The 57,159-nt window shown below is 61.3% G+C and carries 50 protein-coding genes (2 of these 50 running past the window's edge); 19 read left to right on the plus strand and 31 right to left on the minus strand.

Annotated features, from left to right (window positions below):
- The 4 genes from DZG07_RS18710 to otsB all read left to right on the plus strand — a co-directional run.
- Positions 1-243: the final stretch of a glycosyltransferase family 4 protein gene (locus DZG07_RS18710; RefSeq protein ID WP_119819518.1), read on the plus strand. Its footprint begins 819 nt before the window's first position; the window shows 243 of its 1,062 coding nt (coding positions 820-1,062); its start codon lies off the left edge, out of view; it ends in the stop codon at positions 241-243.
- 54 nt (positions 244-297) lie between these two features.
- Positions 298-2,460 carry an amylo-alpha-1,6-glucosidase gene (locus DZG07_RS18715; protein WP_119819520.1) on the plus strand — a complete coding sequence of 721 codons (2,163 nt, stop codon included), beginning with the start codon at positions 298-300 and terminating at the stop codon, positions 2,458-2,460.
- Positions 2,461-2,593: 133 nt separating this feature from the next.
- On the plus strand, positions 2,594-4,387 hold the full coding sequence (locus DZG07_RS18720; protein WP_091914542.1) for a trehalose-6-phosphate synthase: 1,794 nt from the start codon (positions 2,594-2,596) through the stop codon (positions 4,385-4,387).
- On the plus strand, positions 4,387-5,139 hold the full coding sequence (otsB, locus tag DZG07_RS18725) for a trehalose-phosphatase (protein WP_119819523.1): 753 nt from the start codon (positions 4,387-4,389) through the stop codon (positions 5,137-5,139). Before DZG07_RS18720 ends, otsB begins: the two co-directional genes overlap by 1 nt.
- A gap of 333 nt (positions 5,140-5,472) precedes the next feature.
- Here the strand turns inward: otsB and DZG07_RS18735 are convergent, their stop codons facing one another.
- Positions 5,473-6,051 carry a DUF1349 domain-containing protein gene (locus DZG07_RS18735; RefSeq protein WP_119819526.1) on the minus strand — a complete coding sequence of 193 codons (579 nt, stop codon included), beginning with the start codon at positions 6,049-6,051 and terminating at the stop codon, positions 5,473-5,475.
- Between the two features lie 185 nt (positions 6,052-6,236).
- Positions 6,237-7,478, minus strand: a complete 1,242-nt coding sequence (locus DZG07_RS18740) for an amidohydrolase family protein (protein ID WP_119819529.1) — start codon at positions 7,476-7,478, stop codon at positions 6,237-6,239.
- Positions 7,479-7,591: 113 nt separating this feature from the next.
- On the opposite strand from DZG07_RS18740, the gene DZG07_RS18745 reads away from it, so the two are divergent.
- Genes DZG07_RS18745 through DZG07_RS18760 form a run of 4 tightly spaced genes read left to right on the plus strand, consistent with a single transcriptional unit; the run spans position 7,592 to position 12,292 of the window.
- The gene (locus tag DZG07_RS18745) at positions 7,592-8,797 is read left to right on the plus strand and encodes an ROK family transcriptional regulator (protein WP_162931655.1); all 1,206 of its coding nucleotides are present in this window, start codon (positions 7,592-7,594) and stop codon (positions 8,795-8,797) included.
- Positions 8,794-9,780 carry an ABC transporter permease gene (locus DZG07_RS18750; protein WP_119819536.1) on the plus strand — a complete coding sequence of 329 codons (987 nt, stop codon included), beginning with the start codon at positions 8,794-8,796 and terminating at the stop codon, positions 9,778-9,780. Before DZG07_RS18745 ends, DZG07_RS18750 begins: the two co-directional genes overlap by 4 nt.
- 21 nt (positions 9,781-9,801) lie before the next feature.
- On the plus strand, positions 9,802-10,770 hold the full coding sequence (locus DZG07_RS18755) for a sugar ABC transporter substrate-binding protein (protein WP_119819539.1): 969 nt from the start codon (positions 9,802-9,804) through the stop codon (positions 10,768-10,770).
- 10 nt (positions 10,771-10,780) lie between these two features.
- A complete protein-coding gene (locus DZG07_RS18760; protein ID WP_162931656.1) occupies positions 10,781-12,292 on the plus strand; it encodes a sugar ABC transporter ATP-binding protein in 1,512 nt (503 codons plus the stop codon).
- 13 nt (positions 12,293-12,305) lie between these two features.
- Here DZG07_RS18760 and DZG07_RS18765 read toward each other — a convergent pair whose 3' ends face one another.
- Positions 12,306-13,439 (minus strand): hypothetical protein, encoded by a 1,134-nt coding sequence (locus tag DZG07_RS18765; protein WP_119819542.1) that lies wholly within the window; start codon positions 13,437-13,439, stop codon positions 12,306-12,308.
- A gap of 290 nt (positions 13,440-13,729) precedes the next feature.
- Here DZG07_RS18765 and DZG07_RS18770 point away from each other — a divergent pair, with 290 nt between their 5' ends.
- On the plus strand, positions 13,730-15,121 hold the full coding sequence (locus DZG07_RS18770; protein WP_162931657.1) for a neutral/alkaline non-lysosomal ceramidase N-terminal domain-containing protein: 1,392 nt from the start codon (positions 13,730-13,732) through the stop codon (positions 15,119-15,121).
- A 91-nt stretch (positions 15,122-15,212) separates the two neighbouring features.
- Here DZG07_RS18770 and DZG07_RS18775 read toward each other — a convergent pair whose 3' ends face one another.
- The 8 genes from DZG07_RS18775 to DZG07_RS18810 form a co-directional block, all read right to left on the minus strand.
- Positions 15,213-16,553: a hypothetical protein gene (locus DZG07_RS18775; protein WP_119819548.1), complete on the minus strand. Its 1,341-nt coding sequence runs from the start codon at positions 16,551-16,553 to the stop codon at positions 15,213-15,215.
- 127 nt (positions 16,554-16,680) lie between these two features.
- On the minus strand, positions 16,681-18,366 hold the full coding sequence (locus DZG07_RS18780; RefSeq protein ID WP_119819551.1) for a carboxylesterase family protein: 1,686 nt from the start codon (positions 18,364-18,366) through the stop codon (positions 16,681-16,683).
- Positions 18,367-18,435: 69 nt separating this feature from the next.
- Complete coding sequence (locus DZG07_RS18785) at positions 18,436-20,073, minus strand: carboxylesterase family protein (protein ID WP_119819554.1); 1,638 nt, start codon at positions 20,071-20,073, stop codon at positions 18,436-18,438.
- Positions 20,074-20,143: 70 nt separating this feature from the next.
- The gene (locus tag DZG07_RS18790) at positions 20,144-21,484 is read right to left on the minus strand and encodes a neutral/alkaline non-lysosomal ceramidase N-terminal domain-containing protein (protein ID WP_119819557.1); all 1,341 of its coding nucleotides are present in this window, start codon (positions 21,482-21,484) and stop codon (positions 20,144-20,146) included.
- A 181-nt stretch (positions 21,485-21,665) separates the two neighbouring features.
- Positions 21,666-22,763, minus strand: a complete 1,098-nt coding sequence (gene ugpC / locus DZG07_RS18795) for a sn-glycerol-3-phosphate ABC transporter ATP-binding protein UgpC (RefSeq protein WP_091914517.1) — start codon at positions 22,761-22,763, stop codon at positions 21,666-21,668.
- A gap of 5 nt (positions 22,764-22,768) precedes the next feature.
- Entirely contained in the window at positions 22,769-23,584 is an 816-nt protein-coding gene (locus tag DZG07_RS18800; RefSeq protein ID WP_119819560.1) for a carbohydrate ABC transporter permease, read from the minus strand.
- 84 nt (positions 23,585-23,668) lie between these two features.
- Positions 23,669-24,541, minus strand: a complete 873-nt coding sequence (locus DZG07_RS18805) for a sugar ABC transporter permease (protein ID WP_091914513.1) — start codon at positions 24,539-24,541, stop codon at positions 23,669-23,671.
- Positions 24,542-24,612: 71 nt separating this feature from the next.
- Entirely contained in the window at positions 24,613-25,857 is a 1,245-nt protein-coding gene (locus DZG07_RS18810) for an ABC transporter substrate-binding protein (RefSeq protein ID WP_119819563.1), read from the minus strand.
- A gap of 203 nt (positions 25,858-26,060) precedes the next feature.
- On the opposite strand from DZG07_RS18810, the gene DZG07_RS18815 reads away from it, so the two are divergent.
- Together DZG07_RS18815 and DZG07_RS18820 are read left to right on the plus strand one after the other, a co-directional pair.
- A complete protein-coding gene (locus DZG07_RS18815; protein WP_119819566.1) occupies positions 26,061-26,798 on the plus strand; it encodes a response regulator transcription factor in 738 nt (245 codons plus the stop codon).
- A 34-nt stretch (positions 26,799-26,832) separates the two neighbouring features.
- On the plus strand, positions 26,833-28,248 hold the full coding sequence (locus tag DZG07_RS18820; protein WP_197716872.1) for a HAMP domain-containing sensor histidine kinase: 1,416 nt from the start codon (positions 26,833-26,835) through the stop codon (positions 28,246-28,248).
- 3 nt (positions 28,249-28,251) lie between these two features.
- Here DZG07_RS18820 and DZG07_RS18825 read toward each other — a convergent pair whose 3' ends face one another.
- Together DZG07_RS18825 and DZG07_RS18830 are read right to left on the minus strand one after the other, a co-directional pair.
- Positions 28,252-31,398 carry a multidrug efflux RND transporter permease subunit gene (locus tag DZG07_RS18825; RefSeq protein ID WP_119819570.1) on the minus strand — a complete coding sequence of 1,049 codons (3,147 nt, stop codon included), beginning with the start codon at positions 31,396-31,398 and terminating at the stop codon, positions 28,252-28,254.
- Positions 31,395-32,561 (minus strand): efflux RND transporter periplasmic adaptor subunit, encoded by a 1,167-nt coding sequence (locus tag DZG07_RS18830; RefSeq protein WP_119819572.1) that lies wholly within the window; start codon positions 32,559-32,561, stop codon positions 31,395-31,397. Before DZG07_RS18830 ends, DZG07_RS18825 begins: the two co-directional genes overlap by 4 nt.
- Before the next feature lie 91 nt (positions 32,562-32,652).
- Between DZG07_RS18830 and DZG07_RS18835 the strand changes: the two genes are divergently transcribed.
- Positions 32,653-32,874, plus strand: coding sequence for a cysteine rich repeat-containing protein (locus tag DZG07_RS18835; protein ID WP_091914501.1), 222 nt, complete (start codon positions 32,653-32,655; stop codon positions 32,872-32,874).
- Between the two features lie 20 nt (positions 32,875-32,894).
- Here the strand turns inward: DZG07_RS18835 and DZG07_RS18840 are convergent, their stop codons facing one another.
- Positions 32,895-33,743: a MurR/RpiR family transcriptional regulator gene (locus DZG07_RS18840; protein WP_091914499.1), complete on the minus strand. Its 849-nt coding sequence runs from the start codon at positions 33,741-33,743 to the stop codon at positions 32,895-32,897.
- 101 nt (positions 33,744-33,844) lie between these two features.
- Here DZG07_RS18840 and DZG07_RS18845 point away from each other — a divergent pair, with 101 nt between their 5' ends.
- From DZG07_RS18845 to DZG07_RS18860, 4 genes are read left to right on the plus strand one after another with little or no spacing between them, the layout of a single operon-like run.
- Positions 33,845-34,582, plus strand: coding sequence for a 5-formyltetrahydrofolate cyclo-ligase (locus DZG07_RS18845; protein WP_091914497.1), 738 nt, complete (start codon positions 33,845-33,847; stop codon positions 34,580-34,582).
- Positions 34,583-34,617: 35 nt separating this feature from the next.
- Positions 34,618-35,589, plus strand: coding sequence for an ABC transporter substrate-binding protein (locus DZG07_RS18850; RefSeq protein WP_091914495.1), 972 nt, complete (start codon positions 34,618-34,620; stop codon positions 35,587-35,589).
- The gene (locus DZG07_RS18855) at positions 35,589-36,359 is read left to right on the plus strand and encodes an ABC transporter ATP-binding protein (protein ID WP_119819574.1); all 771 of its coding nucleotides are present in this window, start codon (positions 35,589-35,591) and stop codon (positions 36,357-36,359) included. Before DZG07_RS18850 ends, DZG07_RS18855 begins: the two co-directional genes overlap by 1 nt.
- Positions 36,349-37,923 (plus strand): ABC transporter permease subunit, encoded by a 1,575-nt coding sequence (locus DZG07_RS18860; protein WP_119819576.1) that lies wholly within the window; start codon positions 36,349-36,351, stop codon positions 37,921-37,923. The genes DZG07_RS18855 and DZG07_RS18860 overlap by 11 nt, the downstream gene beginning before the upstream one ends.
- A 52-nt stretch (positions 37,924-37,975) precedes the next feature.
- On the opposite strand, the gene DZG07_RS18865 is transcribed toward DZG07_RS18860, so the two are convergent.
- The 10 genes from DZG07_RS18865 to DZG07_RS18910 form a co-directional block, all read right to left on the minus strand.
- Positions 37,976-39,340, minus strand: a complete 1,365-nt coding sequence (locus DZG07_RS18865; RefSeq protein ID WP_348626391.1) for a Xaa-Pro aminopeptidase — start codon at positions 39,338-39,340, stop codon at positions 37,976-37,978.
- A 77-nt stretch (positions 39,341-39,417) separates the two neighbouring features.
- Positions 39,418-40,476 (minus strand): ABC transporter ATP-binding protein, encoded by a 1,059-nt coding sequence (locus DZG07_RS18870; RefSeq protein ID WP_119819578.1) that lies wholly within the window; start codon positions 40,474-40,476, stop codon positions 39,418-39,420.
- Positions 40,477-41,496, minus strand: a complete 1,020-nt coding sequence (locus tag DZG07_RS18875; protein WP_119819580.1) for an arginine deiminase family protein — start codon at positions 41,494-41,496, stop codon at positions 40,477-40,479.
- A 31-nt stretch (positions 41,497-41,527) separates the two neighbouring features.
- Positions 41,528-42,352, minus strand: coding sequence for an ABC transporter permease (locus tag DZG07_RS18880; RefSeq protein ID WP_119819582.1), 825 nt, complete (start codon positions 42,350-42,352; stop codon positions 41,528-41,530).
- On the minus strand, positions 42,349-43,188 hold the full coding sequence (locus DZG07_RS18885) for an ABC transporter permease (protein ID WP_119821876.1): 840 nt from the start codon (positions 43,186-43,188) through the stop codon (positions 42,349-42,351). Before DZG07_RS18885 ends, DZG07_RS18880 begins: the two co-directional genes overlap by 4 nt.
- A gap of 48 nt (positions 43,189-43,236) precedes the next feature.
- Entirely contained in the window at positions 43,237-44,256 is a 1,020-nt protein-coding gene (locus DZG07_RS18890) for an ABC transporter substrate-binding protein (RefSeq protein WP_245429517.1), read from the minus strand.
- A gap of 182 nt (positions 44,257-44,438) precedes the next feature.
- Positions 44,439-45,473, minus strand: a complete 1,035-nt coding sequence (locus DZG07_RS18895) for a LacI family DNA-binding transcriptional regulator (protein ID WP_162931658.1) — start codon at positions 45,471-45,473, stop codon at positions 44,439-44,441.
- Between the two features lie 119 nt (positions 45,474-45,592).
- Entirely contained in the window at positions 45,593-46,306 is a 714-nt protein-coding gene (locus DZG07_RS18900) for a GntR family transcriptional regulator (protein WP_162931659.1), read from the minus strand.
- A gap of 66 nt (positions 46,307-46,372) precedes the next feature.
- Positions 46,373-47,314 carry an NAD(P)-dependent oxidoreductase gene (locus tag DZG07_RS18905; RefSeq protein WP_119819594.1) on the minus strand — a complete coding sequence of 314 codons (942 nt, stop codon included), beginning with the start codon at positions 47,312-47,314 and terminating at the stop codon, positions 46,373-46,375.
- Between the two features lie 3 nt (positions 47,315-47,317).
- Positions 47,318-48,043: a class II aldolase/adducin family protein gene (locus DZG07_RS18910; RefSeq protein ID WP_197716873.1), complete on the minus strand. Its 726-nt coding sequence runs from the start codon at positions 48,041-48,043 to the stop codon at positions 47,318-47,320.
- A gap of 247 nt (positions 48,044-48,290) precedes the next feature.
- Here DZG07_RS18910 and DZG07_RS18915 point away from each other — a divergent pair, with 247 nt between their 5' ends.
- Entirely contained in the window at positions 48,291-48,935 is a 645-nt protein-coding gene (locus DZG07_RS18915; RefSeq protein WP_119819597.1) for a TetR/AcrR family transcriptional regulator, read from the plus strand.
- Entirely contained in the window at positions 48,928-49,275 is a 348-nt protein-coding gene (locus DZG07_RS18920) for a DoxX family protein (RefSeq protein ID WP_119819600.1), read from the plus strand. The genes DZG07_RS18915 and DZG07_RS18920 overlap by 8 nt, the downstream gene beginning before the upstream one ends.
- 75 nt (positions 49,276-49,350) lie before the next feature.
- Here DZG07_RS18920 and DZG07_RS18925 read toward each other — a convergent pair whose 3' ends face one another.
- The 3 genes from DZG07_RS18925 to DZG07_RS18935 all read right to left on the minus strand — a co-directional run bounded on the left by DZG07_RS18925 (position 49,351) and on the right by DZG07_RS18935 (position 52,617).
- A complete protein-coding gene (locus DZG07_RS18925) occupies positions 49,351-50,439 on the minus strand; it encodes an HlyD family secretion protein (RefSeq protein ID WP_091914468.1) in 1,089 nt (362 codons plus the stop codon).
- A gap of 19 nt (positions 50,440-50,458) precedes the next feature.
- On the minus strand, positions 50,459-52,024 hold the full coding sequence (locus DZG07_RS18930) for an MFS transporter (protein WP_245429655.1): 1,566 nt from the start codon (positions 52,022-52,024) through the stop codon (positions 50,459-50,461).
- 155 nt (positions 52,025-52,179) lie between these two features.
- Positions 52,180-52,617, minus strand: a complete 438-nt coding sequence (locus tag DZG07_RS18935; protein ID WP_091914599.1) for a MarR family transcriptional regulator — start codon at positions 52,615-52,617, stop codon at positions 52,180-52,182.
- 367 nt (positions 52,618-52,984) lie between these two features.
- On the opposite strand from DZG07_RS18935, the gene DZG07_RS18940 reads away from it, so the two are divergent.
- Positions 52,985-53,773 carry a sulfite exporter TauE/SafE family protein gene (locus tag DZG07_RS18940; RefSeq protein WP_119819606.1) on the plus strand — a complete coding sequence of 263 codons (789 nt, stop codon included), beginning with the start codon at positions 52,985-52,987 and terminating at the stop codon, positions 53,771-53,773.
- A gap of 179 nt (positions 53,774-53,952) precedes the next feature.
- Here the strand turns inward: DZG07_RS18940 and DZG07_RS18945 are convergent, their stop codons facing one another.
- The 4 genes in view from DZG07_RS18945 to DZG07_RS18960 are tightly spaced (at most 28 nt apart) and all read right to left on the minus strand, a layout consistent with a single transcriptional unit that may run on beyond the window.
- Complete coding sequence (locus DZG07_RS18945; RefSeq protein ID WP_091914462.1) at positions 53,953-54,993, minus strand: LacI family DNA-binding transcriptional regulator; 1,041 nt, start codon at positions 54,991-54,993, stop codon at positions 53,953-53,955.
- Positions 54,994-55,021: 28 nt separating this feature from the next.
- On the minus strand, positions 55,022-55,840 hold the full coding sequence (locus DZG07_RS18950; RefSeq protein WP_091914460.1) for an ABC transporter permease: 819 nt from the start codon (positions 55,838-55,840) through the stop codon (positions 55,022-55,024).
- A complete protein-coding gene (locus tag DZG07_RS18955) occupies positions 55,830-56,633 on the minus strand; it encodes an ABC transporter ATP-binding protein (RefSeq protein ID WP_119819608.1) in 804 nt (267 codons plus the stop codon). Before DZG07_RS18955 ends, DZG07_RS18950 begins: the two co-directional genes overlap by 11 nt.
- 21 nt (positions 56,634-56,654) lie before the next feature.
- Positions 56,655-57,159: the 3' portion of a M24 family metallopeptidase gene (locus tag DZG07_RS18960; RefSeq protein WP_119819610.1), read on the minus strand. 212 nt of this gene lie beyond the right edge of the window; 505 of the gene's 717 nt are visible here — the last part of the coding sequence; its start codon lies beyond the right edge, outside the window; it ends in the stop codon at positions 56,655-56,657.

Consider the following 57,159-nt stretch of genomic DNA (forward strand, 5'->3'; position numbering starts at 1 on the left):
GGAACGCCGGTGATTACCTGGAATTGCGGAGCGATGCCGGAAATCGTCGACAATGGCGTGACAGGCTTCATCGTCGATTCGATCGAAGAGGCCGTCGCATTCATGCCGCAGCTTCTGCAACTCGACCGGCGCGAAGTGCGCCGAACCTTCGAGCGGCGCTTTTCCGTCGAGCGAATGGCCAGGGACTATGTCAGCGCCTATGCGCGGTTGCTCGGCGGTGCAGCCGAGGCGAAAGCCTCCTGAGGCGGCAGACGTTTTCGAACATATTGCAGCAACAACCGCAGAGTTTCATGACCGATGGCACAACTTGACGAGCGCAAGCTCGACCCGGCCCTTGCCCTTGCATCGCTGGACGATACCGCACCACGGGAGCCGCATCGCCAGTTCGCCCTGAAGCATGGCGATTGTTTCGCCGTAGCCGACGCCTATGGCGACATACGAGGTGCCGGCGACGGCTTTTTCCGTGACGACACTCGCGTCCTGTCGGAGTTTCGCCTGACGGTCGGCGGACGCCCGACTTCGCTGCTGGGCGCATCGCTCAGCCAGGACAATGTGCTGTTCACCACCAACCTGACCAACCTGCCAATCGAAAACCTCGAAGGCCGCGAGATGCCGCAGGGAGCGGTTCATATCGAGCGCGTCAGGCTGCTTTGGGAGAACCGTCTGTATGAGCGCGTGACCATCTCGAACTATAGCCAGCAGGATTCCACGATCGCGCTTTCCCTGCACTTCGCCGCGGATTTCCGCGACATGTTCGAGGTGCGCGGATCGACCCGGGCCAAGCGTGGAACGGTGCACGAAGCCGAGACGAGCACGGGTTCCGTCGTTCTGCGCTATGAGGGACTGGATAAGCTCGTCCGCGTCTCGGTGATCTCATTTTCCCATGCAGCCGATCATTTGTCGGAAGGCAGGGCGGATTTTCGCCTCGCCGTGCCAAAGCGCGGCCGGCAGATTTTTTACATCGAGGCCGGACCGGAAGTCGCCGGCCAGCCTTGCCGCCAACGCTTTCGTGCAGCAGCTGCCCGAGCGCGTTTCGGCATGCGGGCCAAGCGCCGTCACGGCGCGACGATCCACAGTTCGGGCCGCGTCTTCAACGATTGGGTCGGACGTGCGCGGGCGGATGTCGCGCTGCTCACCACCGAACTTGAAACGGGGCCTTACCCCTATGCTGGAATTCCCTGGTTCTCGACCGCCTTCGGCCGCGACGGCGTTATTTCCGCTTTGCAGATGCTCTGGCTCAATCCGGGCCTGGCCCGGGGCGTTCTTGCTTTCCTGGCGCAGCATCAGGCGACCGAAACGTCGCCTTTCAGCGATTCCCAGCCCGGCAAGATCATGCACGAAACGCGCAAGGGTGAGATGGCAGCGCTGCTGGAGCTGCCCTTCGGGCGCTACTACGGCGGCGTCGACACCACGCCGCTCTACATCCATCTCGCCTGCGCTTACGCCAACCGCACCGGCGACATGGCCTTCATGGATGCCTTGTGGCCGTCTCTCTGCGCGGCAGCTGACTGGATCGAGGAAGCCAGCCGCCTCACCGGTTTCCTCACCTATCAGCGCGCGGCCGATACAGGCCTTGCCAACCAGGGCTGGAAGGACAGTTTCGATTCCGTCTTCCATGCTGACGGCCGCATCCCGAAGGGCCCGATCGCACTGGTAGAGGTGCAAGGCTATGTCTTTGCCGCATTCAAGGGGCTGGCGGAACTAGCAGCGCGCCGGGGCGAGACCGAAAAATCTGCACATTGGGCAGAACGCGCCGAAGCGATGCGTATTGCCGTCGAGAAACACTTCTGGCTCGAAGATCTCGGCTTCTACGCGCTGGCGCTCGATGGCGATGGTAATCCTTGTATCGTCCGCACGTCGAATGCCGGGCATCTCCTCTATGTCGGTCTTCCGGAAGCCAGCCGCGCGGAAAGGGTGGCGGATCAACTTCTGGCAGCGCCCTTCCATTCCGGCTGGGGTCTGCGGACGGTTGCCGACGACGCCATCTTCTTCAACCCGATGTCCTATCACAACGGTTCGATCTGGCCGCACGACACGGCGATATGCGGTGCAGGCCTAGCACGTTATGGCGTGCGGGACGATCTGGTGCGGTTGATGAGCGGAACGTTCGAGTCTGCCGTCCATTTCAACATGCGGCTGCCCGAACTGTTCTGCGGCTTCACCCGGGCACCAGGCGAGGCGCCGATCGCCTATCCGGTGGCGTGCCTGCCGCAAGCCTGGTCCGCCGGTTCCGTCTTCATGCTCATGCAGGCCTGTTTGGGTCTCGAAATCGACGGCTGGAACGGGGAAATCCATGTCGATCGGCCGAGATTGCCGATCGGTATCGACAATCTCACCATCCGGCATCTTGGAGTGGGCGTGAACGCGGTGGATCTGACATTCCAGCGCGTGGGAGATCGCGTCGGAGCATTTCTGGCAAGCCGTGACGAGGGCAAAGTGCCGCTTATCGTCCGAACCTGATTTTCAGGAACCGATAGCGCACCGATGCGTTAGCCATCCACAAGCAGATCGCCTGCCAGCGGCGGCGATGCATTTTCTGACACAGACCCGATAGACGGCCGTTCCTGCGGCCGAGGATGATTTTGGCACTACCATGACAAGCGACGGCTTGGATATTCTGCATTCCCTCCCCACCCTTTGGTTCTTGATTGCGGCAAGCATTGCGCTCTCAATCTTCGCCCTGGTGTTTTCGTTGCGCCAACAGCGTCGAACTCATCGATCAGGCCCACATAGCGCCGGGGATGAGATGGTTCCCGACACGTCGAGCAAACTGCGCGAATATGAAAAAAACGGGCATTCGGCCGATGCTACTCTGGTCAATTGGTCGCCCGAGACGTTGCGCAGGATCTTGGCGAGCGAATTGCCAGGCGCTCAGGTCATCGTGGTGTCCAACCGTGAGCCTTACATCCACAATCTGACGGACGACGGCGATGTCGAGCTTGTGGTGCCTGCCAGCGGTCTCGTTTCCGCACTGGAGCCGATTACGCGCGCCTGCGCCGGCACCTGGATCGCCTATGGCGGCGGCTCAGCCGACCGGCAGACGGTCGACCAGAACGATCGCGTGGAAGTTCCGCCGGATCGTCCCTCCTATACGCTTCGCCGCGTCTGGCTGAGCGAGGAAGAGCAGCAAGGCTATTATCTTGGCTTCGCCAATGAAGGCCTGTGGCCGCTATGCCATATCGCTTTTACGCGACCCGTTTTCCGTGCCTCCGACTGGAAGGCATATGAGGCCGTGAACAGGAAGTTCGCCGACACGGTAGTGGCCGAGGCGCGCAATGAGCGCCCGATCGTGCTTGTGCAGGATTATCATTTTGCACTCCTGCCGCGCATGATCCGGGAGAGGTTGCCAGAAGCCATAGTCATCACCTTCTGGCATATCCCCTGGCCCAATTCCGAGGTCTTCAGCATCTGTCCGTGGCGCGAGCAGATACTGGATGGGCTTCTCGGCAGCTCGATTATCGGCTTCCATACCCAGTTTCATTGCAATAATTTCACCGAAAGCGTCGATCGCTTTCTCGAAAGCCGCATCGAGCGCGAGGATGCCGCGATCTCCTATGGCGGCCAGACGAGCCTGGTACATGCCTATCCGATTTCCATCGAATGGCCGCCAGCTCAGCTGGAAAACCTGCCGCCCGTCGTCGAATGCCGGGATCACATACGCGCCAGGTTCGGCCTGGACGAGGATGTGAAACTTTGCGTTGGCGTCGAACGTCTCGACTACACGAAGGGTATCCTCGATCGCTTCGAGGCGCTGGAGGAACTGTTCACGCATCATCCGGAATGGATCGGCAAAGTGGTTGTCCTGCAAATTGCAGCGCCCAGCCGCGGCACACTGCCGGCCTACCAGCAGCTCTACGATGATTGCCTTCAGCGGGCCGAGGACCTGAACCAACGCTTTGGCAGCGAGGGCTACAAGCCGGTACTAATGGTGGCGGAGCATCATAGCCAGGAGCAGGTCTATGAGATCTATCGAGCGGCCGACGTCTGCCTGGTGACCAGCCTGCATGACGGCATGAACCTCGTCGCCAAGGAATTCGTAGCCGCGCGCGATGACGAACAGGGCGTTCTCCTGCTCAGCACCTTTGCCGGTGCCGCGCGCGAACTTCTGGAGGCGCTGATCGTCAATCCCTACGACGCGACGATGATGAGCGACATGCTGCTTCAAGCCATAACCATGAGCCCCGACGAACAGCGCCGGCGCATGGCAAGCCTGCGCGACATCGTCCGCGACAACAACGTCTACAGATGGGCCGGCAGCATGCTGCTGGACGCCGCCCGGTTGCGCAAACGCGGTGCGATCGATCGCGCCACGGCAAATTTCGATTACCAGCCGCCATCCGCAAGCGGCAACATTGTCTCGATAGTCGATCGCAAGAGGGCGTCATGATGGACATACAGGAAAGACTGCGCGTGCCGGATCTGGCCGAAGGCAAATGGTCGTTGTTTCTCGACATCGACGGCACCTTGCTGGAACACGCCGCACATCCCGATGCCGTCGTCGTCAGCGAGGAGCTCCGTACTCTCCTGATCGATCTGGAGCGTCGGCTGAATGGGGCCGTGGCCTTCATCACCGGTCGCTCGATCGCTCAGGCGGACAGGCTTTTTCAACCGCTCAAGCTGCGCTCCGCCGGACTGTATGGACTGGAACATCGGCTGGAGCCGAACGGCCCGGTGGAAGCCGCAGGCGAACCTGATGATATCGCCGCTCTTGCGGCTGAGATCGAGGCGGAGTTCGCCGGCAGCGACATCTACATCGAACGCAAAGGCCCGATCCTGGCCGTCCACACGCGCGCAGCACCCCATCTGCTGGCCCGCGCCACGGAACTGGTCGACCGGGCGCTGGACAGGCTGCCCGAGGGTTATCGAACAATCCCCGGCAATGCCGGCGTTGAATTGATGCCACTCGAAGCGGCTAAGGGCGCCGCTATTCGCCGCTTCCTGAAAATCGCACCATTCACCGGAAGACGACCTGTGTTCCTGGGTGACGATACTTCCGACGAGAACGGCTTCGAAGCGATCAATGAAGCGGACGGCATTTCGATACGCGTCAAGCCGCAAGGCTCTACTCAAGCGACCTACTGCATCGACAGCGTCGCGGACACACTTGCCTGGCTGAAACAGCAGTTACGCAGGACGTAAGAACACGCCATTTGGCCGGGATCGGCGAAAACTGAGGCGTCGTCCACTGATCCTGGGTAGCGAAAATGTTCTCGAGGCAGATACCCGCCAGGCATTGCCCGGCAGGTATCCGATAAGATCAAAGACCGTTGTCCTTGAGGACCTGTGCGGCGTTTTCCTTGGTGATTTTCTCCGTCGGCAAGGTGATGGTCTTCTCAACCTTCTCGCCGCGCTGCTGGATCGCCTTCCTGGCAATCGCGATGCGCCGCCGCGCGGCTGACGCTGCAGGGTCGATTGATGATCCGCAATTCGTGCCGGCCGCTCAGGCCCGCCAAGCAGAACCTCAGCGCCTGATCAATCGGCGTGAAGCTGCCGCGATACCGGCGGGCCGACAATCAGGTCACGAAACTCTGCCGTGAAGCCGGCACGCTGCGGGGAACAGGCCATGACACCTATCTGAGCGTCCGCGTCGGTGAAGGGACAGAGGCGAGCCATCTGCCAGGTGGTGTTCGATCCGGTTGAGAACTGCACCCGCACGGCATTTCCATGCCGCGTCAGCCGCATCGATATTTCATCTCCGGGAGATACGCCATGAAGCGGTATGACCGACCAGTCCGAGACATCGCGTGTCACCACGACGCTGAAGTGCATAAGGCCATCGGTGAATTCGATCCCGGCCTTGATCCAACGATGGTCGTCCAGCCGCAGGAAAAGCCCCGCCTGGTCATAGAGCGCTTCGTATGCTCCCGTGACGGTTACGGATGCGGTGAAATCACCCCGCACAGGGGTGAGATATGCGTGCCCGCTGTCCCTGATGAAGCCATAAAAGGTTTCGCGCCAGAAATCCGTTTCCAGCTCCGTGCGCAACTGAAGATGCCTCGCATCGCCCGTCCAAACGGAGGGCTCATTGAGCCAAGTATAGGACGCTCCCATCGATCATATCGCCTTTGCTTTTTGCAGCCGTCGAAATCACAGTAGCAGTCAATGAGACGAAGGTAACAGGGTTCCCTGGAGGGCGACCGGAACCGGCTCACGCTCGCTGAGCGCCACGTCGAGATAGGTGATCGAGACGGTTCGCTGGTCATGGCGCCATTTTCGGCGATCCAAAAGACAGGAGATCACGCGGCGCGGATCGTCCGGCCTTCCTTGACCACCAGCAGCGGCTTCCCGAGAGTTGCGATGTCGAGCAAGGGATTGCCCTGGACCGCTATGATGTCGGCGGCCTTTCCTACCTCGATGCTGCCCATCTGCGACGCGATGCCGAGCGCCTCGGCACCTGTCATTGTTCCAGCGTGAAGCGCCTGATGCTCGCTCATGCCCCACTCGACGGCTAGCTGAAACTCCATGGCCGCCTCGTGCAGGGGATGAGTGGGGGCCCCGATGAGATCAGTGCCGAGCGCAAAGCGCACGCCGGCCTCGAGGCCGAGCTTGAAATCGCGCTGCATGATGGCCCAGTGGCGTTCGTAGGCGTCGCGCTCCCACTGCGGATAACGATAGGCGTCATAGGCCGCCCGGTGGAAATGCAGCTGCGAGATCGTGGTGACGACGATCTTCTTCTGTTCCACCAGCAGCGCGCGCGTCTGCGGCGTTATCCCATAGCCATGCTCGATGATGTCCACGCCGCCTTCGACCGCGAGCCTTACCGACCCCTCGCCGATCGCATGAGCACTCACGTAAAGCTGGTTGCGGTGAGCTTCCTCGACAGCCGCTCTCACCTCTTCCAGGCTGAAGGTCGCAACCTGGTTGAGCGGGTCATCGCCCCAGGCATGATAGCGGTCGTGGACACCGCCCTTGGAAAGCCCGAGCTTGATGAAGTCGGCCCCTTCCCGCACACGTTGGCGCACAGCCTGAACAAGGCCCGCAGGACCATCGGCCACCTCACCGCTCGACCTTGCCACCGAGAGGGAAACATAACGTGAGTCCCAGGTGCCCGAGGTGGAAGAGATGAAGCCGCCGGCAACCTTGAGCCGCGGCCCCTCCGCAAACCCATCGTCTATCGCGCGCCTGACGTCGGGCCCGATCGTCGATCCGAGACAGCGTGCCGAGGTGAAGCCGGCATGGAGCATGCGCTTGAGTTCAGAAAGCGCGCGGGCAGCACGGTAGGGCTCGCGTTCCGTGGCAAGCAGGTGGAGCTGGGTGCTGTCGACGCCGAAAGTGTGCATATGGGCATCGATCATGCCCGGCATCAGCGTGGCGCCGCCTAGATCGCGCTGCTCGCATCCCGGCGGACAAGGCACAGCACCGTCTTCGCCGACCGCGGCTATGCGCCCAGCCTCGATCAATATCGCGCCATTCCTGATTGATTGAAGGTCCGGCCCCGCGAGGACCAGCCCTGCCTTGAGCCTCACTTGGTCCATCATGACGCCTCCCTAATTTGTTTGATTTTGGACTAACTAAAATGATATATTGTGCGGATTTGACATATATGCGCTTGTGTGTCAAAGGCTCGCCAACATGGGGGAAAGCCGCGTCCATGACGCCTTCGCAAGCACGACTTCGTACCGGTATACTGGAAGCTCTGAGCACGAGCGGCCCTCAGTCGCGTGCCGAGCTTGCGCGTAAATTCGGCGTTTCCCGTTCCACCATGTCGGCCGCGATCACGGCTCTGAGCGAGGAAAATCTCGTCGAGGAAGAGAACACTTCCAACCATACGGCGAAGGCTGCCGGAAGACCCGGAACGCGTGTCGCGCTCGCCGCGCCCAAAGGTTATTTCGTCGGCATCGATTTCGGCCGCATTTTCATCAAGGCGGCGATTTCCGATGCGAACTATCGCATCGTCGAACAAATTTCCTGCGACTTCGACATCGATGTTCCGGCCGATCAGGCGCTCGACCTGGCTGCGGAAAATGTCGAGAAGATCATCGCCTCATCCGGCATCGACCGAGCGGAAATCAAAGCTGTCGGCATAGGTGTTCCAGGCCCTGTGGATGCAGCCACGGGTGAGCTTCATGCGGGCTCCATCCTCGCGCGGTGGGTCGGCACGGATGTGACGGGGGGCTTGTCAAAGCGTCTGGGCCTTCCCGTCTATATGGACAACGACGCCAATCTAGGCGCGCTGGCAGAGAGCACCTATGGCGCCGCGCGTGAAACGCAAGTCGCGCTCTATGTGCTTCTGTCCGTCGGCGTTGGGCTGGGCATCGTCATCAACGGGCATGTCTTCAGGGGTACAAGCGGTATCGCCGGCGAACTCGGCCATATCGTTGTGGACGAGCATGGCGCCGTCTGCCGTTGCGGCAGCCGCGGGTGCCTGGAAGCGATTGTCTCAGTGAACGCGCTGGCCAAGGCGCTCAGCATCTCGCATGGGGATATCTCCTCCGACGAAATGCTACGCAAGGCCGTTGCCGGCGATGTCGGCGCCAACAGGATCGTGTCGGACGCGGGCGCGCTGGTCGGTCGCTATGTCGGCCACCTCTGCAGCTACTTCAATCCCGAACTCGTCATCGTCGGCGGCGAACTGATGCGCGCCGGCGACAGCCTGCTTCAACCACTCAACGACGCGATGCGTCGCTTCTCCATTGCGCGCGCGACCGAAAATGTCCGCGTGGTGCCGGCCTCGCTCGGCGAACAGGCCGAACTCATAGGCACGCTGCTGTTCGCAGGTGAGCGGGCCCGTGCTGCCGATGTGCTGCTGACACAGACGGTGAGCGCAGCCCGCGATATGGAAGGACAATTATCATGACACCGATCGACGGCGCCGCCGCCAACGCACGGCAGGAAAAAGCCGCCAGGGGGTGGGCATCGCTTTCGAGCTATGCGCTGCCGATCATTTTCGTGCTGCTCTTGATCGGCTTCAGCCTGATGGTGCCGCATTTTGCAAGCTGGGCCAATTTCGCCAACGTGCTGCAGCGCAATTCCATCATCGGCATCGTCGCCTGCGGCATGCTGCTGATGATCATCACGGGCGGTTTTGACCTTTCCGTGGGTGCAGTGGGCGCAATGTCGTCGGTGGTGGCCGCAGCACTGATCGTTCAGGTCTCAATGCCGCTCGGTATCGTCGTGGCGCTTTTGCTCGGGCTGGTGGTCGGCCTCGCCAACGGCTTCTTCATTGCCAAGATCGGCATAAACCCGTTCGTCACGACGCTTGCGACGCAGGTCCTGGTTACCGGGTTCCTCTTCGTTGGGACGGCTGCGCAGCCGGTCTATGGCGTTCCTGAATCGTTCACCGTACTTGGCCTCGGCCGTATCGGACCCATCCCGATCCCCACCATCATCTTCGCAGGGGTGGCGCTGGTCACCTGGGCGATCCTGCGGTTCACCACGCTCGGGCACTACATCTACATCGTCGGCGGCAACAAGACAGCCGCCCGCCTTGCCGGCATCAATGTCGACCGGGTGATCCTGATCACTTATGCGCTTGGCGGGCTTTTTGCGGCAATCGCGGGCATCGTGCTGCTCGGTCAGACCAATATCGGCCAGCCGGCAAGTGCTGCCGATTGGCCGCTGACGGCAATCGCGGCCGTCGTGGTGGGCGGCGTGCCGCTCAGCGGAGGCGTCGGCCAGGTCTGGAGCGCAGTGCTCGGCACGTTGCTGCTCGGCATCATCGCCAATGCCCTCAACCTTCTCGGCGTATCGCCCTTCTGGCAACCCGCCGTGACCGGCGCGGTCATCCTCGTGGCCGTGGGACTAGACAGCTATCAACGCAAGCAGCGCGAGTTGCGCTGATTATCAGGGAGGAGAACACCCATGACGCATAACATACACTACACACGCCGCACCGTACTGGCAGGCGCCGCCGGCCTCGCCGTGCTGGCAAGCACCGGCTTCGCAAGGGCACAGCAGGGCAAGCGGATCGGGTTCATGATCTGGAACACGTCCGTGCCTTTCTATTCCAACCTCATCAAGACCGCGAACGAGACGGCCGCCGCGAACGGCATCCAGCTCGATATCCAGAGCGGCAATGGCGACCTCGCCACGCAGATTTCGATCGTCCAGCAGTTCCTCGCCCAGCAGGTCGACATGATCATGATTGCCCCGAGCGACCCGAAGGGCATCGTGCCGGTGATCCGCCAGGCGAACGCGGCCAACATCCCGGTGATGGCGGTTAATACCAGCGCCGACACCAGCTCGGGCGCCAAGGTCGTCACCTATGTCGGCGTAGACGATTTCGTCTTCGGCCAACGCCAGGGCGACCTCATTGCCAAGGCGCTCGACGGAAAGGGCAAGATCGCCTACATCCTCGGCAAGCTCGGCACGTCCGCGCAGCTCGCCCGCGAGGCGGGCCTGATGGACACGCTGAAGAAGTATCCGGACATCACGATCCTCGAGAAGCAGGCTGCCGACTGGGATAACTCCAAGGCGCTTTCGATCACCCAGGACTATCTCAGCAAATATCCGCAAGGCTCCATCGACGCCATCGTCGACCAGGGACCGGAAGGCGTGAACGGCGCGAACTTCGCCATGGAGAACGGCCGCACGGATGTGAAGTTCATCCTGGGCGACTATCCGCTGGATGTTCGCAACGCCGTCATCAAGGGCAGCGTCTACGGCACCGTCAACCAGGATCCGGCACCGCAGGGCAAGGTCGCGATCGAAGATGCCATCCTGTTGTTTGCCGGCAAAGCCGATCAGATCCCCTCGCCCAACCACTATCTCGATCTGCCGACGATAACCAAGGAGAACGTCGAAGAGTATGCCGCGGCCTGGGGCGGCTGAGACAAGGACGATGTCGATGCTTCTGGAGATGCGCAATATCCGCAAGAGCTTTTCGGGCGTGCAGGTTCTCCGGGGCGTCGACTTTTCTTTAGAGCCCGGTGAAATCCATGCTCTTGTCGGCCACAACGGGGCCGGCAAGAGTACCCTCATGAAGGTGCTCGGCGGAAACTATGCCGATTATACTGGCGACATCCGCCTTGCCGGAGAAGACATCAGGCTGGGCGCCCCGCGCGACGCGCTGCAACGCGGCATCGCCATCATCTATCAGGACTTTTCGCTGGTACCTGAGCTGTCGGTTGCGGAAAACATCGCGCTCGGGCGCGAGCCGCGCGGCCTCGTTTCCGGCACCATCGCCTATAAGCAGTTGCGCGAACGCTCGGAGCTTGAAGCGAAACAGCTTGGCATCGCTCTACCCATGGACATGCCGGTGCGCAGGCTTGGTGTCGGCGCGCAGCAATTGACGGAGATCGTCAGGGCCTGCTCTCAGGATGTGCGTATCCTGGTGATGGACGAGCCGACCGCCCGTCTCGCTCCGGCCGAACGCGAGCTGCTGTTCTCGACCATGCGCAGGATGGCTGCGGAGAAGAAGGTCGGCATCGTCTATATCAGCCATTTCCTCGATGAGGTCTGCCGGTTGTCCGACCGCATCACGGTGATGCGTGATGGCGCAGTCGTGGAAACCAACGCCGGTTCCTCCTACACGGTCGATAGTCTGGCTCAGCTCCTGGTCGGTCACGATGTCGTTGCCAGTTCGGCACCGCCTGCCGGCGAAAGCCTAGCGGACGAGTCGCGGGAAGCGCTCACAGTCAAAAACCTCAGCATCGAAGGCCGGGCGCCGACCGATCTTACGATCCGCCATGGCGAGATCGTCGGACTGGCGGGACTGGTTGGTTCCGGCCGCACGCGTTTCGCCAGGGCGCTGATCGGAGATGTGCGCAATACCGGCAGCGTAGCAGTTGACGGGCGGGCCGTGACGAGGCGCACCCCCGGTCGCGCCGTCCGTAACGGACTGGTGCTGGTGCCGGAAGACCGCAAGGTGTCCGGTCTGGCACTCACCTCCTCGGTCGAAGCCAATATCGTGACGAGTTCGCTCGCCAAACTGCTTTCGAAGGCAGGCATCGTTCGCCCGGGAAGCCGTCCGCGCATGGCGCTGGACATGATCAAGCGCTTCGCGATCCGCCCGCCGGATCGAAAGAAGATTGTCGGCCAGTTGAGTGGCGGCAATGCACAAAAGGTCATGGTCGCGCGTGCCGTCGCGTCCCGGCCAAAGGTCATGCTTCTCGATCAGCCGACGGCCGGCGTAGATATCGGCGCCAAGGCCGAGTTGCACAACCAGATCAGACTGGCGGCCCAACAGGGTGCCGGCATCCTCGTCATATCCGACGATCTTGACGAACTGCTCGATCTTAGCGACCGCATCGCTATCATGACGGGCGGAACAATCAGCGGTTCCTTCCGTAAGGCGGATCTCTCCCGCGCCAGCCTGCTCGCCGCAATAAGCAGGGTGCCGGAAAGCATCTGACAGACCAAGGCGCTCAGCTTCGGAAGGATTTGAGCGCGGCCAGCATCGCCTGTCCTGTCTCGTTGCCGCGCATGTCGAGAAGATCGGTGAAAGTGAAGACACAGACGCCGCTGGCGTTGGACTCGGCGAGCGCGCTCAAGGCCTGTGCGAATTCTGCGGCGGATAGCTCGCTCTTGCGGCCACGGCCTGCGTGCATCCCCTCGAGATAGAGTGCTTTCGCCTGCAGGGTGCAGATCGCCTCGTTTCCACTGCGTTTCCTGATGTCATTGGTTACTTCGGCCGGCCATTGCGGCGGTCGGGCGAGGATCTGATGATAGGCCATCACCTCGAAGATATCGACAACGCTGGCAAGCGTGGCGATGTTCTGACCGAAGACTTCCTCGACGGCATTATCGAAGTCTGTGCGGAAGAACGGCAAGGTGTTGATCGAGTATTTAAGACCGTCCTGAACAGCCGCAAGCTCATGCCGGATGTGCGCTATGGCTGAAACGGTCCTGGCACACTTCCAGTCTGTCCATGCTTGCCGATGCCGTTCCAGGATGATGCGGGCCGCTGCAGTGGGAACGCCGGCCGGGACCGCCAATCCGAGATCACGATTGAAAGCGTCGACCGTGCGGGCGGAAAAGCAATATTCCGGCTTTTCGGCACGACGATCGCCCGGCAGCCAAGTTTCCCAGAAGCCCGGCCAGCGGATGAAACCGAGATGCACAGCATCCGGTTTCAGCGCGGCGACACCATGGCGCAGCAGATCGATCTTGTGGGCGATATTCTCCTCGCGATCCGGGGGCAGGCCGATGTACCAGTCCTCCTGCCGCGCCGGGCGCCCCCATTGGTCGATGGCTGTCAACTCCGGATGCGATGCAGAAAAGGCCGGATCGAAGCAGATGTTGAGGCAGGCGAAATAGGCGATGCCCCTTTCGCGCAGAAGCTCCCGGAATGCCACGTCGTCGAGGGCGTCATAAGCCTTCCTATCGTCGTCTGTGACGGCGCTGGCCACCGCCGAATTCGACATCGGCAGGAACTTGCTCTGCGCTATCACATAGGTCACCCCCCATTGCGCAAGTAGATCGGCCGCCTGGACGGCGCTCATCCTGTGACGGAGAAACCAGTCGTTGTCGTAGATTTTGACGCCGAACCTCAGATCCAAAATTTCTCTCTCTTTTGTAATGCTCGCGATACGGAAGCTATCCGCAATCGAACCATATAACCAAATGCTGTCCGAACGTCTTGTCGGTGGCTCTCACAGCTAGTCCTGCATTCGACAAAACAGATGCGACGATGAAATGTAACCATGCGTAACATCATTGCCAGATAATCCTCCCTGATGGATGCCGCCAGGGATTGAAACGTTGAACGCGGCTCCGCAGGCGGCGCAATCTGACGATGCGGAACCCCGGAGGATTCCGCGGCGTCATCTTGGCCATCTGGGAGGAACTCTTGGCTTACTTAAGGCTGCTTTCGGCAACGCTCGCGGCGACACTGTCGCTTTCGGGTCCCATCTTCGCTCAAGACGCCGCAGGCTTGCACGTCGGTGCAACGCGTGTGGACATCACACCTCCTGCCAGCCCGGATTTTCCGGCGATGAACGATTTCGACCATGAGAAGCTCTACCTTCGCGCCATCGTTATGGACAATGGCGATAACCGGGCAGTGCTGATTGGTGCAGACCTCGGCGGCATCAACGAGGACGTCTGGGCAGATGCCAGCCAACGGATCGCGGACGAACTCAACATTCCCGTGGCGAACATCATCATGTCCTCCACGCATACTCACAGCGACTGGCCAGCGAACGCAACCACCGCTCCCGGCACACCCCGTTACGGCAGCGAATTCGTAGCCAATGTATCGCTGGACGCGGTCAAGGACGCGATGACAAAGCTTAAGCCGGCGCGCGTCGGCTATGCGACCGGCGAGGCTTACCTCAACGTCAATCGCGACGTCGTCAGCCGCAACACCAAACGCTGGACGCAAGCTGCCAATCTTTCCGCAGCTTCAGACAAGACCGTCGGCGTGCTGTCTTTTGTCGGCGCCGATGGCGAACCGATCGCAGCTTACGTCAACTACGCCATGCATCCGGTCAACGGTTACCTGGCGGGTTTTGTCTCCGGCGATTTTGCGGCTGCAACCAGCCGCTACGTCGAGAAGGCCTTCGGCGACGACATGGTGACGGTCTTCACCCAGGGCGCCTCGGGCGACCAGAACCCGCGCTGGCTGCGCACGGGAACCAATGCTCTTGCCTCGAAAGGCGGCGCCAAGATCACCGGCTACGAGATGATCCGCGAGGATATCGAGGCGCCGTTGCGCAACAAGACGGTTGCGGACGGTCCGCTTGATCCAGTGGTCGCGCATCAGCTCGGTTCTTACATGGAGGCATTGGGCACCATTCTCGGCGAAGAAGTCATCCGCGTCATGAGCGACGTCAAGGATCTGCAGGATGATCCAAAAATCTGGGGCAAGCAGAACACGCTGACCTGCCCTGGGCGCAAGCGGCTCGATAACGCTCGCGAAGGTGTTGCCGGCCAGTATGAGCCTGGGCCGGATGTAGACATTCGTTTCGGCCTGCTGGGTATAGGCAACATCGCACTCGCCACGACCAATGCCGAAATCTACACAAAGATCGGCCAAGGCGTGAAGAAGGGATCGCCGATCTCCAAGACGATGTATGTCACCTTGGCAAACGGAAGAGCCCTTTCAGGCTATATTCCGGACGACGAATCCTTCGGCCACCAGACGTTCCAGGTTCTGGGAACGCGGCTCCTCCCGGGCTGTGCCGAGCAGGGAATCGTACAGGGTCTCTCCGACCTGGCAGCGGAGTATATGGCGCAGTAGAAAATGCTCTAATCTTGGCCGGAGTACATAAGAAAAGGGCCCTCTGTCTTTCGGCAGAGGGCCTTTCTCTTTTTCGTGGGTCCGCCGCGCGCTAGAAGCGGCCCTTCTCACCCACCCAGCGGTCAACAAAATCAAAGGTTCGCTTGGCGGTGTCGCCATATTCGGGCCGGCAGGCATCAAAGCCGTGGGTAGCACCTTCCACGGAGGCATAGGCCTTATCGGTCGCGGCCAGCCGGTCGAAGATGATCTCGCCTGGCACAACGAGGTAGTGGCAGCTCATCGTCAACACCAATGTCGGCACCGTGATCCCTGCTGCATTTCCTGGCGTGGAACTGTAGGCCGAGGCCCAATCGACACCGACGATATCGTCGGGCGTAACCGCGTAGCCTGCGGTCGTGCGGATCGCCGCATTGGCAAGGAAATTGCGCACTGTGGTGTCATAATTCATCGATCCCAGCACCTCGAGATCGCGCGGATGCGTTGTCAGGGGCTCGCGCACCGAGGGCACAATGACGGTTTCCTCTCGCCCGTCTGCATGAAGCAGCAAATGCGGCACCTTGGTGTGAGCGAGGAAAGTCGGGTCCGTCTGATAGGGCCGCGCGCCCAAGGCCCGGACGCCTATACCGCGGACCACGAATGGTTCATCGTTCTTGAAGGCACCTTTGCCGGCCTCTATTTGCTTTAGCCGTTCCAGGGCTCCATCAATCACCTGGGCATTGCGCGTGGCCTGGCCAGCATAGAACTTCGCCGCGAATTCCGGCGAATAGTTCGCCTTGCCACCGGCCACGAAACCATTGGCCTCGGTGAACATATCAAGCGCCGGGTCGCGGCCCTCTTCAAGCACCGCCGGGTCCATTGCCGTCATCTGGTGCGCGGCGCCCAGCGTCGGGTCCAGCAGCACCACGCCATCGGCCGGCGCAAGCTTCTCGAGATCCTTGCCAGTGCAGGGATAGACCTTCTCAGGTCCCTGGCAGGCGACGGGGCCATTTTCGGCAACGTTCTGGTAAAGCGCACCGAGATGGCTGCCGCCGCTGTGGGCCAGAAGAATGACCTTCTCGATGCCGGGAAGGCTGCGCAGGTGGGAAATGCCCATAGAAATGCTCGGGAGGTAGTTCTCCGGCGCAGGGTCACCGACGTCGCGGTCGCCGCGATAGTTCACCAGCATAACGCGGTAGCCGCGCTGTGCCATGAACCAGCCAGGCCGCTCACCATAGTTGTCGCGATTGGTATGAGAAAACACCATCGCCACCCGCGAATTCGGGCCAGGCTCCGCCGGCTCCAGCAGGAAGCCTTCGGAGACCGGTCCGAACCGGATATAGGTCACTTTGACGTCGGACGCGCCAACGGGCGCGTTTTGCGCCGAACTCGGCGTGGCAAAGGAAAAAACAGCGAGCATCGCAGCAAGAGCGAGGCCGGTCCTGGAAAAGTTCATTCATGACTCCATTCGGTAATTGACGTACCGCAGCCGTAAGCAACAGCAGCGGAAAAGAACCGCCGACGCATATGCGACGGCGGTTCCATCTCGTTTGGCCACCAGAGAACTACCAGCGTGGCCCGAGCTACTGGCGCGGGTGCAGTTCGCTCAGCCCGTACTTGGCAAGCACGGCCTTGCGGTTCACCGCATCACGCGAAGGGTAAGGCGTTCCCTCGACAGGATAGGCATAGCCATCTGCGAAGCGGACAAACGCCGGCCCGGATTCCGGCTGTGGCCATTTCGGAAGGCCTTCACCGTTGGGGTCACCGGATCTCACGAAATTCGCCAGATAGGTCGACATGGTATCGGCCATCCGATGATCGACGTCGGTCCAGGGACGCTGGCCAGGTTGGTCACGCATCGAATTCATGAAATACCAAAGGTCGGCCGAATGGAAAGAACCGTAGAACTCGGCGTTGCGGCCGGGTGGCGGGTTGTCGAAGTAATAGACGAAGGCGTTAAGATCCTTGCTGTTCGCCTTGGCATGTTCCGCAGAGACCAGCGCGGTTTGCAGCAGATTGTCGGCGTCGGCACGCAGCCGCAGACGGTAGGCGTGCGTGGGATCGGACGCCTGATAGGCGTGCGTTCCCTCCTCTCCGTAGGTCTTTTCAAGAAACTTGGCGAAGTCCTCCGGGTTCATCGTCCCTTCGGGGTCGCCTTGCGTCGAGGAGCGCTCGTCGGCATTGGCGCCAATCATGAGATCGATGCCGTCAAGCGCTCCCGGGCGGAGCAGTTTCGCCGAGTCCTGCGTGATGAGCGTATCATCGATGATGAACTGCCCGACGGCTGCTTTCAGCGCATAGTGCATCAGCTGATCATCGGGGCCCAGTCTCTTGGTCACGAAGTCCTCTGCCGGGATTGCCCGAAGGTCCGCCAAACTCATCGGTTTGCCGAAGAGTTTCTCCAGCGATGCAGCATTTTCTGCCTCTTTAGCCATGCGCATTGGGAAATCAGTGTCGAGCAACCCGCCGGAGGCGCTTTGCATCACCGCGCGATGGAACAGCCCCCGCGCCTTCGGGATGCGCAACAGCATACCAACATTGCGCGAACCGGCTGATTGGCCGCCTATCGTCACATTCGAAGGATCGCCACCAAAGCCCTCGATGTTGTCGCGCACCCATTCCAGTGCAGTCACGAGGTCGAGAAGGGCAAGGTTGCCTGAGGTGCCTTCCGGACTCTCGGCGCTCAGTTCTGCCGACGAGAGGAAACCAAAGGCGCCTAGGCGATACTGCACCGGCACTACGATGATGCCCTTGGCGGCGAGCTTCGAAGCCCAGAACTCGATCTCCGAAGCGTAACCATGATCATTGCCGCCACCATGAATCCAGACGTAGACGGGCAACTTGTCGCCGGCATCCTTTGCCGGCGTGAAGACGTTCAGGTTCAGACCATTCTCGCTGGCCTTCGGCATGAAGTCGTTGTCGTAGTAGAACTCGTCGCCCCAGAACGCCCCGACGGGATTCAGCTTCACGTCCTGCATCGACTGGTCGCCCCAGCTATCGGCGACCTTGACGCCCTCCCAGGGTTCGACGGGCTGCGGTGGCCGAAAGCGGTTTTCGCCACCGGCCGGGCCTGCAAATGGAAGGCCCTTGAACAGCTGAACGTCTGGAACGTCGGTTTCAACGCCCTTCACCTTGCCGCCGGCAATTTCAACGACATCGACGGGTGCGGCAATCGCACAGGGCATCAGGCCGGCCAGCATCATGCTCCCCGCCATCAACGCTCTCACCACGGATCGGCGTACCGATCCGTTGATTGTTCCTGTTAACATACTGCAGTCCTCGCTTATCCCATCCCTGGATGGGTCACTTCGTTTGACAGTCTTTCGGCATCAGGCAACTCAGCCACCTGTTCGACCGGAGACGATCTCCAGCAATTTGTCGTCGTGGTGATCCCGTACGGTGCTGTAATTGTCGAAGATCATCGTCGCACCGCCCTCTCCCGTGAACGCGGGCCAATGCGGCAGACCGGGATGGTTCGGATTGCCGTCCCGGGCGAAGTGCACCCAGGCCTGGCTCACGGCACGAGCCATCGCCTTGGCATCCGCTCCGCCGCCCGTCACCTGCGGGACGAGGTCTATGTTGTTGAACACATGCGGAACCTCCGACACGTGCCAGGCGCCGCCGATACCGTCGAGCACCGGCGAGTTCCAGGCGAAGACGTAGGAATAAACCGGCGCCTTGCTATTGCCGGCCTTCAGTTCGGCCATATCGACCACGCCCTGACGCCGCGTCGAATCCCAGAAATAGAGCTCGGAGAGCTGGCGCCCGGGATAGGCCTCCTTCCAGGCCGCGGTCATCGCCTCGGCTTTGTCGCCGAAGCGCTCGGCGATCTTCTCGGTTGTGTGCTCGGGCGTCCAGGCGTTCATGTTGTCGGCGAACAGGAGATCAGGCTTGTTGCCGATGATCGTTCCATTTTCATGCAGCACGTTGCCGATCAGCAGCGGCTTGTCGGCGGAGAACTTGGCCCAGCCGACCGTGACCGGATCCTCGGGCATGCAGCTGCCGTCGATCACCGGGCGCCAACCAACACCTTTGGCAAGCCCCGCTTCTTCGACCTGCTTGAGTGCTTTATCGCCCGCCGCTAGAAGCTGGTCGTAAGGAACCGTCTCGATCTGCTCAATGGTTTCGGCCGTCAGGCCCAGATTGGCTACAGTCCGCTCGGAAATTGCGCGGGCCAGATCCTGGGGCATCGCGACCACACCGGAGGCGCCGGACTGAACCACCGACTTGTCGAACAGATCGACGGCCGAAGGCGTCCCCATGAGAAAGCGCACTTTGCCGCCACCGCCGGATTGGCCAAAGATGGTGACGTTTTCGGGATCACCGCCGAATTGAGCGATATTGGCCTGGACCCATTCCAGCGCCGCCACGATGTCGCGCATGCCCGTATTGGCCGACTTGGAATAACGCTCGCCATAGGCCGACAGGTCGAGCGTACCCAGGATGTTCAGCCGGTGGTTCAGCGACACGACGACAACGTCGCCGGAGCGCGCGAGATTGGCGCCTTCGTAGCTGGTGCCCTCGATCGATGAGCCATTGGTGAAACCACCCCCGTGCAGCCACACCATGACCGGCCGTTTCGCGCCGTCTTTGACCCCCGGCGTCCAGATGTTCAGAAACTGGCAGGCCTCGTTTTCCGGCAAGTAGCGATGGGGGTTGAATTGCTCGTCATTGGCGACAGCAATCATTGTCGGATAGGGACAGATCTCGCCATAGTTCATGGCGAGGCGAAGTCCCTCCCACTTGTCGGGAGCTTCCGGCGCCATGAAGCGCGCGGCCTTGGCATAAGGAACACCGCGGTAAGTGTATATTCCGTTGTCGACAAAACCCAGCAGATCGCCTTGGGCAACGGTAACCGCACCCTTATTGGCTGTGGCAACGAAAGGTGCGTCCTGTGCCAGCGTGGCGGCGGGTATTGCGCTGCCGAACGTCAAAGCGACCAGCGCCGCATAGGGCAGGTTTCTCAGTACAGCCATCGTGAAATTCTCCTCCTGGGTCACAGTTTCGTTTTGGGGATGCCGACCGCCGCAGACGGCCGGCGCAGTCTCAGCGGGATTGTTCGATCAATCCCAGGGCGCCGGACAGGAAACCCTGTTCGGCACATCCCACCGCCGCGCGGGTGTCGGTGGCGGGATACGTTCTCAGCGCATAGGCAGCATCATCCACGACGAAGCGGAACGGGCCAAAATTGGTACCGACAAAGAGTGTGTTCTTTAGCGGCGACGTCAGCCGCAACTTGTCCCACAGCCGCGGCACGACATTTCCGTCTGCCGTTACATAGGCGACATCGCCCAGTCTCAGCACGCCCATCGTCAGGGTCACATCGTTGAATGGCGCATCGACGAAATCACAGGCCGGGAGCTCCGAACCCTCGGTGTATGCGCACATGGTTCGAAGGTTTCGCGGGGTCGTCTGCTTGCCGGGGCAGGTCAGGCTGTCACTGACGGCAAAGATTGGAAGCGCCGCATCCGAACTCTCGATGCGCGACATGCGGGCCAGCGCCTCCTCGCCGAGGATAACGCCCATCGCATCCATGATCCTCTCGGCGGTCTTGGCGGTACGGCTCGGATCCTCATCGAACCAGACGCGGTAGGCAGGCGTCGCCGGCGAGCCGACCGTGAACAGAGCCACTGCCTTGCCGCCCAGAGCGTCCTCGATGTAACGCGAGGTCACGCCGGGCACGTCACCGCTGATCTCGGTCTTTGCAGGCTCGTAGACCACGGGCTCGATGCCGTAGTTCAGCACCACGGCAATCGGCCTGCCATCGAGACTTTCGAACTTGTGCACACCGAGCGTCTGGTCGACTGCCTCAAGTCCGGTACGGTCGATGCCGTCGATGTACCGGTGCTGCTTCTTCGACCATTCGTCGCGGCCCAGAACCAGGCTGACGCTACCGCTGTCGTAGCCGGAGCGCGCAGGCTGGAGATCGGCCTCAGCCTTGCGGATCGCTTCGATAACGCCCGCCTTCACTGCCGCCGTAAAGGTCTCGGAAGTCGGTATCGGCGAATTGCCGGGGGGCGATACGCGCAATGAGTTGTGTGTGTGCGTAGTCCCGAGCATCACCTGCGTCACGGGAACGTGGAACTGGTCCGATATCTGTTGAACGAGAGCGCCATAGATATCCGCAGCAATGGCCGGAACCTCGGCCACGGCGATAACCGCCCGCTGACCGCCGCTCTCCACGATCAACGCTCGCGCGAAGATATGATCGTGGATCGAGGTCAGCGGCTTTGGCAGGTGTTCGACGGCAGGGGTGATATCGACCATCCCCGCGCCGGCCTTCAAACCGGCTTGTCCAGCGTCCTGTGCAAACGCCGCGCCCGCCGACAGCGACGCGGCAACAAAAATATGCAGGGCGAGAAGGCTCGCCTTTATGTATGCCATCATGTCCTCCCATGGGCCGACAGCATGCGACCCACCTTGTCATTGTGGGGAACTTTCCTCGTCTTTCAACGGCGAGTGTCTCGCCTTGGGAGAGAGTGGTGCTGATTTTCGACCGGCACGTTACGTTACGTTACAATCTCGCCGGTTGGGTCTCTGAACGCCTCGCCTGCGACGAGCCAGAGGGTCAATTCAGCCTTTCGCCGGACTCGGGCCGGAAGTAGGAAATCTTGTTGAGATCGAAGGCCAGCGGCAGCGTATTTCCCGGTCGAGCCTTCGTATCAGAATGCAGTCGCGCAGTTAGCTGCCGGCCACCCAGATGCGAGATCACATAGGTGTCTGCCCCTGCCGGCTCCACGGTATCTATCATGCACTCGACAGTCTGCACTTCGCTGCCCGGCCGGAAGCCCGCTTCGGTAATGTCCTCAGGGCGCAATCCGACGATAACGTCGTCCGGCAAATCTCTGGCGGCAGGATGGTTCAACACCAAAGGCGCATGCCCCGGCCGCGCGATCTCGACCTTGGCGCAGGCGCCGTCGCGGTACACACGGGCGGGAATAAAGTTCATCGCCGGCGAACCCATGAAATCCGCCACGAAAATGTTGGCGGGCCTGTTGTAGATCTGCGACGGCGTGCCGACCTGCTGTATCACGCCACCCTTCATGACGGCGATTTTCGAAGCGAGTGTCATCGCCTCGATCTGGTCATGGGTAACGTAGACCATCGAGCGCCCGAGCCACTGATGAAGCTTCTTGATCTCGGACCGCATCTCGACGCGGAGTTTGGCATCGAGGTTCGACAGCGGTTCATCGAAGAGAAAGAGGGCCGGATCGCGTACAAGCGCCCGTCCCATCGCCACTCGCTGCCGCTGGCCTCCCGACAGCTGCGCCGGCCGCCGGTCGAGTAGTTGCTCGATTTGCAACTGCCCTGCCACCTCGCGCAATTTGCGCTCCTTCGTTGCCTGGTCGACGCCGCGCACCCGCATGCCGAAGGTGATGTTCTTGGCCACCGACATCGTTGGATAAAGGGCATAGGACTGGAACACCATTGCAATGTTCCGGTCCCGCGGGCTCACACCCTTCATGTCCTGACCGCCGATAAAGATCGCACCCGAGGTCGTGTTCTCCAGGCCCGCGATGCAGTTCAGCAAGGTGGATTTGCCGCAACCTGAAGGACCGACGAGTACGAGAAATTCTCCCGGCTGGACCGCGATATTGATGTCCTTGAGGATTTCGGCGGAACCGAAGTTTTTGTATGCGCGGCGGATTTCGAGGATCGGCGCCATGACTGTTACCCCTTGACGGAACCCGCGGTCAGACCGCGTATGAAATACTTGCCGGCGACGATGTAGACGAGAAGTGTTGGAAGAGCCGCGATGATCGCCGCGGCCATGTCGACGTTATATTCCTTAACCCCGGTCGTCGAATTGACGATGTTGTTCAGAGCAACAGTAACCGGCTGCGAACCCGATTGGCTGAACGATATGCCGAACAGGAAGTCGTTCCAGATCTGGGTAAACTGCCAGATGATGGTGACAACGATGATCGGCAGCGACAGCGGTAGAAAGATCGACCAGAAGATACGGAAGAAACCGGCGCCATCGATCTTGGCTGCACGAACCAACTCGCGCGGGACGGTAATATAGTAGTTCCGGAAAAACAGCGTCGTGAAGGCGACGCCGTAGATCACATGCACAAGGATCAATCCTGGGAGAGTGCCAGCGAGTCCCATCAGGCCCAGCATCCGCGCCATCGGCAGGATTACGACCTGGAACGGAATGAAGCAGCCCAGCAGCATGAGTGCGAAGAACAGGTTGGCGCCGCGGAAGCGCCAATGTGCGAAGACATAGCCGTTGATCGCCCCTATCACGGTTGAAATGATCACGGCTGGTACCGTCATCAGCAACGAGTTCCAGAAGAACGGCCGCAGTCCTTCGCACTGTATGCCTGTGCAGGCACTCGACCAGGCGGTCCTCCACGCGTCAAAGGTAATCTGCCGTGGCAGCGAAATGAGACTGCCGGTTCGAATTTCCTCGAGGCTCTTGAGCGAAGTGGTGACCATGGCAAAAAGCGGCATGAGGTAATACAGCGCAAACAGCACAAGCATCGCATGGAGACCCAGCGAAGCGCAACGCGGCCAATCCGGGCCTGTCGGCTGCGGACCGCCGGCAAGGTGAAAGCGAGGACCTGCTCAGTCATATTTGGCCCTGAGCTCTGAATAGAGGTATGGTACGATGATCGCGAAGACGACCATCATCATGACCACAGCGGACGATGCTGCCTGGCCGAGGTTGCCGCGCGAGAAGGCCATCGTGTACATATAGGTAGCAGGCATATCCGTGGCATAGCCTGGGCCGCCCCCGGTCAACGCGATGATCAGGTCGAAGCTCTTGATCGCCAGGTGGACCAGCACGATGAAGGCCGACAGAAAGATTGGCGTCATCGAAGGGATGATGATGGCGGTGTAGATACGCCAGGTCGGAATGCCGTCGACCTGCGCCGCCTTGATGATCTCCTCATCCACCGAACGGAGACCTGCCAGAAACAGCGCCATTACGAAACCCGAGGCCTGCCAGACTGCGGCCAGGACAACGGTGAAGATGGCCATCTTCGGGTCGACGAGCCAGTTGAAGGAGAAGCTTTCGAAGCCCCACCCCTTCACCATCGACTCCAGACCGAGGCCGGGGTTCAGTATCCATTTCCAGGCGATGCCGGTGACGATCATCGACAGCGCCATCGGGTAGAGATAGATGGTTCGCAGCACGCCCTCGGCGCGTATGCGCTGGTCCAGCAAGATCGCCAATCCCAGGCCGATGATCATTGACAGCACAATGAACAGCGCACCGAAGATGTAGAGGTTGTTCATTGCCGTGTACCAACGCGCGGCCTCGAACAGCCTTTCATATTGGATGAACCCGTCGAATTCGTAGTTCGGCAGCAACCGCGACCGCGTAAGCGACACCCAGGCCGTCCAGCCGATGAAGCCGTAAACGAACACCAAAACCGCTGCAAAGGTCGGTGCGACAATGATCTTCGGCACGTGCCGTTCGAGCCAGTCGGCCATGAAAAGTCTCACTCAAAAACAAAAACCCGCTCGGCACCGCATGGGCTCGCCGAGCTGAGTGCAAGTCGTCGTTACATCGAGTTGGCGATCGCCTCGGCCAGCATCTTCACCGCGTCTTCCGACGTCATGTCCGAATTGAAATGAGCCGTGACAACATCTGTGATCGCCCCAGCCTGAGCGCCACGCAAGGCCATGCCGTGGGCATAGGAGGGAAGCAGGGAGCCGCTTTTCGCGGCAGCAGCCATATCCCCGGCCGAGAGATGTGCGCACATGTCGAACTTGTCGAGGCTAACGTCGGTTCGAACCGGGATCGATCCCTTGTTCAGGTTGAACGTTTCCTGGAAGGACGGGCCGACGATCAGCTCTGCCAGAAGGTTCTGTCCCTGCTTCTTGTCCTCGCCCTCGACATTGAACATTGCAAAACTGTCGACGTTGTAGAGAAACCCCTGACCGGGCGTAGGCGCGCACAGGAAATCCTTGCCCGGTTTCTTGCCGGCAGCAAGGAACTCGCCCTTGGCCCAATCACCCATGATCTGGAAGGCAGCTTCGCCGTTCATCACCATCGCGGTGGCAAGGTTCCAGTCGCGTCCTGAAAAATTGCTGTCGACAAAACCGCGCAAGATTCTCATTTCATCGAACACGGCTTTCATCGTGTCCGAGGTCAGCGTTTCAGGGTCCAGATCGACCAGCGCCTTCCGGTAGAAGGCCGATCCACCTATCCCCAGCACCACCGTCTCGAACACGGTGGCGTCCTGCCAAGCCTGGCCGCCGTGAGCCAAGGGGGTAACGCCGGCGGCCTTCAGCTTCTCGGCCGCCGCATTGAATTCCTCCCAGGTCGTCGGCATTTTGATGCCGTTCTGCTCCAGGATAGCGGCATTGGCCCAGATAAAGTCTACCCGGTGCACATTGACCGGAGCTGCGCACCAGTGGCCGTCACACTTCATATGCGCGGCGATCGATTCCGGCAGGACATCGGCCCAATGCTGCTCCTCAGCGACGCCCGAGATGTCGGCGAGCGCACCCTCCTCGTACCATTCCTGGATTGCCGGGCCCTTCAGTTGCACGGCCGTCGGCGGATTCCGAGCCAGGACCCGCGCCCTCAGCGCGGTCATCGCTGCGTCGCCGCCGCCACCGGCAACGGGCATGTCGATCCAGGTGCCGCCACGGCCCGCAAATTCCTCCTGGAGCAAGGCAACCGACTTCGCTTCACCGCCCGACGTCCACCAGTGCAGGACTTCGGCCTGAGGCTCTGCTGCGACGGAGCCGCCCGTCAACACAGCCGCGACCAGGACCGCCGACGCGGTGAGGTGTTTCATAGACTTGCCTCCCAATATCTGCCGCATCGAAAGGCGCGGCAGCCTACCATAGAACGGCAGTGTCCGAGGGCTATAACGAGCAGGGTAGATCGTCCGTTTTGTCCCCCAAATTCTCCCCTCGCCTGTTACAAGGCGTTACAAACCGCCGATCCTCTGGTGTATGGAAAAGGCGAGACGTAGCATCGGTTGTGGAGGAACGGCCAATGGCGATCCCAAGGCTTTTGGTTGTCGACGACGATGTCGATATGCGCGACATGATGGTGGTGTTTCTGCAGAAGCATGGCTTCATCGCGCTGCCTGCGGCCTCCGAATCAGACATCCGTTCAGAACTCGACAAGGGTCGCATCGACTTGATTCTGCTCGACGTGATGCTGGGGCAGGAGAACGGCGTGGGAATTTGCGAGCGGCTGCGCAGCGAACAGGAACTGCCTATTATCCTGGTTTCGGCGCTGTCGGCCGACCAGCATCTCATGGCCGGCTATGCCGTCGGCGCAGACGACTATGTGCCCAAGCCCTTCAATCCGGACTTGCTGCTGGCCCGCGTGCGAGCGGTTCTGCGCCGGACCCGCCGCAGTCCCTCATTGGCATACCGCCGCGCGACAGGAACGTGGCGCTTTGCCGGCTGGCTCTATGACAGCAAGCGCGATGAAATCTACTCGCCGGCCGGCTATCAGATAATGCTGTCGCGCCGTGAGACCCGCCTGTTGAAGGTGCTTCTGGCAAATGCGCATGTTCCCCTCACCCGCGACGAGATCGCCGCAGCGCTCGACGTAACAGGCGACGGCAATATCAATTCCGAGGCACAAGGCCGGGCGATCGACGTGCTGGTCGGGCGGCTGCGCTCAAAGATCGAAAGCAATCCGAAGCATCCCCAGTTGCTGCGGACCGAGCGCGGTGTCGGCTATATCTTCGGCGTCGATGTCGAGCGCATGGACAGCTAAGGTGCGGCTGTCTCCTACCTTGCGGACCACGGTGATGCTGTGGACCGTAGCGGCCTTTGCATCAGGCCTTTTGGCCGGTGTTCTATGGTACGAGTCGCATGGGGCGTGGAAACGCCACCTTGCCGGCGCTTTCGCCACGGGCTTTCGCCTCTTTGCAGCATTGCAGGATGGCCAATCCAGTGTTGACGGCATCACCATCAAGGCGCTGGGACCTGCCGATGCGGCCATAGCGGACAAGGGAAACTTCGCCAGCGTCAGCGGTGTGCCTCAACCTTCGCTGGTGACGGTCGTTACCATTCGCGAGCCGGTGCCTGTCGATGTTTCCAGGCGAATTATCTCACTGGCTATCATTTCGCCTGAAATACGCTATCCGGTGGCCGATCTGGAGGTACGCGAAAATCTGCCCCCAGCTGAAAAGCTGGCTGTCATCACCAAACTCCTTGCCACCTACTGCAGCGACTCCCTTGTGCTCGCGAAAAACGCCCAAGGAAACTGGTTCCGCCTCCAGGGAGGCGCGGTCTGGAGTTGCGCCGCTGCGCCGCGCGACTTCCGATTGGTTGCCGCCTTCATCGCGGTGCTTAGCCTCGCTGCCATCCTCACCAGTGTCGCAGATACGTCGCAGAAGTTTCGCTCTTTCGCTGAAGCATTGCGAAGCCGCCGCCGGGTCGGTGGCCCGGACAGCTATGTCGAGCATGGTCCGGCGGAGCTGCGCGAGATCGTAAGTGCCGTCAATTCATACATGGAAAAGGAACGTGCGCATCTGTTCAAGCGGGCCGAGGTGCTTTCCGGTGTCAGTCACGACTTGGGCGCCCCTGCCACGCGTCTGCGGTTGCGCGCCGCCTTGATCGTTGACGACGAGCTGCGGCGGCGGCTCGATGCAGACATCGACCAGATGATCGGTATGATCGAGAGCGTGTTGGCCTTCACACGGTCCGAGTTGAGCGATGAGGAACCACGCCGGCTATCTCTGACCGCACTCATCGAGGCGCTGGTCGCCGACTATCAGGATCTTGACCGTCCTGTTGAGTTGGAAACGCATCAGCCCGAGGTTATCGAAACAGCGGCATCGGTGTTCATGTCGAGCAAGGGCCACAGAACGCTCCCCGACGAACGTCGTCTCCTCGTCATCGCCCGGCCGATGTCCCTGCAGAGGGCTATCGTCAACCTTGTCGAGAATGCACTGAAATACGGACGTCGTGCGACAGTCCGGCTTAATGCAACATCAGCCATGGCCACGATCGAAGTCGAGGACGAGGGTGGCAGGATTTGCCTTGGGGATATCGAAAAGCTCGTGGCTCCATTCCAGCGCGGCCGAAACAGCGTCATGACGGAAGGCTTCGGGCTGGGCCTGACCATTGCCTCGACTATCGCCGAGCAGCATGGCGGGGGGTTGCAGTTTGAACAGGGCGATAAGGGGTTGCGCGTAAAGCTGACCATCCAGCGTGGATGACTCTCAGCTTGGCGTCACGCTGCTGACCTCCCGCTTATTCCTGCGCGCGCGCCATTCCTCGAAGCGCTGAAGGATCACGAACAGCGAGGGCACGAAGAGAATGGCAAGGCAGGTCGAGGCTATCATGCCGGAAAAGACCGTGATGCCGATCGACCTGCGGGCGCTGGCGCCGGCGCCCGTCGCCACCACCAGAGGTGCGACGCCAAGGATGAAGGCGAAGGACGTCATCAGGATGGGCCGGAAGCGGTTGCGCGCCGCCTCGATTGCCGCTTCCACGATGGGTGTTCCGGCCGCGCGCAAGTCACGAGCGACTTCGACAATCAGGATCGCATTCTTGGCCGACAAGGCAATGAGCAGGATCAAGCCGATCTGGACATAGAGATTATTGGCTATGCCGATGCCATTGAGGACCAGAACCGGACCTATCAGTGACAATGGCGCGGCGAGCAGGACTGCGATCGGCGCGAACCAGCTCTCATACTGGCCTGCAAGAACGAGATAGACGAGCAGAAGCGCCAGAGCGAACACCAGATAGATCTGGTCTGTGACGAGTTTCTCCTGGAAAGACAGCGCGGTCCACTCGAAGCCGGTGCCGCTTGGCAAAGTGTCAGCTGCAATCTCCTCCATCAGCTTTATCGCCTGGCCTGACGAGAAATCAGATGCCTGCACGCCGATGATCGACGCTGAAGGGTAAAGATTGTAGAGACTGATGAGCGAGGGACCAATGCTCGGCGTGACAGTCAGCAAGGTCCCGAGTGGGATCATGTCGCCGTTCTGGTTGCGCACCGTCAGGCTGCCGATATCCTCGGGTGACCGGCGGAACTGTGAATCGCCCTGCACGTAGATCTGGAACACGCGCCCGAATTTGTTGAACTGGCTGACATAGCTGGAACCGAGATAGCCGGCGAGCGTCTGGAAGACCGCGTCCGTGGTCAGCCCGAGATTCTGCACTTTCTCGCGGTCAATATTGACGGTGTATTGCGGAACGTTGGCGCGGAAGGTGGCCGATACGCGCTGGATACCCGACTGCGTTTCCGCCGTCTTCACCATGGCATTGGCTGAACCCTGTAGCTTGGCAAGGTCGAAGCTGCCGTCGCGAAGCTCGACCTGCATGGTGAAGCCGGCGGCGTTGCCGATGCCCTGGATCGGCGGCGGCGGCAGCACCAGAACACGCCCGTCCGCCATGTCGGAAAGGCTTGCGTTGAGCGTGGCGTAGAGCGAGGCAAGATCCTCGCCCTTGCCGCGCAGGCTCCAGTCCTTGAGGATGATGTAGGCAACGCCGGCATTGGCAAGCGAGGAGTTGTTGTCGAGAGCCGAGATGCCGGCGATCGTCACGACCTGGTCGACGCCGGGGGTCGCCTTGGCGATCTTCGAAATCTGCTTCAACGTCTCCTGGGTACGACCCAGTGCTGCGCCATCGGGTAACTGCACGGAGGCGAGCAGATAGCCCTGGTCTTCGATCGGTATGAAGCCCGTTGCGACCCGCGACATGCCATAGCCGGCCGCGCCGATGATGAGGAGCGCGATCACGCCCATTATGGCGCTGTGCCGCACCATGGCGCCGATCAATCGGGCGTAGCCATTCTCCATGCACTGGTAGATGGCGTTGAAGCCACGATAAAAGAAGTTGCGCTGGTCCGGTGGCACTGGAGGCCTGAGCCAGAGTGCGCACTGGGTCGGCTTCAGCGTCGCCGCATTGATGGCGCTTATCAGAGCAGTCGCCGCAATCACCAGCGCGAACTGCGCGTAGATTTCGCCTGTGAGCCCTTGCAGGAATGACGCCGGCAGGAACACCGCCATCAAAACGAGCGTGATGCCGATGATCGGCCCGAATAGCGTTTTCATGGCCGCAATCGCCGCGTCATGGCTCGACATGCCGCGCTCCAAATTGTGGCTGGCACCCTCAACCACGACGATGGCATCGTCGACGACGATGCCTATTGCGAGCACGATGGCGAAGAGCGTCGAAAGATTGACGGAGAAGCCGAGCGCTGCCATCGCCGCGAACGCGCCGATGATCGTCACCGGCACGGTCGTTGCCGGCACCAGCATCGCCCGCCAATCCTGCAGGAAAACGAGGATGACGATGAGCACCAGCACGGCCGCTTCGATCAGCGTCTTGTAGACCTCGTGAATCGCCTGGCTGACGAAGATCGTGGTGTTGAAGGGGATCGAATACGCCATGCCCTGGGGAAACTCGCCCGCCAGTTCCTTCATCCTGGCCTCGACCCTTCCGGCAACGTCGAGCGCATTGGCGCCCGGTGACAGGAAAATGGCCATGCCCGCCGCCGGCTGGTCATCGACCGTGAAGAACTGGCCGTAAGTCTGGGCGCCGAGCTCGACACGGCCGACGTCGCGCACGCGTGTCAGGTCGCCGGCAGTGCCGGTCTTGACGACCACAGCACCGAACTGTTCCGGATCGTCGAGCCGGCTCTGCACTTCGATCGTGTACTGGAAGGACTGGTTGTCGGGCGCGGGCGGCGCACCAACCTGGCCCGCGGTGACCTGCTCGCTTTGCTGCCCCAGCGCCTGGATCACGTCCTGAGCGGTCAGGCCGCGCGCCCTCATCTTCTCGGGATCGAGCCAGACGCGCATGGAATACTGCCCAGCGCCGAACACGTTGATGTTGCCGACACCGGGCAACCGGGCAAGCTCGTCCTTCAGGCGTATGGTTGCGTAATTGCTGAGAAAGAGGCTGTCATATTTGCCCTCCGGCGAAGTCAGCGTCACGATCTCGAGGATCGCGGTCGATTTCTTCTGCACGACAACGCCCTGCACCTGCACGGCCTGTGGCAGACTGGCCAGGGCGGCAGACACGCGGTTCTGCACCAGCACCTGCGCCTGATCGAGATCCGTGCCGATGGCGAAGGTGACTGTAAGATTGTAGCTGCCATCCGAGGCGGCAAAGGACTGCATGTAGATCATGCCTTCGACGCCGTTGACCTGCTGCTCGATCGGCAGCGCCACCGTGTCGATGACGGTGCGGGCGCTCGCGCCCGGATAGCGGGTGGTCACCGAAACGGTCGGCGGCACCACGTTCGGATATTGCGCGACCGGCAAGGCAAAGAGCGAGACGATGCCGACGACGAGCGTGAGGATGGCAATGACGTTTGCCAGGACGGGCCGCTCGATGAAGAACTTGGAGATCATTGGACTGGGCCATCCGTCGCGGCTGCCTCGAGCGTCTTCGTCTGCGGTTCGATCTTCTGCCCGGGAATAGCCGTCAGCAGGCCGGAGACGACGACGCGGTCATCCGCCGTGACGCCGGAGGTAACCACGCGGAGATTTCCCACGAGCTGGCCGATCCCGACCGTGTGCTGCTCGACGACATCGTCCTTCCCGGCCACCAGCACATAGCGGCCACCCTGGTCGCTGCCGATCGCCCGATCCGGAACGAGCAGCATGTCGGGCTCTTCGCCGAGCGGCACCCTTACGCGGACGAAATAGCCCGGCAGGATGGGGCGGCCCTGATTGGGTAGCACCGCGCGCACGGCAAGCGTGCCCGTGGATGCCGTCAACTCGGGCGCGGCGTAATCCAGCGTTCCCTTGTGAGGATAGTCCGTCTCGTCCTGCAAGCCGATTTCTACCGGCACTTTCTTGAGATCCTGCGCGGACATTCCGCGCTTTGCCATGCCGGCGCGGATGCGCAATACATCCTGCTCGCCGATGGTAAAGTCTACATAGATCGGATCGAGCTGAACGATTGTCGCGAGCGTCGTCGTGCTGCCTGCGCCGACAAGCTGGCCGATCGACACCTGGCGAGCGGTGACGATGCCGTCGAACGGCGCTTTCACCTCGGTGTAGCTGAGATTGAGCTGGGCTTGCTTGACGTCTACGGCTGACTGCTGCTGCTTAGCGACGTCGACGGCGGCGGCGGCGGATGCCTCGTCGAGGGTAGACGCCGAAATCACCTTTTGGGCGAGCAACTCCTGCTGCCGTTTGAGCTCCGCGCCGGATTGCTTGGCTGAAGCATCTGCCGAACCTTGCCCGGCCTGGGCCTGTTCGAGGGCCAATTGGTAGGGCTGAGGCTCGATCAGGAACAGGCGGCTGCCTGACTTGACCTCGTCCCCGTCCTTGTAGTCGATCTCCTGGACAAAGCCCGACACGCGCGCCACCAGCGTTGTCGTATTGATCGCCGCAGTGTTGCCGGTGGCGTAGAGATATGGCGTGACGGTCTGTTTCAGCGGCAGCGCGACTTCCACCTTGGGTGGCGGTGGCGGCACATAGGCATTTTCCTCACGGCATGCAGCCAGCAGGACCGCAACGGCGAGCAACCCCGCGGCATGCCGGGCTTTACCCGACGCCAAAAGCATTCGACCCCTCCAAATACTTCCAACTATAGTTTGAATTGTGTTATTGTGGAAGTTAGCCGTTTATTACTACTTATATTCAGGGGAGTCTATCATGCGAAAGATGCTAAGCTTATTCTTCCTTGCAGCCCTGTCATTGCCGCATGCCGCGCTGGCGCAAACGGCAGCCGAGCGCACTGCCTGCCAGGCCGATTTCGAGAAATTTTGCCCAAGCGTGCAGCCCGGCGGCGGCCGCATCATCGAGTGCCTAGCCGAGCATCTGAACGACCTGACGCCGCAGTGCCAAACCGTGGTCAAGGCGCATATGCCCAAATAGGGCTTCCTCTGCGGAGACCTTCATTCCAGATCGCCCAGCTCCTCATGGATGCCGGCGATGATATCGGTGCGCTGTGTGGCCGAGCGGCCGGCATGCGCGGCATAGGTCAAGGCCAGGAGCCGGATCGCGCTGACGATCGTCGTATGCGAGGGTCCGAGACCAAAGCTGGAGACATGGCAAGGCAACACGACCTTCGAATAACGCTGAGCCTGCGCGGCATAAATGCGGTCTGTGATCGTGACGACGCTCATCGGGGTTGCTTGCGCATAACTCAGCATCGAGGCAAGCAGCTTCGGCGCCGGCGGCAGCGTGATCAAAAGCAGTGCATCCCGAGGCCCGGTCATGGCGAGGTCTTCCGCCCAAGATCCCTGATTGACCCCGAGAATCATGACGCTGTGGCGCAGCCGGGCGAACATCAGCCTTGCATAGCGTGCCAGCCCCTCCTCCATGCCTAGCCCGAGAACCCAGAGCCGCGGCGCCTCGTGGATATGCTCGGCGGCTTCTCTTACGCGGTCGGAGCGCAATTCCTCGAAGGTCTTGGTGAGGTTCTTAAGTTCCAGTTCCAGATGCGTGCCGACGGTCTTGCCGAGCGCGATCTGCTCGGATCCGCCGACCGAATAGCCGTAAGGCTCGGTGCGGTTGCGCTCGTCGCGCGCTTGCAGCCTGACCTCGTTGAAGTCGGCATAGCCAAGATGCTGGAAGAACCGTGCGGCCGTCGCCTTCGACACCCCGGCCATTTCAGCAATCTCGGTCGCCGAATGCGTGAGGATGTCGTCTTCCCGGTTGAGTAGAAGCTGCGCCAGTTTCTGTTCGCCGGCGGTCAGCCGCGCATAGTGTTCCTGGATGCGTAATACGAGACGTGATGCCATGTACGAGTTCGATCCTCCGGTCGAAAAAACTTTTAACACACGTCTTGCGCTTATGAAACTGCTGTTTCATTATTGTGAAACGATGAAACAGGCAGGATGAAATGTCGACTTCCAAGATTGTTCGCGAGCGAATCTGGTCAAAGCTCAGACAGGTAGCAAGGCCGGATACGCGTTTTCACCTCAACTTCGCCGAAGTCATACCGGACTTTGAGAATTCGGAAGCCGCGACGGCGAAAATCCTGGAGCTGCCTCAATTCAAGGCATCAAAATTCGCCTTCATCACACCCGATAATTGCCTTGTCGATCTTCGCCGCGCGATGCTGGAGCGCGGCATGCCCTTCGTCATGTCGACCTACGGTATTTTTCGCGGCTTCCTCTATGTCGAGCCCGGCAGCGTGCCGAAAGGGGCGGAGCTCTATGCCGCCTGGCTGGATGGCATGGAGCATTTCGGCCGCCCGATCACGCTGGAAGAGATCACTCGCATGGGCCGTTTCGACTTCATGGTGACCGGCGCATCGGCCGTGTCGATCGATGGCGTGCGGTTCGGCAAGGGCCATGGCTATTTTGACCTCGAATGGGGCATGTTCACCGACCTTGGCCTTGCCGACGACAACACGCCGGTCATCGCCAGCGTCCATGACGTACAGGTCGTCGAAGACAGGCTTCATCCCAGCGAAACCGACATACTGGTCGACTCCATCGCCACGCCGACGAGACTGCTCACCGTCGAGCGCCGCGGCCGCCGCCCCCGTGGCGTGAAATGGCCGCTTTTGACCAAGGAGCAGATCGACCAGACGCCACCCTTGCTCGAATTGCAGCGCATGCGCGGGCTGGCCTGACCTCCCTCCTCTCACCGCAACCGAAGGAATTTCAGATGAAAATCGCCCTGGATAGACGTCGCTTCCTCACATTGATGGCGGCCGGCGCCACGCTGCCCGTCATGGGTCGTGCGGCCCGCGCCGCCGATACTCTGACCATGCAGGCCGCGTGGATCAACGATGCCGAGTTCGCCGGCTACTTCACCGCCATCGACAAGGGATATTACACCGAGGAAGGTCTCGACCTGACCTATCTGCCCGGCGGTCCCGACGTCATTCCCGAAAGTTCCATCATTGCCGCCAAGGCTGATCTGGCGCTGACATCGCCCGACACCACCATCAAGGCGATCTCCGAACAGGCCGCGCCGTTCAAGATCATCGGCACACAATACCAGAAGAACCCGCTCGGCATCGTTTCGCTGGTCTCCAATCCGATCAGGACACCGAAGGATCTTGTCGGCAAGACGCTGGCGGTACCACCGGTCAATGTCATTTCGGTAGAAGCGATGCTGAAGATTTCCGGCGTCGATCGGGCGTCGGTCAACATCGTGCCCTATGCCTATGACCCGACGCCACTGATAAAGGGCGAGATCGATGCGTCGCTCGATTTCACCACCAACGTGCCCTACACCGTGTCGCAGTCCGGCAAGGAAGCGACCTCCTTCCTGCTCTATGATTTCGGCTACACCATCTACAACGACACGGTCGTCGTGACTGACGAGACCTTGAAATCGAAGCGCAAGGAACTCGTGGCCTGGCTGCGGGCCTCGCGCCGTGGCTGGGAGGAGAACCTGAAGGACCCCAAGGCCTATCCGCCGACTTTCGCTGAAACCCATTTCAAGGGAACCGGCCGCACCATCGACAACGAAATCTACTTCAACACGGCGCAGAAGCCACTGATCGAAGCGGCTGGCGGCATATTCTCGATGAGCGACGAATCGATCGAAGCCAACATCAAGGCCTTCGCCGAAATCGGCATAAAGGCCACGCGCGAAATGTTCGACACCTCCCTGCTCGCGGAGATCTGATGGCTTCGGCATCCGGAATAAGGATCGATCGCGTCTCGAAGATCTTCGCCACGCGCGGCGGCACCTTCGAAGCGCTGAAGGACATCTCGCTCGACTGCGCGCCGGGCTCCTTCACCGCGCTGATCGGTCCCTCCGGATGCGGAAAGTCCACCATATTGCGGCTCTTGCTCGGGCTCGACGAGCCGACATCCGGCACTGTCGAGATCGGGGGCGCGTCGCCGCATGAAGCGACGCGCAACGGCGAAACCGGCGTCGCCTTCCAGGATGCGGCGCTGTTGCCGTGGCGGACGGTCGAGAAAAACGTATCCCTTCCGCTCGAAGTGCTCGGCCTTCCGCTCAAGGAATATAGCCAGCGCATCACCGAATTGATCGGACTTGTCGGCCTCGACGGCTTCGAACAGGCGCTTCCGGCCGAACTCTCGGGCGGCATGCGTCAGCGCGTGGCCATCGCCCGCGCGCTGGTGACGCGCCCGCGCGTGCTTTTCCTCGACGAACCGTTCGGCGCGCTCGACCAAATCCTGCGGCGGCAGATGAACCTCGAACTGCAACGCATCTGGGCCGAAACGCGGGCCACCACGCTGCTTGTCACGCATGGCATCGACGAGGCCGTGTTTCTGGCCGACCGCGTCGTGGTGATGCAGGCAAGGCCTGGTCGTATCAGCAAGATCATCGAGGTCGACCTGCCACGGCCGCGCAACCGCGACATGTTCGTCTCGGCCGCGTTCCACCGGCTCAGCGACGAAATTTACGAGGCGCTCGATGGCCGCTAGGCGAGTTCCCGCCTGGTTTCCGGCGATCCGCAACCTCATCGTCCTTCTTGCGGCTTGGGAGCTTGCCGGCCGTCTCCATTGGATAGCCGACGGCGCCTTGCCGGCACCCAGTGCTATTCTGATGCGCATGTGGCGCGATCGTGCGGAATATCCCGATCACGTCCTGGCGACATTGCATGCGTCGGCTCTCGGATTCCTGATCGGCAATGCCATAGCCATTGCGGCAGGCGCGGTGTTCGCGATCTTTCCCACGGCCGGCCGCATCGCCAAGGGCATCAACATCGCGGTCTTCGCCATCCCACCCATCGCCCTATCACCGATCCTGGTGCTGACGCTTTCGGGAATGGAGCCGCGTGTCGCTCTGGCCGCGATCGGCTGCTACTTCACCACCATGACCGCGACGGTGATCGGCCTGACCCAGTCCGACAACCGTGCCGCCGATGTCGTTCGCGCCTATGGCGGCAATCAATGGGCAGTGCTGCGGCTGGTGCAGTGGCGAAGCGCCTTGCCGACCATACTGAGCGGCCTGCGGGTGGCCGCGCCAAATGCGGTGCTCGGCGCGATCCTCGCCGAGTTCGGTGGCGGCGGCCGTTTCGGTCTCGGCGTCTATCTGCTCGGCTCGATCGGCCGCGGCGAACCGGACCGCCTGTGGGGCATCGGCCTGATGGCGACTGCCATCGCAGGCCTAGCCTACTGGATATTCGCGCTGATCGGCCGGCGCCTCACCAACGCATCTGAAGCCGTCACCATTTCGCCAGGCGTGGGATCGCGCCGCACCGCCGGTGAATCCGCGCCTCGCAAGCTCGCCATCGCGCTGGCATCGCTGCTCGTTCCCTTCGCCCTGTGGTGGGCTTTGCTGATCCTGCTCGGCGTGCCGGGCATGATCGCCAAGACGCCTCTCGGCCTCTTCGACTATCTGTTTATCTCCCCCGGCGCATCCATCGCCCAGGCCAAGTTGTGGAGCGCGGTCTGGCAAACCTTGCCAATGACCGTTGCAGGCATGGCCGCGGGCCTCGCTTTCGCCTTCCTTCTCGCGCTCTCGGCCCAGATCTATCCCGGTCTCGTGCGCGCCTTTCTGCCGGTGGCACTTATCAGCCAGTCCATGCCGCTGGTGGCGCTGACGCCACTCCTGGTCCTGATCTTCGGCCGGGGCGTCTCGCTCATCCTGTGGGTTACCGTCTCGGTTACATTCTTCCCCGCTTTCGTCACCATGGCGCAGGGGCTGCTGCAAGTCCCCCAGGCCGCCCTTGATCTGCCACGCGCTTACGGTGCGTCGCGGCTCGCACAATTGCGCTGGGTCTCCATTCCCGCCTCGTTGCCTTATCTTTTCGCGGCGGCGCGGCTCACCGCGCCACGGGCGCTGCTGGGCGTCATGATCGCAGAATGGCTGGCGACCGGCACCGGATTGGGCAACCTCATCAACCAGTCGCGCGGCTACCTCGACTATGGAATGGTCTGGGCTGTCGCCTTGGTCTCGGTGTTGCTGTCGGTCGTTTTCTACCAGGCAGTTGCGGCCATCGAGCGCACGGTGCTGAGGCGACGCGGAATGACGACTGTCGAATAAGCGAGGTTTGCCGGGCCGCTATATCGTATCCGACAGTCTGATATCCTCCGCCTCAATCGGAGCCCAGCAGCTTGCCGCTGGCAAGCCAGAAAGGCGGCAGGCAGAGTGGGATTGCCGACAGCAGCAGGATATCCTCCTTCACCGTGATGCCGATCCGCTCGGCGACAAACCGGCGGCGCGCCTCAAACCGCTGCGACAGCGCCGGGTGACGCTCCGCGATCTCAGCGCGCAGGCCGGCATCGGCGAACGTCACCGCATCCTCGCAATTGAGCGTCCATCCATCAGGCATCGGCACCGGTATGATGTCGACCTGGAACGGCATGCCGGAAACGATGCGCTCGGTCGAGCCAGGACGGATCGGCGAGTTCATCCACTCGTCGAGGCCGACGAGATGGCCGGGATTGAGGGCTGGGCGCAGCTTGCCGTGCGCCAGGGTCGAAACCACTGCCTCGTGGATCGCACCGCCCTCGGCGCCAATGCCAGCCGCCTCGTACCAGGCGATCAGTCCGCGGAAATAGGCCTTGGCCACGTCGAGAAATGTGTCGTCATGCTCGGCGATCAGGCCGCCACGGGCCGTCAACCCGCCCCAGTAGCCGACCGCCGTGGTAGCGCCATCACCACGCTTGGGCACGCGAGCCGTAGGGCTGCGCAGGCCGATCACCTGACCGGACGCGTCATTAGTCGCCAACATCGGATGGCAGTTCATCGGCTCACCGGCATAACCCATGCGCGAGGCCGCCATCAGTTCGGTATCGCCGAGCGTGAAGCCGCTGAGGATACGCCACACGGCCACTGAAGACCGGGCCGCACCCCATTCGGCCTCGGCGATCTGATCGGCATCGACGACGGCGCGCAACCCGTCTGTCTGGTGCATGAGTACCGGCGTCGCATCGACAATGGACGACGCGGACACGATCGAAGCGATCGCATCGACGATAAAAGCCGGCACGAGGAAGGTCGGACGCCCCGCGGACCACTCTTCCTTCTCGAGATACTTCCAGCCCACCAGGCCGACACTGTCACCTGAGGCGATACCGGCCTCGCGCAACACGGCCACGAGGTCCGGCTTTTGCGTTCGGTCCTGCGCCATCAGGCTGAGCGACTGCGCCAGCAGGGTGACGACGCCCGGCAGTCCGGCGATCGGTGTGTAGCCGAGATTCTCGTTGCCGGTGACGATAATGCGCTGGCCCGACCTGCCGAGCAGCAGGACCGCCTCCTCGAAACGCGGTTCGAAGCCCGTCAGGAAGGCAATGTTGGCGGCATGCTCGCGGTCGGCATAGACGGCGAGCCAGTCCGTTCCGGCGCGATCGAGCGCCTTGGCGCAGCGTGCCTCATAGGTCGCGGCAGGAATGGCGGGGCGCTCGACGGGAAGTCCGAAGTCGGGGATGTCGATGGTGCGAAGGCTGATATTCATCATGTCTCTCAATCTGTCAGGGAGTGTATATTTCGGCCGAAGCCGACAGTCGATTGGATGCGCCGGCGACGTATGCCGTCCTATTCCTCAGCAAGAAAGCCGATGCTCGAGGGCAGCACGCTGCAGGTGACCTTGCCACCGGCAGTGATATCGCGGGCCGCCGCCGAGGATGCCAGGACCAGCAGTTCCTGGCCGTCCGGGGTGGATACGGTCACGCGCTCGGAAGAGCCGACGAAGGAAACATCGGCCACAGTGACGGGAAAGGCGATGGCGCCGGGCTGCGGCTCGCCGATGGCGATGTCTTCCGGCCGCATCCAGACCGTGAGCGCGGATAGCCCATGCCGCGATGCATCATAGCCGCCGGGCATCGGCGCGTTTGCCCCGAACAGTTCGATCCCGCCGTCCACGACACGTGCCGAAACGATGTTATTGCCGCCGAGGAAGCCTGCGACGAAGCGCGAGGCAGGCGCGCGGTAGATGTCGCGCGGGGTGCCTACCTGGACGATCCCGCCATTGTGGAAGACCGCTATGCGGTCCGACATGGCGTAGGCTTCCTCTTGGTCATGGGTAACATAGACGAAGGTCACGCCGGTTTCCTGATGCAATCGCTTGAGTTCGCGCTGCATGGTGTCGCGCAGCGTGCGGTCGAGCGCCGACAGCGGTTCGTCGAGCAGCAGTATCTTCGGCCCGAAGGCCAGCGCGCGGCCGATCGCCACGCGCTGCTGCTGGCCGCCCGACAGTTCACGCGGCCTGCGCGCCGCCAGCTTGTCGAGGCCAACGAGATTCAGAACCTCCTCGACCCTGGCGGCGATCCTGGCCTTGTCCCATTTGCGGACCCGCAAGGGGAAGGCGATGTTGTCCGCCACGTTGAGGTGGGGAAACAGCGCATAGCCCTGAAAGACCAGTCCGAAATTCCTCTCCTCCGGATCGACGCGCGTGATGTCGGCGCCATCCAGCAGGATGGCGCCTTCATCAGGCTTGGTGAAGCCGGCGACCGACATCAGAAGCGTCGTCTTGCCCGACCCCGAGGGGCCGAGCAAGGTGACGAACTCCCCCGCCTCGATCGACAGGTCGATGCCGTCTAGCGCGACAGCGGAACCGTAGCTCTTGCGGAGGTTTCGGACGTCGAGAAAGGACATTCAGATCGGATCCCGGGCAAGTGGACCTGTCGAGCAGTGGATGCCGCCACCGTTCAGTTCGATGCATTCATAGTCCAGCGTCAAGATCTCGATGCCGGCAGCGTCGAGACGGTCGGCCAGGCGCGGCGTACGGGTGGCATGCATGACGACCCGGCCGGGCGCGATGGCCAGGCAGTTGAGCGAGAAGGCGTTGTCTTCGGGCGGCAGCTCGATCAGCTTCATGCCGCGCTTGTTCAGGTATTCGATGAAGACATAAGGCAGCTCGTTGATATTGATGATCGCGGTCTCGCGGTCGATCATCATGAAGCTGCCGTCGATGTGGATGCGGTATCCGGGCATCGGCACCTTGATCAGCTCGACGCCGAGGCTGTTGAGGATCATTTCGACCTGGCGGACGCCTTCGGGATTGCAGGCGACGGACACCGAGCAGACGGCCGTCTTGTCGTCGATCAGCGCAAAGCCGCCGCCCTCGAACACCGCCTCGCCATGCAGCGTGCCAAGGATCGGGCAGCCGGCCTTGGCCAGTGCCTGGGTGACCATCAACTCCTCGCCACGGCGCGCGCGGCGAGCAAGACGGGTGACGATCGCGCCGCCCTTCACGCCGATGACGCTGTCGCGGCAAAAGGTCGATTTGAGGGCGCCCGGCGCGGCCTTCTCGGTCAGGATGACGTCGACGCCCTCGGACCGCAGAAGCTTGGTGAAGGCATCGTGAGCGGCCTGCATGGCGGCGAGATCCGGCGGGGTCTTGCCCATGAAGTACCAGCCCTTCTCGGGATCGCCGAAGCCGCCGATCTCGGGCATCGGCTTGTTCTTGTCGACGACGTTGATCTCCTCGCCCGGCCGGTGCATCAGCACGGCGCGCAGCTTGCCGACATCACTGGTGCAACCCCAAGGCCGGCCCCAGACGCGGGTCTGTTCTTCCGGGTCGTGGAAAGCAGGCGTTGGGACGGAGCCAAAAGTCTGGAAGAACTTGGCCTCGCGGTATTCGTGCTCGCTCATTGCGGCGCTATGGGCAGTCATGTCTTCGATTTCCTTTCTGAAACAAACGAAGCTATTGAAAGTCGTGTCGTGACCGACGCTGGGCGATATGGTCCCAGACGGTCATGCGCAGGATGAGGCCGACGATGGTCGCCGCCAGCATGACGGTCGCGATCGCGGCCAGCGCGGGGTCGACGGCATCTGCGATGCTCGTCCAGATCTTGCGCGGCAGGGTGACGATTCCCCGGCTGGTGATGAACAGCGTCACGGTGATCTCGTCCCAGGAGACGATGAAGGCGAGGATCGCTCCGGCCACCGTGCCCGGAATAATGTTGGGCAGGATGACGCGACCGAAGATGGTTGCCGGGCGGGCGCCGAGCGAGCGAGCCGCCTGCACCAGCCTCGGATCGAGGTTCGACAGCGAAGCGCCGATCGCCAGCACTGCCAGTGGCATGGCGAGGATGACGTGGACGATGGTGACGCCAAGCCATGTGTCGAGAAGCCCCAGCTTCGACCACAGCCGCACCATGCCGACCGCATAGATGATCGGCGGCACGATCAGCGGCGAAAGCAGGATGACGCGCAGGATCGACGGCCAGCGTCCGACATAGACCCAGGCGCCGATGGCGAAGGCCGCCGAAACGGCCGTCGCGATAACGGCCGAGGCCATGGCGATGCCGAGGCTGGTGAGGATGCTCGGCATCCAGCCGGCGCGCCAGTTCGCCAGGGCGGCGAAATGGTCGAACGAAATGCCGTTGTTGGGCAGGGACAGATAGTCCCGGTCGGTCAGCGCCACGGGAATGACCACGAGCACGGGAACGAACAGGAAGGCGAGCAGCAGCCAGGCGACAAGCTTTGGCAGCTCGCGTTCGAGCAGGCGTCGGCTGCGCGGCGTCATTTGCGGCCCCCTTCAAAGGCGGCGCGCAGGGCCGGGCTGCGCATGGCGAGCGCGATCAGGATGCCGACGACGAGCAGCAGCATGGTCGAGAGCGCCGTCGCCACGCCCCAGCGCAGCGTCGAGGATATCTGCACGGAGATATATTCTGCGACCATCAGCACCCGACCGGCACCAAGGATCGCCGGCGTAACCAGGAAGCCGAGTGAGAAGATGACGATGAACAGGCCGGCGATTGCCAGGCCGGGCATGGAGAGCGGCAGCCAGACGCGGAAGAAGATGGTGACCGGGCGGGCGCCAAGCGATCTGGCTGCCTGAATGATCCTGAGGTCGATCTCCGACAGATTGGCGTAGAGCAGCATGATGGCGAAGGGCATCATGTAATGCACCATGCCGACGACGACGCCGAACTGGTTGTAGACCAGTTCGAGCGGCTGGCTGACGGCGCCGCTGCCGACGAGGGCCGAGTTGAGCACGCCGTTGCGGCGCAGGATGGTGATCCAGGCAAAGGCGCGCACCAGCACCGATATCCAGAACGGCACCATGACCATGAACAGCGCGACGCGGCGCGTGGCCGGCGGCATATGAACCAGCGCAAAGGCCACCGCATAGCTCATGACGATGGTGAGCACGGTCGTCACAGCCGAGACGAACACGGTCGTGCGCACGACGCGGCCGATCGCAGCGTTCTGGAACAGGGCCACATAATTGCCGAGGCCGAAGGTCGGCTCGGTGAAACTGAGCGCCAACACCTGAAGGATGGGCAGAACGTAGAGACACAAGGTCAAAAGCGCTGCCGGCACCGTCAGGCAGAAGGCCCAACGCTGGAATGAGGTCATGATCTTTCGAACCACCACCGGCCGTTGGCCGGTGGTGGTCTCCGATGGTTAGCGTGAGATGAAGTCGAGGAACTTGTTCTGCAGCTCGGCCTCGTTATCGGCATAGTATTGCGCCGAGATCGGCAGGCCGGTCTTGGCGTTCTCGGGAGCCAGCGAATAGACCGCCTTGTCCTCGTCGGTCATCAGTGCCAGCGCCTTCGGGTTCGAGGGGCCGTTGCCCATGAGGCGCAACAGCGTCACCTGGCTCTCCGGGTCCAACGACGAATTGATGAAGTCGAAGACCTTCTTGCCTGCGGGGTTGCCCTTCGGCACAGACCAGGCGCTGGCGAACATCAGGTTCTGGTTCCAGGTCCAGGTGTAGTCCGGGTTCTCCTTGCGCAGCAGGTTGGCGCGCGTGTGCCAGATATTGCCCATGACCACCTCTCCGTCGCGGAAGAGCTGCTGGCTCTGCGCGCCGGACTCCCAGAAGATCAGCTGCGGCAGCAGCGGCTCGAGCTTCTTGAAGGCCCGGTCGACGTCAAGCGGATACATCTCCTCCGGCTTGACACCATCGGCGAGCAGCACGGCTTCGAGCTGACCCTGAATCCACTTGCACATGGTCCGCTTGCCGGGAAACTTCTCGAGATCGAAGAAGTCGTTCCAGCTTGAAGGGGCAGTGGCGCCGACCTTCTTGGCGTCATATGCCAGCACGTTGGAGTAGGTGTAGTTGCAGATGCCGAACTCGGCCGCGAGGCCTTCGCCGACAAGAGACTTGTCTACGATGGAATAGTCGATCGGCTCGACAAAGCCGCCCTTGCCGAGCACGACGGCGTCCACCATGCCGCCATCCGTGGCATCCCAGGTGACGTTCTTGGAATCGACCATGGCGCGGATCGCACCTGTGGCCGGTCCAGCGCCGTCGATGACGACCTCCATGCCGGACTTGGCCTTGAACGGCTCACCATAGGCCTTCTGAAAGGCTTCGAGGGCAGCGCCGCCCCAGTTGCAGACGACGATTTCCGACGCCTCGGCAGAGGCCGGACCCGGTTTGAACGCGACTGCGATGCCAAGCCCGGCCATGGCGGTCATAAAGCCTCGGCGATCGATCTTCCCATTTCTAAATTTATCAAGCGCAATCAACGCTGCGTCTTGACCAAAGCGATTGTTGGACATGTGTGTTCCCCTTTCACGTCCGCGGTCTAATTTTCTTTCTCTCCCTCCCTGGCCTGCACCGGAAGCCCATCAGAGCTTCCGGAACCGGTATGCGCGATCTAACGTCCAGATGGACGGCGGTGTGGCGGCGCCACCGAACTGCGTATGACGAGTTCGACGCCGACCCGTTCAGTCGCCGTTTCGGATTTCCGGCCGGCGATGAAATCGAGCAGCATGTTGACGCCGCGCGTGCCGAACTCAGCTGCCGACTGACGCACCGTGGTCAGCGCCGGCGCGAGCAGGTCGGCATTGCGGATATCGTCGAAGCTGACGAGCGAAATGTCTTCGGGAATGCGGACACCGGCGTGCCGCGCGGCCCGCATGACGCCGGTGGCCAGCATATCACCGAAGGTGAAGATCGCGGTGGGCGGATCGTCCTGTTCCAGAAGATCGAGAAACGCGATCGAAGCAGGCGCCTCCTCATATGCGCAGAACCGTAGCAGCGCGGGATCGGCATCGAGACCGACCTCCGCGAGCGCCCGCATGAAGCCGTCGAGACGTTCTGTGGTGCTGAGAAGCCCTCGCGGCCCTCCGATAGCGGCGATACGGGTATGGCCGCGCGATATCAGATGACGTGTCGCCAGGAGCCCGCCATGGACGTTGTCGGCGAACAGGCGCGGCGCCTTCGCGCCCGGCACATCCTCGTCGAGAAGCACGACGCTTCCCGTCTCGTTGATCCGCCGCAAAAGCCGCCCATCATCATGATGGTTGGTGAGAAGCAATATGCCATCGACCTGCCGGTCTTCGATGCGCGACAGGAAGGAGACTTCCTTCTCCACCAGGTTCCGGCTGTTGAACATCAGGAGATTGTAGCCATGCCTTGCGGCCTCGGCTTCCGACGCGCTGGCGATCTCGGCAAACAGCGGATAGGCGATGTCGGCGGTGATGAGACCGAGCGTCTCGCTCTTGCCGCTGCTCAGCCTGCGGGCGATCGCGTTGGGCCGGTAGCCCAGCCGCTCCGCTGCCCGCTGGATGCGGTTCGCCGTCGCCTCCGGAAGGCTGATCTGCCCGTTGAGATGGCGTGAAACGGACGTAACGGACACGCCGGCGGCCCGGGCGACGTCGCGAATGGTGGCTTTCAATCTTCCCGACAAGCGGCCCCACTCCCGCGAGACATGTGCAGATAACCGTTCTAGTAAACCGGTTTCACAAACGGCAGAAAAAAAATCGCGCGCGCCATCCGCAACGGACCAGGAGCGAATGACGGCGGCGCTCACGAGGGCTCTCCGGCTCGGAAGAATTCCTGGTGCTCGCGGTTCAAGCTCATCTGATCCAAATCGGCATTGCGGATGTGTGCCGCCATGAGCCGTGCTGCCTCGCCCATATTGCCGGCCCGAACCTCGTCGAAAATGGCACGGTGCTCGGCGATGATCGAGCGGATATGATCCGGTTTCATGCCGATCAGGAACTGGATGCGCATCATGTCGGCCGAGACGTGCTGGCACGCCGTCCACGCCCGCGGATGCGCGAAAGCCCCAAGCAGACCTGCATGGAAGGCCATGTCGGCACGGTGCAGGGCACCCATGTCATCGCCGTGGATAAGGCGTTCTTGCGCCCGAAGCGATAGCTCGATCTCATCCAGCATGGCCGGATCGGGCCGGATGCCGCTGTTGGCAACGACTGCGCTCTCAAGCGTGGAGCGGATGAATACCGCCTCACGGACACGCGCCATGTCGATCAGAGAGACGCGGGTGCCGGTTTGGGGTGAAATCTCGATCAGACCCTCATCGAAGAGCCGCGTGAACGCCTCACGCACAGGCGTGCGGCTGATGCCGAGCGACTGGGCGACGTCTGTTTCCGAAATATTGGCACCGGGTGCGATGCGTGCGGTGATGATCGCTTCACGCAGCTCGACATAGGCCTTCGCCGAGATCGTGTTTCGACGCTCATTCTGATCGGCCAGGAGTGAGGTGCTTAGGTTCAGCATAGCTGTATGCTGGCATTCAGGGTTGTTTCGAGTCAAGCGCATTTTTTGTGCAGATGCGAGATTGGCTCAATTTTCGATCAGCCTCCTCGGCCGAACCAAACCTGGAAGCGCGCGACCTTGTTCAAGCGCCGCAGCGACGGCGGCAATGGAGGCCGCAGCGCCGTGCGGCGTCGGCAGGCCGGCACGATGAGGCGTCAGCCGGATCCGTTCGTGCCGCCAAAACCAGTGCTCGGGCGGCAGAGGCTCGACGGGAAAGACGTCCAACCACGCAGCGCCGAGCTGACCCCGATCGAGCACAGCGCGCAGCACCTCCTCGTCGAGGTGATCGCCGCGGCCGAGATTGACGACATAGGCTCCGGGCGCGAGGCGGGAAAACAGCCGGTCCGACAATATGCCCTTCGTTTCCGGCCTGGAGGGCAGGAGATTGATAACCACGTCGGCGCCGTCGACACACGCGCTGAGCCCATCATCGCCATGCAGACAAGCGATGCCGTCGATGCTGCGGGGGGTTCGCGACCAGGCAGACACCGGGAAACCGGCTGCCGAAAGCCCTTGCGCGACATGCAGACCGAGCGGACCCAGCCCAAGGACTGCCACGCGCAGTGATCCGCGTGTCCGGTTCTGCTGATCTGGCAAGCGCCAGAAGCGGGCAAGCTGGTCCGCCCTGACAACGACGTCATCTTGCAGGCGCGCGAAGACCGCGTGCATCGCATAGTCCAGCAATTGCTCGGCCTGGCCTTGATCCTGCAGGCGCGCGATCAGGACATCGGCCGGGATGCGGGGATCGTCGAGAAGTTGGTCCGTTCCCGCGCCGAAACAGAAGACGGCACGCAGCGACGGCGGCAGCGCCGTCATATTCTTCGGCAAATGCCAGGCAACCAGCAAATCGTAGTCGGCGTCCTCCGGCAGATCGGGCCATCGGATGAAGCGTGCCGACGGAAGAGCGTCGCGCAGCGCGTGCTCGAAGCGATCGCTGTAGGCAAGCGGATCGGCAATGACGATCCGCATCGGTCAATGTCCCTCGATGGGCATTCCCGCAAGCCGGCGCAGCGCCAGCCATTCCAGTTCCGCCGCACCATCCGGATCAGCCTCGTACTGCCTGGCGGTGCGCTCGCACACCTCCTTGCTCGGCAGATGGATGGGCCGCCCGCAACCGAGCGCCGCAAGCTGGATGCGACAGGCCTGCTCAAGGTTGTACATCAGGGAAAAAGCCTCTCCGACGGATCGCCCGACGGTCAAAAGCCCATGGTTCCTCAGGATCATGGCACGATTGGTGCCAAGATCGGCAACCAGGCGTTCCTGCTCGCCGGGATCGAGTGCGATGCCCTCGAACTCATGATAGCCGACCTGCCCGTAGAACAGCAGCGACGTCTGGTTGAGCGGCAAAAGCCCCTCCTCAAGGCAACTGACTGCCACACCGGCGGCGGTATGGGTATGCATGACGCAGACCGCGTCCGGGCGTGCGGTATGGACCGCTGTGTGAATGACGATGCCCGCCGTGTTGATCGGCACCTGCTGGCCACGCATCTGCTGGCCATGATGATCGATCACCGCCAGCGATTCCGGCGTCACCTCTCGAAAAAGATCGCCGTAGCGGTTGATCAGCAGGAGTTCCGGCTCTTCGGGCAGACGCGCGGATATGTGCGTGTGGATGATGTCGTCCATCCCGAACCGGGCGATCAGCCGATACGCCGCCGCCAGATCTTCGCGCATAGCCATTTCAGCAGTCGACATCATACCGGATCTTTCCTTCCTCTTTGATCATTTCGGATACTTGAATTCCTGTATACAGTCAACGAGCTGGATAGGAGGTGCCCGTCAGAATTGGCATGAAGTGCAAATGCATCAGCCCGAAGAGGCCGGTGCAGATTGGACCCGGTGAAACGGCATCCCAATCAGCAATTCTTACCTTCAATTGACAGAAATGGTACGGTACGATACCAGACCACCTCATTTGAAAACGAGGCCAAGGTAGTCGATTGCAATGGAAGCCAACCGAACAGAACGGGGTGCGGCGCGGCGGCGCGCGCTCATCGAAGCCGCATCGGAAATGTTTCTGGATCAGGGGTATGAGAGCGTGTCGCTCGATACTCTGATCGCGCGTGTCGGCGGTTCGCGACGCAATATCTATGGGCCGTTTGGCGGCAAGGAAGGCTTGTTCATCGAGGTCGTTACGCAGCTCTGCGCCGACCTGTCTCGCCCGCTCGAAGAACTCGACATCGATGCCGAGCATGACGTGAGCAGCGCGCTTACCCTATTTGGCTGCCGTGTCCTGTCGATCGTGCTTCAGCCACGAACGCTCGCCTTGCAACGCCTGATGATTGGCGAGGGACTTCGGTTCCCTGAACTTGCCCAGGCGATCTGGCATGCCGGACATGACAACGCGGTGCGCAGGCTGTCCGTCTGGATCGGACGCAAACAGGTCGCCGATCAACTTCGAGGCGACATCTCGCCCTCGGATCTGGCGGCGCAGTTTGTGAACCTGCTGGTGACCGGGCCGCAATTGCGCGCACTCGTCGGCATCGCATCAAAGCCGTTGGATGATCTGGAAATAACCCGCCTGACCAAAATAGCCGTCAAGGCATTTCTGGAAGGCGCTCTCGTAAAGGACACGAAACGCAATGCGTAAACTTCCCTGGGCAACGATTCTTGGCTGGGCGCTGGCCGCATTCTTCTTATTCGGCGGCGTCAGCAACATCCTCGCGCCGGGATCGATCCTCGAAGATTATCGGCGCTGGGGCTATCCTGAGTGGTTCCACTATGTGACCGGCCTTCTGGAACTGACAGCGGCGGCACTTCTCATTCCACGCAAAACCCGCTTGCTTGGGGCTGGCCTCGCGGCTGCCGTGATGATTGCCGCTGCCGGTACGGTTGTTCTGCATGGAGAATACTCGCATGCGGTCGCGCCGATCACCGTGTTGCTGGTTGCGATCGTCACAGGAATGATCGCATTGCGCACGCGATCATGAAGACGGCGTGATGGCTTTGAAACGGAATATGGGAGGCGGTATTGTGGACTCGCCTCTCACAGCCGCCGTTACTCGTCAGGACGCAAACCGTGGCCACAGTTCCGTTGCTTCAACGTTGGTCACCGCGCTCATCTTCGTGTCAACGCTGACAACCACTGACATGCCGGGGGCAAGGTGTTCGGCCAGAGGTTGACCGGGGTCTATGGCGATGCGGATCGGCAGCCGCTGCGAGACCTTGGTGAAGTTTCCCGTTGCATTGTCGGGGCGCAAGACGCTGAACTCTGATCCAGTCGCCGGCGAGAAACGCTCAATGCGGCCAGTAAGGCTTGCACGCTGCAGGGCGTCGATCTTCATCGTGACGGGCTGCCCAATTTTCATGCCTGCAAGCTGCGTTTCCTTGAAGTTCGCAACAATCCACATGCGCTGCGGCACGACGGCCACCAGTTGCGTGCCGGCCGACACATATTGGCCAAGCCTCGCGCCAACTTCTCCGAGCCGGCCGTCCTCCGGCGCGACGATACGCGTGTTCTGAAGATCGATCTCCGCGAGATGGACCGCGGCTTCGGCACCCTGGACGGCAGCTTCCAGTGATTGACGGCTAACAATGGTCGCCTGAAGATCCTGCCTAGAAACTTCGAGACCAGCCTGTGCCTGATGGTAGGTTGCGCGAGCCTGTTCCATGGTCGACCGGGTTGTGTCGGCACTACTCTCTGTCACGACCCCGCGCTTCAACAGCGGTTCAATGCGCCGCCAACTCGCTTCTGCATTGTCGAGCGTAACACGTGCACCTTCCACCTCGGCTTCACTTGCCCTGATCCGGGCCTCCGCCGACAGCCGCTGCTGCGCCGAGTTGGCGAGGCCGGCCTGTTGCGACGCCAGTGTCGCCCTGGCCTGCTCAAGTTTCTGAGCAAAGATGCGGTCATCGAGACGAACAAGAAGCTGCCCGGATTTCACGGATTGATAGTCCTGCACCGCCACCTCCGAGACATAGCCGGCAAGCTGGGGGGCAATAATTGTTACCTGGCCGCGAACATAGGCGTTCTCAGTGGTCTGGATACTGGAGGTAAAGGGCGGCAGCCGCCAAGCGTACAAAAACAGCGCGAGACCAGCGACGCCAATGACGATCGCAATAATGGTGGCGGTGGAGCGGAGGAACTTGAACATGATGTTGATCGACTATGCTTTACGCGTTGGCGGTCGATGCCGTTATCGCTCGAGTGCGAACGGCAAGGATTGCGATGTGGATGAGAAGCGCCAGGAGCGCTGTGGCGGATATGATGGCAATCATTAGAAAGGCGTCATTGTAGGCGAGTACATTCGCCTCCCGCGTTGCCTGCTGCGCAAGCAGTGCGACGCCTTCGGCATTGAGGAGTGCCTTGTCGGTCAGGACACGGGCGTAGACGCCGCCGAACTGGGCAATGCGCTGCGCGACAAGGGGGTCCGTCAGCGCCAGATGCTCCACCAGAATGCTCGAGTGGAATTTCTCCCGTATCGTAATGAAGGTACCAAACACGGCTGAGCCAAGCAGGCCGCCAAGGCTTTGCGTCGTCAGAAACACGATGATGAAGCTCAAAATGTAGTTCGGTCCGTTCTTGAGCGCCGACATCAGGCCGGTGAGCAGTGCGGGAGGCAGAAACAAAGCGCCGGCGAACGCGATCAGCGACTGGCTGAGATACATCTGCTCGGGGCGGGTGAGGTTTGTTGCGCCACTGTCCATGAACGCTCCAACGGTCAGCAGGGTAAGTGCGACAACGTGGATCGCGGGTTCGCGTCCCGGTTTGAGAACCATGGCACAGACAAGCCCACCGGCGACCGTTGCGACAAGGATCACCCAATAGAGCGTCTTTGTCTGATCGTTGAGCAAGCCAAGAACCTGGAAGAAGCCCGAGGCGCCGGTTGTCTGCTCGGACAGGACGATGCGAAACAAGAGCAGCGTGCCTGCGAAGTGCAGCACGGCGGGGCTGGCGAGCCAGCGTATGTCGAGAAGCGGGTTCTTGCGGTTAAGCTCGATTATGACCGCCACCGTGATGCAGACGGTAGCCAAGGCAAACAGCACTCCGAGCCATGGCGCTTCGAACCACCAGTAGAGGCGGCCGAGCACCAGCGCCACCGCGGTTGCGCCGAAGCCGGTTGCTATCAGGAGATAGCTGACGATATCGAGGCGTTCGATCACCTTGGCGCGGGGCTGCGGGGCGAGCGGCAGAAGATAGACGAGACAGAAGCCGATCATCGCCAGCGCCACCTCCAGGATGGTCACGCCGTGCCAGCCGGCTATGTCGACCAAGGCCGGCGAGATGAGGCGGGCAACCGGTGCGCCGAGCGAGATGTTGGTGAGCGCAAGCGGCAATCCTATACTGAGCTTTTTCTCCGGCGGGAAAGACTCCAGCATATAGAGGAAGCCGAGCGTCGACATTGGCGCGGTGGCAATGCCGCTCATGAAGCGAACGACGATTGCCGACGGCAGATCGCTGATGAACAGGTTCAGAATGCAGGCAAGCACGAAGCCGAGGATGCTGAGCTCCGCGAAGTTCCTCAAGCCGTATTGAGCCCTGATCTTGATCAGGGCAAGCGAAAGCGAGACGTTCGGCGCCATATAGGCGGCAACCAGCCAGGTCGCCTCATTGGTCGTCGCGCCGATAGACCCCTGGATCTGCACAATATTGGTGGTGACGAGGTTCATGCCCAGACCCTGGGTCAGGGCGACGACCAGCGAGGCAAACATGTAGGCTGCGGCCCGAGCCGGATGCATCGGCACGAATGGCGGCGGAGCCGGCGCGGGTGCTGGCTCCTGCGAAACCGGCGATGGCTCGCTCGGTTCACTGCTTGGCGAACCGGTATCTTCGACGACCTCTGGTTCGCGGTCTGTGGCGCGGTTTTCTTGCGGCATTGGAATCTATCTGGATATCAGGATGCCGCGCCAATGTTGCGCGCGACGCGCTGCAACACGCGGGTGGCGACCATCAGATCCATCTCGTCGACGCCCTCGAGCACCTGTTCGCGAAGCTCGCCTGCAAAGGCCAGAATGGCATCAGCCTCGGCGCGTGCAGCCTCGGTCAAGAAAATCCCCCTGGCTCTGCGATCTCCCTCCACGGCTCGGCGCGTGACGAAGCCTTTCTTCTCAAGTCCGTCGATCAACCCGACCATCGAAGGTTGCTCTACCTCCAGGGCGTTGGCCAATTCCGTTTGGGTCGCGCCTTCTTCCTTGGCCAGATGCACAAGCAATCGCGCGCGGGCAAGTGTCAGTCCGTGCATCTTCACCCGCGCATCGAAAAGAGTGCGCAGCTTCCGGTTCACTTTCGTCAGTTCATCGACGAAGGCAGCTCTCGAAACGGCAACGTCCATACCAAGCACCATTAGATAGTAGCAATATAATTAGGTACCTATATAATGCTGGTGAGTGTAACAGACAAGCTGCAATCACCACGCAGGCGCAAGCTGGCGGCACGGTATGCGTGGCCGACCCCTGACGGATTGGTGGCACCAAGTGGGTCAATCTGACTGAGATCTGTGCATGAGAAGCGGCTGGTTGCAGATCGCGACAGAAGCCGCGATTTCGCTGCTGGCCTCGCACTGAGATATCCACGGCTCGTGAGCGTTCAGGAGCGACATTGACCGGCACCCGTCCAGCGATTGGGACTGCGGTGGTACTACTGGAAACTTTCATTACTGCGCAAAAGCCGGGTCGCACGCACACTTGCACAGGCGTTCCATGCAATCTTCCGCTTTCTTCTCCGGTCTGCAGGAGCAGCTTCCCGGTCACTCCCTCGGTCAAATCGCTTTTGTCTGCATTGCAGCGCTCATCGGGGGATTGGCACGTGGTTTCTCCGGGTTCGGCGGAGCCTTGATCTTCGTACCTCTGGCCGGCGCGGCCATGGGGCCGAAGATCGCGTCCGCGCTGCTTCTTGTCATTGACGGGATCATGACGCTGGGCATGGTGCCGAATGGCTGGAAACGAAGCAATCGACGCGATGTCTTCACAATGCTCACGGGCGCATTGGTTGGCGTGCCAGCAGGCACCGCACTGCTGGCACTGCTGCCTTCGATGACGCTGCGCTGGATCATCTCGGTCGTGGTCTTCGGCCTCCTCGCCTTCCTGATTTCCGGGTGGCGCTACCATGGCCGGCCAAAGACCCACCTCACCGTGGCAGTGGGCGCCGTGGCGGGCCTCTTTGGCGGAGCAGCACAGATGTCGGGACCACCGGTCGTTGCCTATTGGCTAGGCGGCGCTATCCCACCGCTCACGGTGAGAGCCAATCTCGTCTTGTATTTCGCGCTCTCGACGGTGATCTCGACGACGTTTTATCTGATAGGCGGGCTTCTGACCGTGGAGGTGTTGCTGATCGCACTGCTCGCCTGTCCCTGCTACGGAGTGGGATTGCTTGTCGGCTCCAGGTGCTTCGGCTTTGCAAGTGAAACGACCTTCCGCAAAATCTGCTTCCTGCTGATAGCATTGGCTGCGCTGGCAGGCCTGCCGCTGTTTGATACGTTGCGTCCGTAGCTGCTCTTAGGGGGCGATCCACTCGCCCGCTAAGACGCAATCATTCTCGGGGTTTCCGTGGCCTGAGCCACTTCTATTGGGTGATCCGGTTTCAACGTCATCTCGCCGCGTTCGCAAATTCCGGATCATGCCATCCGATGGCTACGAGTAAATTGCCAATGCCACCAGACCCAAATTTCTTACTTGAGCGATCCGACTGAGTTCCGTATCCGAACAGCTGTCGGAAACCGGGTCGTCACCGGAGGGTCTGCCCTTACGCCCTTGCGGTGGAGCAGGAGTTCCGCGGCTGCCCGTCCCATCTCCTGGGCCGGTTGAGCGACCGTCGACAAGGATGGCAACAGGAATTCAGCATTAGCAATGTCGTCGAAGCCGGTGATGCTGAGTTGGCCGGGAATGCTGATGCCGCTTTCGCGGCAAAATCGCATGACGCCGATCGCCATCAGGTCGTTGGCGCACAGGATCGCCGTGGGCCGTGCTGCGGGATCGCCGGTCAGGAGGTTCGTGGCTGCGAGATAGCCGGACCGTTCGCTGTAGTCGCCGGAAACGTAGGTTGCAGCATCCGGATCGAGGCCGACCGAAGCCAGCGATTCACGAAAGCCGGCAAGACGCTGCTCGCTCGTCCAGAGGCGCGGCGGACCACCGATGATGGCGATCTTGCGATGCCCGCAGTCGAGCACATGGCGGGCAATAGCGCGTGCGCCTGCAAGATTGTTGCTCCCGACGAAGGGCACATCCAGGCCCGGCAGCACTTCATCGACAAAAACCACCGATCCGGTCTTGGCCAATTCGAGCAGCGAGGGGCTGGGCAGGCCGGTGCCGCTCAGATAGATCACGCCGTCGAGCCTCTGGGTTCTCAGGACTCGCGCGAAATATTCTTCCCGCTCCGTCTTCGACCAGGTGATGCAGAGCATCAACAAGATATCATTGTCGGCGATACCATGCTGGATGCCTTCCGCAACGCTGGCGAAGAAGGGATTTCCCAGATCTGGCACGACGAAGCCGATCGAGGAAATGCGTCCGCGCTTCAGGCTGCGTGCTGCATTGTTCGGCTCGAAGCCGAGTTCAGCGATGAAGCGTAGTACATGCCGCTTGGTGTCGTCTGCGACGAGGCCGCGCCCATTGATGACGGCACTGACCGTGCCGATCGACACCCCGGCCTCGCGCGCCACGTCGCGGATCGTCGGGCGCTTGCTGCCGATGGCCTCGGTTCCGTCACTCATATCGGGGAAATATCCCTCGCGTTCGATCCTATGACGGGTCGCGCCAGTAGGTGCGGGACCAAGGCCGCGCCTTCGACGACGACTTCCAAGGCGTTAGCAAATATTCCGCCAGCACGACAAGCAGGAAACTGACGACGCCGAGCAAGGCCAGGAAGCTGATCGCCGCAAAGGTGCCGGCCGTGTTCAACCGGGAATTCGCCTGAAGCAGATACGCGCCCAGTCCACCGCTAGTCGACGCCGTCCACTCAGCGATGACTGCGCCGGTGACGCTGAAGGTCGCAGACAGTTTCAGAGCGGAGAAAAGCGGCGAATAGGTCGCCGGCAGCTTCACATGGCGGAAGATGTTGAATTTGGACGCGCCCATCGACCGCACAAGGTTGAGAACGTCGCGATCGACCGAAGCAAGGCCGTCCAGCACATTCACCACGACGGGGAAAAAGACGACGAGTGCAACGATCACCAGCTTGGGGGCAAGCCCGAAACCAAGCCAGATGGTGAGAGCTGCCGAGATCGCGACGACTGGTATTGCCTGGCTGGCGATCAGAACTGGATAGAGCACGCCGCGCGTTGTGCTGGACGCATCCATAAGTACCGCAAAGAAGAACCCCGCGCCGGCGCCGACGATAAAGCCGAGCAGGAACTCGAAGAAGGTGATGCCGAAACCATTCAGCAGCGCCTGCCAGTCGGACTGTATGTGGTTCCACACCTGCAACGGCGAAGGCATGACGTAACGCGGTATCTGGAAAAACTCGACCAGGGCCGCCCAGATCAGGATGACGAGCACCAGAGCAAGCAATGGATAGGCAATCTGAAGGACGGTGCTGCTGGACATGCGGCTAGTGGCCATTGGCTGCCTCCATCTCAACTGTTTTCTCAGTTGCAGCGTCGGAATAGATCAGGTCGAGAATGCGTGCCTTCAGCGAACTGAATTCCGGGCTGGTAAGGCAGGACATCGGTCGTGGTCGCTCGATCGGGACGGTCAGGATCTCCCTCACCTGTCCTGGGCGCGGCGTCATCACAACCACGCGGTCGGCAAGCAGGATCGCCTCGTCGATGTCGTGCGTGACAAAGACGACGGTCCGCTTTTCCTGCTCCCACACGCTCAGCAGCCATTGCTGCATGGCAAGGCGCGTCTGCGAATCGAGGGCACCGAAGGGTTCATCGAGAAGCATCACGTCGTGATGCATCGCAAGCGTTCGCATCAGCGCCACGCGCTGGCGCATGCCGCCCGAAAGTGCTGCTGGATAATGATTGACGAACTCGCCCAGCCCATAGCGGCGGGCGAGTGCGACACCCTCGGCGCGCTGGGCATGGCTTGCACCACCCTTAAGGATGGCTCCGAGCACGATATTGTCGATGACGGTGCGCCAGGGCAGGAGAAGGTCCTTCTGGAGCATGTAGCCGACATGGCCGCTGCGCCCGGTCACGTCCTTGCCGTCGATCAGGACTTGACCTTTGGTCGGCTTGAGAACGCCGGCGATGATGTTGAACATCGTGCTCTTGCCGCAACCCGAAGGGCCGACAACAGATACGAATTCTCCGGCCTGGACATGGAGATCGGTTGGCGCGAGCGCCTGTGTCTCGCCGAAGGTTTGCGAGACATGCTTCAACGACAGTTTTGGCTTTGATGTTTCAGGCATCTCGTCTCTTTTTCTGAACGCTTAGAGCGTGACGCAGTTTTCGCGGCCGAACCAGATCAGGTCCTCGACCTTGACGGCGATATCGCCGCGCGCGGCGAAGGGCTCTATGGCCCACGCTCCCCACATCGGCGTGGCATTCCCAGCGTCGATGAACTGATGGAGATAGGCCGCCCCCGCCGTCAGCGAATGGCCGATATTGGCGAGTTGGTCGAGCAGGATATAGCCTTCCGCCACCAACCGTTCATGGGTCATGCCGAAGAGTTCATTGGCCGCCATGCCGGGGCGGCATTTTGCCAGTATTTCGTAGTGAAGCTTTTCGAGGTCGCGCAGCGCCTCGTCGGCTTCCGGCCAATCGCCGATCACCTTGCATCGCGTGCAATCACCCCAGGAGCCGTCCGAGGTGATCGGATGGACATCGACCATGAGTATGTCGCGATCCTGCGCCGCAAGCTCTGTCGGCGGGTTGGTCGGAAAGCAGGTGCGTGTATTTTCGCCGAGGCCGACATTGGTGATCGTCCAAACATTC

This window comes from Mesorhizobium sp. DCY119, assembly GCF_003590645.1.
In the GTDB taxonomy this organism is placed as follows: domain Bacteria; phylum Pseudomonadota; class Alphaproteobacteria; order Rhizobiales; family Rhizobiaceae; genus Mesorhizobium_M.

What these genes read in the sequence shown, in the direction of transcription:
- DZG07_RS18715 (WP_119819520.1), top strand. Translation starts at nt 298, where the DNA reads ATGGCACAACTTGACGAGCGCAAGCTCGACCCGGCCCTTGCCCTTGCA.
- DZG07_RS18720 (WP_091914542.1), top strand. Translation starts at nt 2,594, where the DNA reads ATGACAAGCGACGGCTTGGATATTCTGCATTCCCTCCCCACCCTTTGG.
- otsB (WP_119819523.1), top strand. Translation starts at nt 4,387, where the DNA reads ATGGACATACAGGAAAGACTGCGCGTGCCGGATCTGGCCGAAGGCAAA.
- DZG07_RS18735 (WP_119819526.1), bottom strand. Translation starts at nt 6,051, where the DNA reads ATGGGAGCGTCCTATACTTGGCTCAATGAGCCCTCCGTTTGGACGGGC.
- DZG07_RS18740 (WP_119819529.1), bottom strand. Translation starts at nt 7,478, where the DNA reads ATGATGGACCAAGTGAGGCTCAAGGCAGGGCTGGTCCTCGCGGGGCCG.
- DZG07_RS18745 (WP_162931655.1), top strand. Translation starts at nt 7,592, where the DNA reads ATGACGCCTTCGCAAGCACGACTTCGTACCGGTATACTGGAAGCTCTG.
- DZG07_RS18750 (WP_119819536.1), top strand. Translation starts at nt 8,794, where the DNA reads ATGACACCGATCGACGGCGCCGCCGCCAACGCACGGCAGGAAAAAGCC.
- DZG07_RS18755 (WP_119819539.1), top strand. Translation starts at nt 9,802, where the DNA reads ATGACGCATAACATACACTACACACGCCGCACCGTACTGGCAGGCGCC.
- DZG07_RS18760 (WP_162931656.1), top strand. Translation starts at nt 10,781, where the DNA reads ATGTCGATGCTTCTGGAGATGCGCAATATCCGCAAGAGCTTTTCGGGC.
- DZG07_RS18775 (WP_119819548.1), bottom strand. Translation starts at nt 16,553, where the DNA reads ATGAACTTTTCCAGGACCGGCCTCGCTCTTGCTGCGATGCTCGCTGTT.
- DZG07_RS18780 (WP_119819551.1), bottom strand. Translation starts at nt 18,366, where the DNA reads ATGTTAACAGGAACAATCAACGGATCGGTACGCCGATCCGTGGTGAGA.
- DZG07_RS18785 (WP_119819554.1), bottom strand. Translation starts at nt 20,073, where the DNA reads ATGGCTGTACTGAGAAACCTGCCCTATGCGGCGCTGGTCGCTTTGACG.
- DZG07_RS18790 (WP_119819557.1), bottom strand. Translation starts at nt 21,484, where the DNA reads ATGATGGCATACATAAAGGCGAGCCTTCTCGCCCTGCATATTTTTGTT.
- ugpC (WP_091914517.1), bottom strand. Translation starts at nt 22,763, where the DNA reads ATGGCGCCGATCCTCGAAATCCGCCGCGCATACAAAAACTTCGGTTCC.
- DZG07_RS18800 (WP_119819560.1), bottom strand. Translation starts at nt 23,584, where the DNA reads ATGCTTGTGCTGTTTGCGCTGTATTACCTCATGCCGCTTTTTGCCATG.
- DZG07_RS18805 (WP_091914513.1), bottom strand. Translation starts at nt 24,541, where the DNA reads ATGGCCGACTGGCTCGAACGGCACGTGCCGAAGATCATTGTCGCACCG.
- DZG07_RS18810 (WP_119819563.1), bottom strand. Translation starts at nt 25,857, where the DNA reads ATGAAACACCTCACCGCGTCGGCGGTCCTGGTCGCGGCTGTGTTGACG.
- DZG07_RS18815 (WP_119819566.1), top strand. Translation starts at nt 26,061, where the DNA reads ATGGCGATCCCAAGGCTTTTGGTTGTCGACGACGATGTCGATATGCGC.
- DZG07_RS18820 (WP_197716872.1), top strand. Translation starts at nt 26,833, where the DNA reads ATGCTGTGGACCGTAGCGGCCTTTGCATCAGGCCTTTTGGCCGGTGTT.
- DZG07_RS18825 (WP_119819570.1), bottom strand. Translation starts at nt 31,398, where the DNA reads ATGATCTCCAAGTTCTTCATCGAGCGGCCCGTCCTGGCAAACGTCATT.
- DZG07_RS18830 (WP_119819572.1), bottom strand. Translation starts at nt 32,561, where the DNA reads ATGCTTTTGGCGTCGGGTAAAGCCCGGCATGCCGCGGGGTTGCTCGCC.
- DZG07_RS18835 (WP_091914501.1), top strand. Translation starts at nt 32,653, where the DNA reads ATGCGAAAGATGCTAAGCTTATTCTTCCTTGCAGCCCTGTCATTGCCG.
- DZG07_RS18840 (WP_091914499.1), bottom strand. Translation starts at nt 33,743, where the DNA reads ATGGCATCACGTCTCGTATTACGCATCCAGGAACACTATGCGCGGCTG.
- DZG07_RS18845 (WP_091914497.1), top strand. Translation starts at nt 33,845, where the DNA reads ATGTCGACTTCCAAGATTGTTCGCGAGCGAATCTGGTCAAAGCTCAGA.
- DZG07_RS18850 (WP_091914495.1), top strand. Translation starts at nt 34,618, where the DNA reads ATGAAAATCGCCCTGGATAGACGTCGCTTCCTCACATTGATGGCGGCC.
- DZG07_RS18855 (WP_119819574.1), top strand. Translation starts at nt 35,589, where the DNA reads ATGGCTTCGGCATCCGGAATAAGGATCGATCGCGTCTCGAAGATCTTC.
- DZG07_RS18860 (WP_119819576.1), top strand. Translation starts at nt 36,349, where the DNA reads ATGGCCGCTAGGCGAGTTCCCGCCTGGTTTCCGGCGATCCGCAACCTC.
- DZG07_RS18865 (WP_348626391.1), bottom strand. Translation starts at nt 39,340, where the DNA reads ATGATGAATATCAGCCTTCGCACCATCGACATCCCCGACTTCGGACTT.
- DZG07_RS18870 (WP_119819578.1), bottom strand. Translation starts at nt 40,476, where the DNA reads ATGTCCTTTCTCGACGTCCGAAACCTCCGCAAGAGCTACGGTTCCGCT.
- DZG07_RS18875 (WP_119819580.1), bottom strand. Translation starts at nt 41,496, where the DNA reads ATGACTGCCCATAGCGCCGCAATGAGCGAGCACGAATACCGCGAGGCC.
- DZG07_RS18880 (WP_119819582.1), bottom strand. Translation starts at nt 42,352, where the DNA reads ATGACGCCGCGCAGCCGACGCCTGCTCGAACGCGAGCTGCCAAAGCTT.
- DZG07_RS18885 (WP_119821876.1), bottom strand. Translation starts at nt 43,188, where the DNA reads ATGACCTCATTCCAGCGTTGGGCCTTCTGCCTGACGGTGCCGGCAGCG.
- DZG07_RS18890 (WP_245429517.1), bottom strand. Translation starts at nt 44,256, where the DNA reads ATGACCGCCATGGCCGGGCTTGGCATCGCAGTCGCGTTCAAACCGGGT.
- DZG07_RS18900 (WP_162931659.1), bottom strand. Translation starts at nt 46,306, where the DNA reads ATGCTGAACCTAAGCACCTCACTCCTGGCCGATCAGAATGAGCGTCGA.
- DZG07_RS18905 (WP_119819594.1), bottom strand. Translation starts at nt 47,314, where the DNA reads ATGCGGATCGTCATTGCCGATCCGCTTGCCTACAGCGATCGCTTCGAG.
- DZG07_RS18910 (WP_197716873.1), bottom strand. Translation starts at nt 48,043, where the DNA reads ATGATGTCGACTGCTGAAATGGCTATGCGCGAAGATCTGGCGGCGGCG.
- DZG07_RS18915 (WP_119819597.1), top strand. Translation starts at nt 48,291, where the DNA reads ATGGAAGCCAACCGAACAGAACGGGGTGCGGCGCGGCGGCGCGCGCTC.
- DZG07_RS18920 (WP_119819600.1), top strand. Translation starts at nt 48,928, where the DNA reads ATGCGTAAACTTCCCTGGGCAACGATTCTTGGCTGGGCGCTGGCCGCA.
- DZG07_RS18925 (WP_091914468.1), bottom strand. Translation starts at nt 50,439, where the DNA reads ATGTTCAAGTTCCTCCGCTCCACCGCCACCATTATTGCGATCGTCATT.
- DZG07_RS18930 (WP_245429655.1), bottom strand. Translation starts at nt 52,024, where the DNA reads ATGCATCCGGCTCGGGCCGCAGCCTACATGTTTGCCTCGCTGGTCGTC.
- DZG07_RS18935 (WP_091914599.1), bottom strand. Translation starts at nt 52,617, where the DNA reads ATGGACGTTGCCGTTTCGAGAGCTGCCTTCGTCGATGAACTGACGAAA.
- DZG07_RS18940 (WP_119819606.1), top strand. Translation starts at nt 52,985, where the DNA reads ATGCAATCTTCCGCTTTCTTCTCCGGTCTGCAGGAGCAGCTTCCCGGT.
- DZG07_RS18945 (WP_091914462.1), bottom strand. Translation starts at nt 54,993, where the DNA reads ATGAGTGACGGAACCGAGGCCATCGGCAGCAAGCGCCCGACGATCCGC.
- DZG07_RS18950 (WP_091914460.1), bottom strand. Translation starts at nt 55,840, where the DNA reads ATGGCCACTAGCCGCATGTCCAGCAGCACCGTCCTTCAGATTGCCTAT.
- DZG07_RS18955 (WP_119819608.1), bottom strand. Translation starts at nt 56,633, where the DNA reads ATGCCTGAAACATCAAAGCCAAAACTGTCGTTGAAGCATGTCTCGCAA.